At 57.1% G+C, this 54800-nt stretch carries 57 protein-coding genes, 1 tRNA gene, 5 pseudogenes and 1 riboswitch (2 of these 64 running past the window's edge); of the genes and pseudogenes, 36 read left to right on the forward strand and 27 right to left on the reverse strand.

All coding sequences use genetic code 11. From position 1 onward, the window contains the following. A pseudogene (locus AC0L7U_RS14745) lies at nucleotides 1-545 on the forward strand (CoA transferase subunit B) (it extends 84 nt beyond the left edge of the window). A gap of 396 nt (nucleotides 546-941) precedes the next feature. Here AC0L7U_RS14745 and AC0L7U_RS14750 read toward each other — a convergent pair. Together AC0L7U_RS14750 and AC0L7U_RS14755 are read right to left on the reverse strand one after the other, a co-directional pair. Beyond that, complete coding sequence (locus AC0L7U_RS14750) at nucleotides 942-4502, reverse strand: PAS domain-containing sensor histidine kinase (protein WP_473695841.1); 3561 nt, start codon at nucleotides 4500-4502, stop codon at nucleotides 942-944. Continuing rightward, complete coding sequence (locus AC0L7U_RS14755; protein ID WP_473691715.1) at nucleotides 4385-5644, reverse strand: hypothetical protein; 1260 nt, start codon at nucleotides 5642-5644, stop codon at nucleotides 4385-4387. Before AC0L7U_RS14755 ends, AC0L7U_RS14750 begins: the two co-directional genes overlap by 118 nt. Before the next feature lie 322 nt (nucleotides 5645-5966). Here AC0L7U_RS14755 and AC0L7U_RS14760 point away from each other — a divergent pair, with 322 nt between their 5' ends. The 4 genes and pseudogenes from AC0L7U_RS14760 (at nucleotide 5967) to AC0L7U_RS14775 (ending at nucleotide 7561) form a co-directional block, all read left to right on the forward strand. Further along, on the forward strand, nucleotides 5967-6356 hold the full coding sequence (locus tag AC0L7U_RS14760; RefSeq protein WP_473691716.1) for a phasin family protein: 390 nt from the start codon (nucleotides 5967-5969) through the stop codon (nucleotides 6354-6356). Nucleotides 6357-6647: 291 nt separating this feature from the next. Further along, a complete protein-coding gene (locus AC0L7U_RS14765) occupies nucleotides 6648-7022 on the forward strand; it encodes a phasin family protein (RefSeq protein ID WP_473691717.1) in 375 nt (124 codons plus the stop codon). Further along, nucleotides 7018-7074: pseudogene (locus AC0L7U_RS14770) on the forward strand (phasin family protein); the annotation flags it as partial. The gene AC0L7U_RS14765 and the pseudogene AC0L7U_RS14770, both read left to right, overlap by 5 nt. 410 nt (nucleotides 7075-7484) lie before the next feature. After that, nucleotides 7485-7561: transfer RNA gene (locus tag AC0L7U_RS14775), tRNA-His, on the forward strand. Nucleotides 7562-7665: 104 nt separating this feature from the next. Here AC0L7U_RS14775 and AC0L7U_RS14780 read toward each other — a convergent pair. Continuing rightward, the gene (locus AC0L7U_RS14780; RefSeq protein WP_473691719.1) at nucleotides 7666-8247 is read right to left on the reverse strand and encodes a DUF3291 domain-containing protein; all 582 of its coding nucleotides are present in this window, start codon (nucleotides 8245-8247) and stop codon (nucleotides 7666-7668) included. Between the two features lie 357 nt (nucleotides 8248-8604). Here AC0L7U_RS14780 and AC0L7U_RS14785 point away from each other — a divergent pair, with 357 nt between their 5' ends. The 5 genes and pseudogenes from AC0L7U_RS14785 (at nucleotide 8605) to AC0L7U_RS14805 (ending at nucleotide 11512) form a co-directional block, all read left to right on the forward strand. Then, on the forward strand, nucleotides 8605-8850 hold the full coding sequence (locus tag AC0L7U_RS14785) for an AzlC family ABC transporter permease (protein WP_473691721.1): 246 nt from the start codon (nucleotides 8605-8607) through the stop codon (nucleotides 8848-8850). A gap of 38 nt (nucleotides 8851-8888) precedes the next feature. Next, nucleotides 8889-9038: pseudogene (locus AC0L7U_RS14790) on the forward strand (AzlC family ABC transporter permease); the annotation flags it as partial. A gap of 98 nt (nucleotides 9039-9136) precedes the next feature. Beyond that, the gene (locus AC0L7U_RS14795; RefSeq protein ID WP_473695918.1) at nucleotides 9137-9313 is read left to right on the forward strand and encodes a hypothetical protein; all 177 of its coding nucleotides are present in this window, start codon (nucleotides 9137-9139) and stop codon (nucleotides 9311-9313) included. A 12-nt stretch (nucleotides 9314-9325) separates the two neighbouring features. Beyond that, nucleotides 9326-9649 carry an AzlD family protein gene (locus AC0L7U_RS14800; RefSeq protein WP_473691723.1) on the forward strand — a complete coding sequence of 108 codons (324 nt, stop codon included), beginning with the start codon at nucleotides 9326-9328 and terminating at the stop codon, nucleotides 9647-9649. A 181-nt stretch (nucleotides 9650-9830) separates the two neighbouring features. Continuing rightward, a pseudogene (locus AC0L7U_RS14805) lies at nucleotides 9831-11512 on the forward strand (thiamine pyrophosphate-binding protein). A gap of 21 nt (nucleotides 11513-11533) precedes the next feature. Here AC0L7U_RS14805 and AC0L7U_RS14810 read toward each other — a convergent pair. Both AC0L7U_RS14810 and AC0L7U_RS14815 read right to left on the reverse strand, forming a co-directional pair. Further along, a complete protein-coding gene (locus tag AC0L7U_RS14810) occupies nucleotides 11534-14275 on the reverse strand; it encodes a bifunctional acetate--CoA ligase family protein/GNAT family N-acetyltransferase (RefSeq protein WP_473691725.1) in 2742 nt (913 codons plus the stop codon). A gap of 182 nt (nucleotides 14276-14457) precedes the next feature. Beyond that, entirely contained in the window at nucleotides 14458-14886 is a 429-nt protein-coding gene (locus tag AC0L7U_RS14815) for a universal stress protein (RefSeq protein ID WP_473691727.1), read from the reverse strand. On the opposite strand from AC0L7U_RS14815, the gene AC0L7U_RS14820 reads away from it, so the two are divergent. The 6 genes from AC0L7U_RS14820 to AC0L7U_RS14845 all read left to right on the forward strand — a co-directional run bounded on the left by AC0L7U_RS14820 (nucleotide 14777) and on the right by AC0L7U_RS14845 (nucleotide 18773). Then, nucleotides 14777-15268, forward strand: coding sequence for a hypothetical protein (locus AC0L7U_RS14820; protein WP_473695920.1), 492 nt, complete (start codon nucleotides 14777-14779; stop codon nucleotides 15266-15268). The genes AC0L7U_RS14815 and AC0L7U_RS14820 overlap by 110 nt on opposite strands. A 372-nt stretch (nucleotides 15269-15640) precedes the next feature. Continuing rightward, on the forward strand, nucleotides 15641-16657 hold the full coding sequence (locus tag AC0L7U_RS14825; RefSeq protein ID WP_473691729.1) for a C4-dicarboxylate TRAP transporter substrate-binding protein: 1017 nt from the start codon (nucleotides 15641-15643) through the stop codon (nucleotides 16655-16657). Between the two features lie 236 nt (nucleotides 16658-16893). Beyond that, on the forward strand, nucleotides 16894-17145 hold the full coding sequence (locus AC0L7U_RS14830; RefSeq protein WP_473691731.1) for a TRAP transporter small permease subunit: 252 nt from the start codon (nucleotides 16894-16896) through the stop codon (nucleotides 17143-17145). Between the two features lie 91 nt (nucleotides 17146-17236). Further along, nucleotides 17237-17410: a hypothetical protein gene (locus AC0L7U_RS14835; RefSeq protein ID WP_473691733.1), complete on the forward strand. Its 174-nt coding sequence runs from the start codon at nucleotides 17237-17239 to the stop codon at nucleotides 17408-17410. Next, nucleotides 17407-18069, forward strand: a complete 663-nt coding sequence (locus tag AC0L7U_RS14840) for a TRAP transporter large permease subunit (RefSeq protein ID WP_473691735.1) — start codon at nucleotides 17407-17409, stop codon at nucleotides 18067-18069. Before AC0L7U_RS14835 ends, AC0L7U_RS14840 begins: the two co-directional genes overlap by 4 nt. Before the next feature lie 38 nt (nucleotides 18070-18107). Beyond that, nucleotides 18108-18773, forward strand: coding sequence for a TRAP transporter large permease subunit (locus AC0L7U_RS14845; RefSeq protein WP_473695844.1), 666 nt, complete (start codon nucleotides 18108-18110; stop codon nucleotides 18771-18773). A gap of 116 nt (nucleotides 18774-18889) precedes the next feature. Here the strand turns inward: AC0L7U_RS14845 and xseA are convergent, their stop codons facing one another. Continuing rightward, nucleotides 18890-20536: an exodeoxyribonuclease VII large subunit gene (gene xseA / locus AC0L7U_RS14850; protein ID WP_473695846.1), complete on the reverse strand. Its 1647-nt coding sequence runs from the start codon at nucleotides 20534-20536 to the stop codon at nucleotides 18890-18892. A 150-nt stretch (nucleotides 20537-20686) separates the two neighbouring features. On the opposite strand from xseA, the gene AC0L7U_RS14855 reads away from it, so the two are divergent. The 4 genes from AC0L7U_RS14855 (at nucleotide 20687) to AC0L7U_RS14870 (ending at nucleotide 24035) form a co-directional block, all read left to right on the forward strand. Then, entirely contained in the window at nucleotides 20687-21445 is a 759-nt protein-coding gene (locus AC0L7U_RS14855; protein ID WP_473691737.1) for a 16S rRNA (uracil(1498)-N(3))-methyltransferase, read from the forward strand. 299 nt (nucleotides 21446-21744) lie between these two features. After that, nucleotides 21745-23118 carry a glutamate--cysteine ligase gene (locus tag AC0L7U_RS14860; protein WP_473691739.1) on the forward strand — a complete coding sequence of 458 codons (1374 nt, stop codon included), beginning with the start codon at nucleotides 21745-21747 and terminating at the stop codon, nucleotides 23116-23118. An 89-nt stretch (nucleotides 23119-23207) separates the two neighbouring features. Continuing rightward, nucleotides 23208-23387, forward strand: coding sequence for a hypothetical protein (locus tag AC0L7U_RS14865; RefSeq protein ID WP_473691741.1), 180 nt, complete (start codon nucleotides 23208-23210; stop codon nucleotides 23385-23387). A 96-nt stretch (nucleotides 23388-23483) separates the two neighbouring features. Further along, a complete protein-coding gene (locus AC0L7U_RS14870; RefSeq protein WP_473691743.1) occupies nucleotides 23484-24035 on the forward strand; it encodes a hypothetical protein in 552 nt (183 codons plus the stop codon). A 165-nt stretch (nucleotides 24036-24200) separates the two neighbouring features. Here AC0L7U_RS14870 and AC0L7U_RS14875 read toward each other — a convergent pair whose 3' ends face one another. Next, on the reverse strand, nucleotides 24201-24428 hold the full coding sequence (locus AC0L7U_RS14875; protein WP_473691745.1) for a DUF1127 domain-containing protein: 228 nt from the start codon (nucleotides 24426-24428) through the stop codon (nucleotides 24201-24203). A 355-nt stretch (nucleotides 24429-24783) separates the two neighbouring features. On the opposite strand from AC0L7U_RS14875, the gene AC0L7U_RS14880 reads away from it, so the two are divergent. Both AC0L7U_RS14880 and AC0L7U_RS14885 read left to right on the forward strand, forming a co-directional pair. After that, nucleotides 24784-25659 (forward strand): LysR substrate-binding domain-containing protein, encoded by an 876-nt coding sequence (locus AC0L7U_RS14880; RefSeq protein ID WP_473691746.1) that lies wholly within the window; start codon nucleotides 24784-24786, stop codon nucleotides 25657-25659. Between the two features lie 99 nt (nucleotides 25660-25758). Beyond that, nucleotides 25759-26652: a LysR family transcriptional regulator gene (locus tag AC0L7U_RS14885; protein WP_473691748.1), complete on the forward strand. Its 894-nt coding sequence runs from the start codon at nucleotides 25759-25761 to the stop codon at nucleotides 26650-26652. 15 nt (nucleotides 26653-26667) lie between these two features. Here the strand turns inward: AC0L7U_RS14885 and AC0L7U_RS14890 are convergent, their stop codons facing one another. Together AC0L7U_RS14890 and AC0L7U_RS14895 are read right to left on the reverse strand one after the other, a co-directional pair. Next, a complete protein-coding gene (locus AC0L7U_RS14890) occupies nucleotides 26668-27822 on the reverse strand; it encodes an alpha-hydroxy acid oxidase (RefSeq protein ID WP_473691750.1) in 1155 nt (384 codons plus the stop codon). A gap of 112 nt (nucleotides 27823-27934) precedes the next feature. Beyond that, entirely contained in the window at nucleotides 27935-28345 is a 411-nt protein-coding gene (locus AC0L7U_RS14895; RefSeq protein ID WP_473691752.1) for a c-type cytochrome, read from the reverse strand. Nucleotides 28346-28533: 188 nt separating this feature from the next. Here AC0L7U_RS14895 and AC0L7U_RS14900 point away from each other — a divergent pair, with 188 nt between their 5' ends. Next, a complete protein-coding gene (locus AC0L7U_RS14900; RefSeq protein WP_473691754.1) occupies nucleotides 28534-29196 on the forward strand; it encodes a hypothetical protein in 663 nt (220 codons plus the stop codon). 31 nt (nucleotides 29197-29227) lie between these two features. Here AC0L7U_RS14900 and AC0L7U_RS14905 read toward each other — a convergent pair whose 3' ends face one another. Together AC0L7U_RS14905 and AC0L7U_RS14910 are read right to left on the reverse strand one after the other, a co-directional pair. Then, nucleotides 29228-30043, reverse strand: coding sequence for a L,D-transpeptidase (locus tag AC0L7U_RS14905; RefSeq protein WP_473691756.1), 816 nt, complete (start codon nucleotides 30041-30043; stop codon nucleotides 29228-29230). Between the two features lie 149 nt (nucleotides 30044-30192). Next, entirely contained in the window at nucleotides 30193-30930 is a 738-nt protein-coding gene (locus AC0L7U_RS14910; protein WP_473691757.1) for a DUF2927 domain-containing protein, read from the reverse strand. Nucleotides 30931-31204: 274 nt separating this feature from the next. Here AC0L7U_RS14910 and AC0L7U_RS14915 point away from each other — a divergent pair, with 274 nt between their 5' ends. Further along, nucleotides 31205-31915, forward strand: coding sequence for a protein phosphatase CheZ (locus AC0L7U_RS14915; RefSeq protein ID WP_473691759.1), 711 nt, complete (start codon nucleotides 31205-31207; stop codon nucleotides 31913-31915). 130 nt (nucleotides 31916-32045) lie between these two features. Beyond that, nucleotides 32046-32687, forward strand: coding sequence for a DNA-3-methyladenine glycosylase I (locus AC0L7U_RS14920; protein ID WP_473691761.1), 642 nt, complete (start codon nucleotides 32046-32048; stop codon nucleotides 32685-32687). 30 nt (nucleotides 32688-32717) lie between these two features. On the opposite strand, the gene hisG is transcribed toward AC0L7U_RS14920, so the two are convergent. From hisG to hisS, 3 genes are read right to left on the reverse strand one after another with little or no spacing between them, the layout of a single operon-like run. Beyond that, the gene (gene hisG, locus AC0L7U_RS14925) at nucleotides 32718-33686 is read right to left on the reverse strand and encodes an ATP phosphoribosyltransferase (protein ID WP_473691763.1); all 969 of its coding nucleotides are present in this window, start codon (nucleotides 33684-33686) and stop codon (nucleotides 32718-32720) included. 3 nt (nucleotides 33687-33689) lie between these two features. Then, on the reverse strand, nucleotides 33690-34832 hold the full coding sequence (locus tag AC0L7U_RS14930) for an ATP phosphoribosyltransferase regulatory subunit (RefSeq protein ID WP_473691765.1): 1143 nt from the start codon (nucleotides 34830-34832) through the stop codon (nucleotides 33690-33692). 3 nt (nucleotides 34833-34835) lie between these two features. Continuing rightward, nucleotides 34836-36311, reverse strand: a complete 1476-nt coding sequence (gene hisS / locus AC0L7U_RS14935) for a histidine--tRNA ligase (protein WP_473691767.1) — start codon at nucleotides 36309-36311, stop codon at nucleotides 34836-34838. A 438-nt stretch (nucleotides 36312-36749) separates the two neighbouring features. On the opposite strand from hisS, the pseudogene AC0L7U_RS14940 reads away from it, so the two are divergent. The 6 genes and pseudogenes from AC0L7U_RS14940 to AC0L7U_RS14965 all read left to right on the forward strand — a co-directional run bounded on the left by AC0L7U_RS14940 (nucleotide 36750) and on the right by AC0L7U_RS14965 (nucleotide 41137). Further along, nucleotides 36750-37840 (forward strand): annotated as a pseudogene (locus tag AC0L7U_RS14940) (glycosyltransferase family 2 protein). A 7-nt stretch (nucleotides 37841-37847) separates the two neighbouring features. After that, nucleotides 37848-38894, forward strand: coding sequence for a glycosyltransferase family 39 protein (locus AC0L7U_RS14945; RefSeq protein WP_473691769.1), 1047 nt, complete (start codon nucleotides 37848-37850; stop codon nucleotides 38892-38894). Then, nucleotides 38891-39340, forward strand: coding sequence for a hypothetical protein (locus AC0L7U_RS14950; RefSeq protein ID WP_473691770.1), 450 nt, complete (start codon nucleotides 38891-38893; stop codon nucleotides 39338-39340). The genes AC0L7U_RS14945 and AC0L7U_RS14950 overlap by 4 nt, the downstream gene beginning before the upstream one ends. A 105-nt stretch (nucleotides 39341-39445) precedes the next feature. Beyond that, nucleotides 39446-40075: a ChbG/HpnK family deacetylase gene (locus AC0L7U_RS14955; protein WP_473691772.1), complete on the forward strand. Its 630-nt coding sequence runs from the start codon at nucleotides 39446-39448 to the stop codon at nucleotides 40073-40075. Next, nucleotides 40047-40244 (forward strand): hypothetical protein, encoded by a 198-nt coding sequence (locus tag AC0L7U_RS14960; protein WP_473691774.1) that lies wholly within the window; start codon nucleotides 40047-40049, stop codon nucleotides 40242-40244. Before AC0L7U_RS14955 ends, AC0L7U_RS14960 begins: the two co-directional genes overlap by 29 nt. Before the next feature lie 488 nt (nucleotides 40245-40732). After that, nucleotides 40733-41137 carry an acyl-CoA thioesterase gene (locus AC0L7U_RS14965; RefSeq protein WP_473695848.1) on the forward strand — a complete coding sequence of 135 codons (405 nt, stop codon included), beginning with the start codon at nucleotides 40733-40735 and terminating at the stop codon, nucleotides 41135-41137. Nucleotides 41138-41173: 36 nt separating this feature from the next. On the opposite strand, the gene AC0L7U_RS14970 is transcribed toward AC0L7U_RS14965, so the two are convergent. Next, nucleotides 41174-41476 (reverse strand): hypothetical protein, encoded by a 303-nt coding sequence (locus tag AC0L7U_RS14970; protein ID WP_473691776.1) that lies wholly within the window; start codon nucleotides 41474-41476, stop codon nucleotides 41174-41176. A 48-nt stretch (nucleotides 41477-41524) separates the two neighbouring features. Further along, a riboswitch (SAM-I-IV-variant riboswitch) is annotated at nucleotides 41525-41640 on the reverse strand. A 112-nt stretch (nucleotides 41641-41752) separates the two neighbouring features. Continuing rightward, a complete protein-coding gene (locus AC0L7U_RS14975) occupies nucleotides 41753-42646 on the reverse strand; it encodes a LysR family transcriptional regulator (protein ID WP_473695850.1) in 894 nt (297 codons plus the stop codon). Between the two features lie 107 nt (nucleotides 42647-42753). Here AC0L7U_RS14975 and AC0L7U_RS14980 point away from each other — a divergent pair, with 107 nt between their 5' ends. Beyond that, nucleotides 42754-43806 (forward strand): YeiH family protein, encoded by a 1053-nt coding sequence (locus tag AC0L7U_RS14980; protein ID WP_473691778.1) that lies wholly within the window; start codon nucleotides 42754-42756, stop codon nucleotides 43804-43806. 76 nt (nucleotides 43807-43882) lie between these two features. Here the strand turns inward: AC0L7U_RS14980 and AC0L7U_RS14985 are convergent, their stop codons facing one another. Further along, the gene (locus AC0L7U_RS14985; RefSeq protein ID WP_473691780.1) at nucleotides 43883-44089 is read right to left on the reverse strand and encodes a SlyX family protein; all 207 of its coding nucleotides are present in this window, start codon (nucleotides 44087-44089) and stop codon (nucleotides 43883-43885) included. A 232-nt stretch (nucleotides 44090-44321) separates the two neighbouring features. On the opposite strand from AC0L7U_RS14985, the gene AC0L7U_RS14990 reads away from it, so the two are divergent. Then, entirely contained in the window at nucleotides 44322-45026 is a 705-nt protein-coding gene (locus tag AC0L7U_RS14990) for a glutathione binding-like protein (RefSeq protein WP_473691781.1), read from the forward strand. A gap of 15 nt (nucleotides 45027-45041) precedes the next feature. Here the strand turns inward: AC0L7U_RS14990 and AC0L7U_RS14995 are convergent, their stop codons facing one another. From AC0L7U_RS14995 to AC0L7U_RS15030, 8 genes are all read right to left on the reverse strand, one after another. Further along, nucleotides 45042-45773 carry a DMT family transporter gene (locus AC0L7U_RS14995; RefSeq protein WP_473691783.1) on the reverse strand — a complete coding sequence of 244 codons (732 nt, stop codon included), beginning with the start codon at nucleotides 45771-45773 and terminating at the stop codon, nucleotides 45042-45044. Further along, entirely contained in the window at nucleotides 45743-45994 is a 252-nt protein-coding gene (locus tag AC0L7U_RS15000; RefSeq protein WP_473691785.1) for a hypothetical protein, read from the reverse strand. Before AC0L7U_RS15000 ends, AC0L7U_RS14995 begins: the two co-directional genes overlap by 31 nt. Before the next feature lie 243 nt (nucleotides 45995-46237). Beyond that, a complete protein-coding gene (locus AC0L7U_RS15005) occupies nucleotides 46238-46507 on the reverse strand; it encodes a TfoX/Sxy family protein (RefSeq protein WP_473691786.1) in 270 nt (89 codons plus the stop codon). A 203-nt stretch (nucleotides 46508-46710) separates the two neighbouring features. Then, nucleotides 46711-48363 (reverse strand): chaperonin GroEL, encoded by a 1653-nt coding sequence (groL, locus tag AC0L7U_RS15010; protein WP_473691787.1) that lies wholly within the window; start codon nucleotides 48361-48363, stop codon nucleotides 46711-46713. Nucleotides 48364-48426: 63 nt separating this feature from the next. Next, nucleotides 48427-48714, reverse strand: a complete 288-nt coding sequence (gene groES, locus AC0L7U_RS15015; RefSeq protein ID WP_473691788.1) for a co-chaperone GroES — start codon at nucleotides 48712-48714, stop codon at nucleotides 48427-48429. A 278-nt stretch (nucleotides 48715-48992) separates the two neighbouring features. Then, nucleotides 48993-49550: a hypothetical protein gene (locus tag AC0L7U_RS15020; RefSeq protein ID WP_473691789.1), complete on the reverse strand. Its 558-nt coding sequence runs from the start codon at nucleotides 49548-49550 to the stop codon at nucleotides 48993-48995. Between the two features lie 171 nt (nucleotides 49551-49721). After that, nucleotides 49722-50183 (reverse strand): AAA-type ATPase lid domain-containing protein, encoded by a 462-nt coding sequence (locus AC0L7U_RS15025; RefSeq protein WP_473691790.1) that lies wholly within the window; start codon nucleotides 50181-50183, stop codon nucleotides 49722-49724. Beyond that, the gene (locus AC0L7U_RS15030) at nucleotides 50164-51234 is read right to left on the reverse strand and encodes a sigma-54-dependent transcriptional regulator (protein WP_473691791.1); all 1071 of its coding nucleotides are present in this window, start codon (nucleotides 51232-51234) and stop codon (nucleotides 50164-50166) included. Before AC0L7U_RS15030 ends, AC0L7U_RS15025 begins: the two co-directional genes overlap by 20 nt. A gap of 683 nt (nucleotides 51235-51917) precedes the next feature. Here AC0L7U_RS15030 and AC0L7U_RS15035 point away from each other — a divergent pair. The 3 genes from AC0L7U_RS15035 to AC0L7U_RS15045 are packed head-to-tail and all read left to right on the forward strand — an operon-like array spanning nucleotide 51918 to nucleotide 53357. Then, the gene (locus AC0L7U_RS15035; RefSeq protein ID WP_473691792.1) at nucleotides 51918-52073 is read left to right on the forward strand and encodes a hypothetical protein; all 156 of its coding nucleotides are present in this window, start codon (nucleotides 51918-51920) and stop codon (nucleotides 52071-52073) included. After that, complete coding sequence (locus AC0L7U_RS15040) at nucleotides 52070-52660, forward strand: hypothetical protein (RefSeq protein WP_473691793.1); 591 nt, start codon at nucleotides 52070-52072, stop codon at nucleotides 52658-52660. Before AC0L7U_RS15035 ends, AC0L7U_RS15040 begins: the two co-directional genes overlap by 4 nt. A gap of 1 nt (nucleotide 52661) precedes the next feature. Further along, nucleotides 52662-53357 carry an EAL domain-containing protein gene (locus tag AC0L7U_RS15045; protein ID WP_473691794.1) on the forward strand — a complete coding sequence of 232 codons (696 nt, stop codon included), beginning with the start codon at nucleotides 52662-52664 and terminating at the stop codon, nucleotides 53355-53357. 310 nt (nucleotides 53358-53667) lie between these two features. Here the strand turns inward: AC0L7U_RS15045 and AC0L7U_RS15050 are convergent, their stop codons facing one another. After that, nucleotides 53668-54228 carry a M16 family metallopeptidase gene (locus AC0L7U_RS15050; RefSeq protein WP_473691795.1) on the reverse strand — a complete coding sequence of 187 codons (561 nt, stop codon included), beginning with the start codon at nucleotides 54226-54228 and terminating at the stop codon, nucleotides 53668-53670. Then, on the reverse strand, nucleotides 54173-54800 hold the 3' portion of the coding sequence (locus AC0L7U_RS15055) for a M16 family metallopeptidase (protein ID WP_473691796.1). It continues 224 nt past the right edge of the window; only the last 628 of its 852 coding nucleotides appear in the window; its start codon lies off the right edge, out of view; it ends in the stop codon at nucleotides 54173-54175. Before AC0L7U_RS15055 ends, AC0L7U_RS15050 begins: the two co-directional genes overlap by 56 nt.

A 54800-nucleotide genomic window follows, 5' to 3' on the forward strand; every position in this document is an offset into this window, starting at 1 on the left:
CCGACGCTGGTCTCAAACTATATTCCCGAAGGCATGGAAGTGACCCTGCAATCGGAAAACGGCATGCTGGGTATGGGCCCGTTTCCGACCGATGATGAGGTCGACGCGGATCTGATCAACGCCGGCAAGCAGACGATCACCGCATTACCCAAGACGAGCTATTTTTCGTCGGCAGACAGCTTTGCCATGATCCGTGGCGGGCATATTGATCTATCCATTCTGGGAGCCATGGAAGTGGCTGAAAATGGTGATCTGGCCAACTGGATGATCCTGGAAAAATGATCAAGGGCATGGGCGGTGCCATGGATCTGGTGGCTGGCGTCAAGCGCGTTGTCATTATCATGGATCACACATCCAAGTCCGGCGCGCCGAAGTTGCTCAAGTCGTGTAGCCTGCCATTGACGGGCGCACAATGCGTTGACCGGATCATCACCAACCTTGGTCTGTTCGATGTAGTCGATGGAGGGCTAAAGATCTCGGAGCTCGCACCTGACGTCAAGATCGACGAAGTGCGCGAAAAGACCGAGGCAACGCTGGTGGAATAAACGCAGGCCGCTTCGTTTCAGGAATACGTGAGAAAAGGGCCGTTCCCGGGTCTCTGTATCAGAGGCATCGGGGCGGCTTTTTGTGCCTGACGGCAGCCGGCAGCTCTTTTCTGCAATCGATGCCCCCGCCCACACACTGTCCCTCTTTGCACTGAGGGTGGCGAAAAACAATTGCCCCATAATGCTCGTCGTCCGATCTCGCGCTCTCCAACACGTTAACAGGTGCGCTTTCTCGTTTCGCTGTAATGGGCGGTGAAGCAACCGGCTGGGGCTGGATGAGAGAGGACGTGAGAAAACTTTATTGTCATCAATAGATTTAGGATGCCTCCAACGAAAACGCCCCGCCTCCTGGAGAGGAGCGGGGCGTTTGGCATTCTTCATCCAGTGATCTGCGACCTATTCGGCCAGAACACGTTGTGACGGAAACCTAATCTCTACCAAGGTGCCTTGATCTGGCGTGGAATCGATGCGGAAGTTCGCCCGGTTGGCTTCCACCAGGGCCTTTGTCAAAGGCAGTCCAAGACCAGTGCCGCCGCCATGCCGTGAGGTGTGCAACTGACGGAATGGCTCAAGCGCAGCTTCCAACTCGCGTGCGGTCATGCCACTGCCAGTATCCCGCACCCGCAGGACAAGTTCGCCACTGTCTTCCATCGAGCTGGAGATAATTACCTGACCACCGGACTTGTTGAACTTGATGGCGTTGGACAGAAGGTTCAGCACAATCTGCCGAATGGAACGCTGATCGGCCACAACACTGGGGATCGAATCCGGCAGGCTTGCCCGAATGATGACCCGTTCCCGATTGGCTTGTGTCTGCATCAGAGCAACACACTCGGTAATGATTTCGTTGGGTGCGACCGCAGAGAACTTGAGTTCCATCTTACCCGCCTCGATCTTGGACAGATCAAGCAGATCATTGATGAGGCTCATGATGTGCGACCCAGAGGTGCGAATATCGCGCAGGTATTCCTTGTAGCGTTCGTTGCCGATTGGGCCGAACCGCTCTTCGAGCATCACTTCGGAAAATCCGATGATGGCATTCAAAGGTGTGCGGATCTCATGGGACACCTTTGCGAGGAAGTCCGACTTCTGTGAGCTGGCATTCTCTGCCTGTTGCTTGGCCTGGGTCAGTTGCTCCTCGGCCCGCTTCCACTGGGTGATTTCACGCAGAACCGCGCAATACTTCGGATCTTCACCGTTGGCAGACACACGCCCGATGGTCATGAACAGAGGAATGAGACCGCCTGAGCTGACTTTGCCAAGAACCTCGCGCCCATCATTGAGCACGCTGGCAACGCCGTTGCGCGACAGGCCGTCGAGATAATCCGCCGCACTGCGGTGGCTTTCGGGGGCCAGAAAATCAATCAGCGGCACACCCTCGATGTCCGCCCGATTGGCGCTGAACAAAGCCTCAGCCGATCGGTTGGTCTTGACGATATTGCCATGGCGGTCGAGCAGCAGAACGCCGTCTGTCGCCGTTTCCAGGATTGCATCCAATTCCTTGATGGCGGCGTTGGCACGGCGCAATGCGTCGCTATCATCTGTCTTGATGGCGCTGGACAAGGCAGGCGCAGGCGTTGTTACGCTGAGATCGTTTCCTGCCGCTATGGCGTTTGAACGCTCTGTGAACGAAATCATCAGACCGCGGCCACCATTCCATGGCACCGTGTGCATACGGGCATCCACCGGGCGAACACCGCCACCAGCCACGCGTACTTTCAAGGTGCCATCGACGGTGTCGTCCATGTTCTCGTCTGGCCACTCGTCGTCCTCGACGAAGACGGCTTCCAGACCACCAGCTTCCTGAAGCGAGGCAAGGTCGAGATAACCCAACAGGTCCAGCAATGTGTCATTGGCATAAAGAACATCGCGATCGCGGGCGATGGCAATGCCAATGGGCAGGCGATCCAGAAGACGCGGATCAATTGGCCCGGCCCGCGGAGGCTCGCTGGCGCGCACCAGTTTCTTCCGAAGCTGTGGGTCCTTATCTGTCGTGTGCTCGTTGTCCTGATCGTCCTCAGCCTCCATGTCGCCCTCCATGCGGGCGCCCAAGGCTTCTGCAATCTTGCGGAAGGCAGCCAGTTCGGGACGCGACAAGGCAGAGGTGTCGACAGGAACGTAATGGCGCTTGCGGCTGGCAAGGTCGACGATCTTGGGATCGCGGCGTGCTTCGCTATCGTCCGCGCTGGATGGAGTGTCTCGCACTTCTTCATCAACAGAGGCGGCATCGGGGAGTGGTGTTTCCGAGGCTGCATCGCTGTCCTTTGGCGTCGGTGAACCTTGCAAAGGAACAGGCAGACCTGTGGCTTCTGACGACACACCCGCTTCCGCGGGCTTGTCATCCTCGGCCGATACAGTTTCGTCGGTTTCTGCTTTTTCGTCCGGAGAACCGTCGTGCGTCAGGTCTGCGATTGTTTTTGCAGGGATATCTGCCTCAGTCAGCGCCAGCACGTCGGGCAAGTCATCGTCGCTGTCTGGTGTGGACGCGGTGTCCTCAGAATTGGCCGTATCCTCAGCGGCGTCTGGCGACGCGGTGACGTCTGAGGCCGCGGTCTGGCGCCGACTGCGTTCCTGATATTCCACTGCAAGCGAGCGAACGGCCGTTTCGATTTCCTCGGGCGGATAGGGCGTGGTGCCGTTGATGCCCCCCTGTACGGGAGTCGCTGACAATGGCTTGTCGCCTTCCTGTGCCGGCTCGAGTGTGTCCTGCAATTCAACAGGGACCGACGGTTCTTCGTGGAAGACATGCTCCTCGGCAGGCACATCGTCCCCGGCCACGTCAGCCCGGGCGTCATAGTCGGAAGGTGCCCGCAAATCATCATTGCCGGCTTCGCTGGTCCGTGACCACGAGGTCGGCGATGCAGGCTCGTTTGTGGCTTGTGTCGTATCTTCGTCTGTCGGAGTGCCCACGGATGTTGGGGGGCGATGGCCTGTGATCGGCCGGAATTTGAGCGAGCCAAGAACGGCAGCGGCACTGGCCCCGATCAAAGTGCCGCCTCGCAGAGCAGCATCGCGCAAGGGCGTGGATGAGTGGTAGGGCGCCTTGGTGTCCTGCATAAGCGGTGCATCGGGCGTGTCCTCGGTGTCGCTCGTCTCACTTGACGTCGCTTCCGTGCCAGACCTTTCGCCCTCTGAGGCGTCTGTTTCTTCTTCAGTCTCGGGTGCTTCTTCGCCGGCAATGGCGTCGACTTCATCCGGCTCTATAATGTCGAACGTTTCGGTCACATCCAGCGGAACATGCACCGGGCTGGCTATCTCGTCTTCAACCTGCGTCTCGCTGGTCACGGACCTGTCTTCGTCGTGTGCCAGCACTGAGAATGCATCTGTTGCGTCTGGTTCTTCGTCCGCTTTCGCGTTGTCAGTCGGCTCCACTGGTGCGGGGGCGTTTTCCTGGTTCCCGAGATCAGCGTCGCTGAGGACCTCTGCGGCAACGTTATCAGATGCGTCTGTTACGGCGTCCGCAGGCGCTGTGTCTTCTTCTTCGCTCGCAATCGCCTCAACTTCATCCGGCTCGATGATGTCGAAGGTTTCCTGCCGCCCAAGCGGCAGGTCGGGGGTCTCGCTCGTCAGGTCGACGGTGTCGGAGACGTCACCCGCCGTCTGCGTGTCCGTGTTGGCGCTCTTGCCCGCGTCTGCGTCTTCGACCGGCTGAGGTTCGGCAGACGCAGCATCTTCTGGTTCGAAGATGTCAAAGGCGTCGTCAATTTCGCGTGGTGCTGTGGTCGTCTCATCGACAAGACTAGCTGCATTTGCCAGTGATAGGGCCGCAGCGGGCACAGTCCCTTCGTTCGGTGCGGATGGATCCGTCGTCTCTTCGGCGCTCAAGCCTGGGTCGACAGTTATGCCAGATGCAAGCGCTGTCTCTCCTTGCGAAAAGGCATCAGCCGTGCGGCAAACACCGAAGCCGCGATACCCTTCAAACTCGCGAGTGCGGTCAAAGGCGGGCAGGGCGGCCATGTCAACGGGAACGCGCGTTGTCGATCCTGTAACAGGCCAGTTGACGGTCTTCCCGCTCCATGTGTCGCGGCGGTCAAGGGCGGCCGAAATTTCACCGGTGTCATCAAAGCCGAATTGGTTGGCAACATCGGTCCAGCGTTTGCCAACGATGTTGGCAGCAACCGGTCCCATGATCTCGGTGAACTCATCCGAGACGAAGGTAAAGCGCTGGTCGATGTCCATCTTCGAGCAAAGCGGATCGGGCGTGGACGCGGCTGAAAGATGAAGCCGGTCTCATCAGTCTCGGAGACGGCAACCTTATCCGTATCAGGTGTGGTGTACCCTGTGTCATTCGACAGAAGATCTGATGTGGTTTCGTCCGGTGTAACGCTATTCTCCGACAGGTTTTCGCTCGCGGTGAGGGATGGCAGCGCTGGCGTTGGGATCGGGTCGATTTCGATCGGCTCCATGTCCAGCACGGCAGGCGTCATCGGCAGGTCTTCAGGCAGCGTGTCAGTCGCGGCGGTCTCGGGCTCCAGCTCCGCCTCTGAGGACATAATTGGCTGTAATGGTTCCAAGGCGGCAGGGGCCGGTTCATTGTTCACGACCAGCAGGCGGCGCTGATCTCCGAGATCTGCATGCAGGACACGATGTGGCGTATCGTCCAGCGTGAGAACATCTTCGCCAACGCCGGATCCAGTGTGGGTTTCAAGAAGACGCAAAGCATCAGAACCGGAATTCGCCAATGCGCCGACGGCCCCCAGAAGCACACCGTTGTCGCTGATGCAGAACGCGCTCTTGTCATCACCTGCGAGCAGGCCAAGGAATGCGGGTAAAGGTGCACTGGTCAGATTCAGCGTTTTGTCCGTGCAGATGATCAGTGCGGCATCGCTGCCATCGTCCAGAAGGATGCGCTGGCACTGGCACGTCAGCAACATGACGCGCAGTCCGCGATAAAACCGCAACCGGTCGATGCTGGGCCGTTCCGTTGATCCACTGGCGGCAATGCGCGCGATATGCGGGCGGGCAGGTGATTTCGAAAGCACGGGAAGGTGGCCGAGTTTTTCGGCAGCATCGACTGCGAAAAACGCAGCCCCCGCCGCATTGGCCCACAAGATGGCCGAGCCATCTGCCGACCACAACCAGAGCAGCACTGGACTCATCACAGAGCCGCGCAAGAGCCGGAATGGTGCTCAGCTCCATAAATTTATGAAGTGGATCGTCCATGGGTCAACTCTTCTTTGTTGGTCGTTTCGCGCCAAAGGTTTCGTCGCGCCGTTGCAGTGGTAAACACCAAGTTAATAGCTGCAAACGGCTCTGTCGTCCACGTCAGATGACCTTTCTAGCGGCCTTGCGTGAAGGCGTGGTTAATTGCCCCTGTCAGTTTTCTCGTTAACGGTTTTCAGGAAACTGTTGTACAGTGCAACTGATCCGTCCGCGTTCCGTTCCATGCGCGGCGATGTGTCACCGAGGAGGAAAGTTTGTATGCCGACCGATGATTCACGTTTTGAAATCCCAGATCAGATGCGCGAATTTGCCGACCGCAGTGTCGATCAGGCGCGCAAGGCCTTCGACAACTTCATGACCATGACGCAGACCGCTGTCTCCAGTCTTGAAGACACAGGCAATGTGGTCAAGGGTGGAGCCGATGATGCGCATCGTAAGGCTCTCTCCTATGCCGAGGAAAATGTCGATGCCGCATTCCGCTTTGCGCAGGATGTGGTGAAGGCGGGCTCAATGGAAGAAGTTCTCTCCTTGCAGCAGGGCTATTTGCGCAGCCAGATGGAAACTCTGGGCGAACAGGTGCGTGAATTGGGCAATACCGCCAGCAAGACAGCGCAAGACGCGGCCAAGACGGCGCAAAAAGGCAGTTGAACAGGGCTTTGAACCTGTTGATCGGCAGAAAATTCGATTTTTTTGCCGGTCGTCAAATATGCCGTAACGGCAGATAAGAGTTTGAGTTGTTTGAGACATTGTTCTGGTCTTGCTCTGCGGCCAGAAGATGTAGGCTTTGTATTTTTTGTGCACTGCAAAAAAGATGTTGCAACGCGAAAATAGCGCTCCTATATTTTAGTCACGGATTGCGAGTACAGCCTTTTTTGTGAAGGCGTCGGATTTAACTGACCGAGCGATGATGATCGCATCCGAACATATGGAGAAGACATCATGAGCGATACAACAGCAACAAAGTCGACTGCTTCCAAGAGCCGTAGCAACGGTTCCTCGAAGGCAAGTGGTCCTTCCTCTTTTGCAAATCCTTTCATGGATTTCGAAGCCTTTTCGATGCCGAAGATGGAAGCACCGGAAATGTTCCGCGATGCAACGGAGAAGGGCATTGCCCAGGCCCGTGACACATACGCAAAGATGAAGTCGGCTGCTGAAGACGCAACGGACCTGATGGAAGACACCTTCGAAACGTCTCGTCAGGGCGCTGTGGAATTCAACCACAAGGCCGTTGATGCTGCGAAGACGAACACGGACGCCACATTCTCCTTCATGAAGGACATGATGGCGACGAAGAGCCTTAGCCGAAGCCATTGAGCTTCAGTCCAGCTTTGCACGTCAGCAGTTCGATGCTCTTTCGGCTCAGGCCAAGGACATGCAGGCATTTGCCACCAAGCTGACATCGGACGTGTCTTCGCCGTTCAAGTCTGTGATCGAAAAGACCGCCAAAGACGTCAAGATGGCCTGATTGGCCACTCGAGACTGATCGGTCTTTGACCGTTGGTGCGGGGTCGTCCGGAAAACCGGGCGGCCCCGTTTGTCTTTGTGCTCATGCGGCTGTTGAAACCGATGTGAGTGTCGCTCGTTGTTGAAACAGAAGGACCTGTCTCTTTCATTCACAGCCTTCAGGAGGCTTGCAGGAAAATGCCGGTTCGCTGAAATTCACGCTTGTGGATAGAGCAAAAGGACATTACAAGACCCCCTTGCAAAGGTGGAACATCCTTTTTATGTTTCGCGCACTTTGAAGGACGTCGTTTCAGGGCGTCCCCCGGTTGGTATGCAGACGTAGCTCAGTTGGTTAGAGCGTCGGATTGTGGCTCCGAAGGTCGGTGGTTCAAATCCACTCGTCTGTACCATCCCCTCTCTTTAAAAACTTCCGGTTTTCAAGTGTAACTTGCGTCCTGATGGATGCTGGCTTTCCATAGCGCTTTCTGCTGCTCTCGAGGTGAAACAGAAAGGGTCATGAGAGGGCCTTCTTCTGGCGCAGTGTGACAAGCTTGTCCTTGTTAAGAGAGCGCGGTGTTCCGTCGGGTGCAAATTGCACCTTGAAGGTGAAGGCAAAGGGCGTTGGGCCGTTGTCGAACAAATGCTCATGGCGTGTAACGGCATTTTGCCAGCAAGGACGCCGCGTCTCGACTTCCCACCACAAGGCAAATGGCGGCCAGTCGACCGCCGGAATATTCCAGTCACGCCCTCGGCGAAATGCTTCTCCATGAAGCCCGCCGTAGACCGCAGCCATCAGGCTCTCCGGATCTTCCCAGAGCGACAGCGTCGAGGGGGCAAAGCCATCGCCATTGTCCACCCAGAAACGCGGAAATACCTGTTCGCCCCAAGGGTCCAGTCCGTCTTCTGAATAGCCAGCACGCCCCAGAAAGCCTGGAGCCTTTTCCAACTCGGCGAAGACCGAGGGCTCGCGGTTCCGGAAGCCGCGAATGGCATCGGAGTCATACGGCGCGACAAACTGGCCGAAGGTGTAGGCTGCAAGGCGATAACCGGTCACTGTGCGGATACAGTTTGGAGGTGGTGGAGAGGGGACATGCAAGCAGACTTTCTTTCAAGACCTCAATCATTTCGCGTAGTCTTGACAATTTCACAGGTCTTGCAAGAAGGGCTTATCCGGACGGGATGTATTCCTGTGCCGGTGTGCTTTTTTGACGACAGGGAAATTAGGTGATGCTGCACTTGTGATGAGCGCAAAGCCGATCCTTGATAGGTATATCACCAGCTTTGATTGGTTCTTCTGCAAAAAGTGACATAAGCTTCTGAATGGATCTGGTCCTGATGGTCAATATCCATTTTCGCGCTATGGTGGGGGCCGACCCGGGAAGTCTTAAATGCTTGCTCAGGTGTGCCAGCACCGTTTCGCCCACCATCTCTCTAAGTGTTTGCCGGATCGCCGATGACGACTTCTTCTTCTGTGACCATTTCTCTGCGCGGCTGCCTGACAGGCGCGTGCCTGTGCCTGCCTATCCTGCCGGGAACCATTGTTTTTGGCGCTGTCTTCGGCACGGTTGCGGCGCAAAAGGGCCTGACAATTCTTGAGACACTGCTGATCAACAGCTTCGTCTTTGCGGGGGCCTCACAGTTTGTCGGTATGGAGGTTTATACAGACCCGGTGACCTATGGTCGACAATCATTGCCATGACCACGGTGGTTGCGGCGGTCAATATGCGTATGGTGCTGATGGGGGCTAGTCTGCGCCCATGGCTGGCTCCTGTGCCGGCGCGCCAAAGCTATCTGGCACTGTTCTTTCTCACAGATATCAATTGGCTTCTCTCCCTGCGCGCCTATGACAGGGGCGACCGGGACTGGGGCATTTTCTTTGGCAGCGGCGTGTTCCTCTGGATGGTGTGGTCGCTGTCAGTCCTTCCCGGATATTACTTTGCCAACCTATGGTGCGGGATCCCCATGCATGGGGGCTGGATGTTGTTATGCCGGCATTTTTTGTCGCGCTCATCGTGCCGAGTTGGAAGGGCCATCGCCAAAGCGTTAGCTGGGCGGCCGCAGGCTGTGTGGCGCTGGCGACCTGGTGGGCCGTGGGGGGCTATTGGTGCATCTTGACCGGGGCCATAACGGGCGCGCTGATCGGCGCCTTCTGGGACGAGTGAGGAGCAGTTGGAATGACCACGGGATCTGCTTTCTCTGCGGATGGAATGTTTTGCGTCGCCGTTCTGTGCATGGTCGCTGTCACTTATATGATGCGGGCCGGGGGCTATTGGATCATGGGGCGCGTGCCTCTGACACGGCGGGTGCGACGTGCTCTTGAGGCGCTGCCCGGCGCGATTATCGTTTCCACCATTCTGCCAATTGCGGTCAAGGGCGGCTTGGTCGAGACCCTGGCACTTGTGGTTTCCGCTGCACTGATGGTGCTGGTGCGCAAGGATGTCGTCGCGGTTTTTTGTGCCACCGCCTTCGCAGCACTTCTGAGAAGCCAAGGTTTCTGACGCTCTTGCCTTGGCATGGATCTAAGCACGCCTCACCTCTAACGCCGCAACGCGTGGTGCCGCCGTTCTGGCCTTCCCATCTGGAATGACCTCATGGCAAATCGATGTGGCGCGGGCCATGCCCAAGCCGTCGCGTTTAAGCTATAGCTTGGGTCTGGATTTAAGCGAAATGGGGAATGCCATGGTCGGCAAGACGGGTGGAGTGTTGCTGGTTGAAGCCTTGCAGCAGCATGGGGCGGAGCGCGTCTTCTGCGTTCCGGGGGAAAGTTATCTGGCGGTGCTGGATGCGCTGCATGATGCGTCTTCCGTCGATGTGGTCTTGTGCCGTCAGGAAGGCGGCGCCGCAATGATGGCGGAGGCGCATGGCAAGCTGACCGGCGCGCCGGGTATCTGCATGGTCACCCGTGGACCGGGCGCCACCAATGCCGCCAGTGGCGTTCATGTCGCCATGCAGGATTCGTCGCCGATGATCCTGTTGATCGGTCAGATTGACAAGAGAATGCGTGAACGCGAAGCCTTTCAGGAGGTAGATTATCGCCAGATGTTCGGCGGTATGGCCAAATGGGTGGCCGAGATTGACGATGCCGCGCGGGTGCCGGAATTCATGTCGAGGGCACTTGGCATGTTGCTACGTCGGGACGGCCGGGTCCGGTGGTTTTGGCTCTGCCGGAAGACATGCTTGTTGAAATAGCTGATGTGCCGCAGCCCGACCCGTGGGTTCAGGTGGAAACCTACCCCGGTCTGCCGGTGATGGCGGATCTGCAAAAGCGTCTCTGGGCAGCCAAGCGTCCGATTGCCATCCTTGGCGGTAGCCGCTGGACCAAGCAGGCCACCGCTACATTTACCCGCTTTGCCGAGCGGTTCGATCTACCTGTGGCGTGCTCCTTCCGCCGTCAGATGTTGTTCGACAATTTGCACCCCAACTATGCGGGGGATGTTGGGATCGGTATCAACCCGAAACTGGCCGAGCGTATCCGTCAGTCTGATCTGATCTTGCTGGTCGGTGGGCGCCTGTCTGAAATGCCAAGCCAGAGCTATTCGCTTTTGTCCATTCCACAACCCTCTCAGGCGCTGGTCCATGTGCATCCGGATCCGGAAGAGTTGGGGCGGGTCTATCGACCGACCTTGCCGATCAACGCCAGTCCGACCGCCTTTTGCAAGGCTGTGGAAGGACTGCAACCCCCTAACACGTTGCCTTATCAGGGTCTCGCAGCTACGGCGCATGAGGACTACATGGCGTGGTCGGGCGCCCGCCCGCAAACGGCTGGGACTTTGCAAATGGCCGGCGTCATGGAGTGGATCGAGACCCATGTCTCTGAAGAGGCCGTGTTCACCAATGGCGCTGGCAACTATGCAACCTGGCTCCATCGGTTTCACCGCTTCCGCCATTTCGGCACGCAGGTTGCTCCCACCTCTGGCTCCATGGGGTATGGTCTGCCCGCCGCTATTGCTGCAAAATTGTCCTTCCCGCGTCGGGACGTTATCTGCTTTGCAGGCGACGGCTGTCTGCAAATGACCATGCAGGAGTTCGGCACAGCCTGTCAGGCTGGGGCGGCCATCATTGTTGTGGTCATCGACAATGGTATGTATGGCACTATCCGAATGCATCAGGAGCGCAATTATCCCGGACGCATTTCAGCGACTACCTTGCTTAACCCTGACTTTGTCGCCCTTGCCGCGGCCTATGGCGCACATGCCGAGGTGGTGGAGACAACGGCAGAGTTTGGTCCGGCGTTCTTGCGGGCACAGGCAGCCAATGCTCCGGCTCTGCTGCATCTGAAACTGGACCCGGAGGCCATCACTCCGGCTGCGTCTCTGACAGACATCCGTCAGACCGCATTGGACAGCCGTGCGACGGTGTGAGCTGAAACGTCAATCTGGAGCCTATGTTGAGGAGGCTTCAGGTTCGACGGCCAACGTCACCAGTGACAGGCCTGGATCATCCGGGTCTGTCCTGATGGTGAAGCCAAGGGCCTCGCACAAGGCGAGCATGTTGGCGTTTTCACGCAGCACTTCGCCATTGATACGTCGGATGCCATCCTTGCGGGCGTATTCGATGATCAAGTGCATCAAGGCAACGCCGATGCCATGGCCTTTCAGATCGGAGCGCACCATGACACCATATTCACCGGTCAGATGATCGGGGTCGGCATGCAGGCGCACTGCGCCGAGCATGGCCCCGGTCTCCGGATCAATCGCGGTCAGAGCCATGGCACGTGAATAGTCCAACTGCGTGAGTTGTGCCAGAAAGCGATGCGAGAAGTCCTTGATTGGGGCAAAGAATCGCAGGCGCAAATCTTCCGGGTCCGCCGTTTGAAAGAACCGTCGGAACAAGTGTTCGTCTTCCGGCATCACGGGGCGAATGAAAACCTTCTGACCCGATTTCAGAGTGATATGGCGCTCCCACTCCTTGGGGTAGGGTCTGATGGCCAGCCGCGACCCATGCGTAGGCGGTGCCGTTGGATGATCATGTGCTGATGTCAGTCGGACGCGTGCGTCGAGGGCTTGCGCTCCATCCGGTCCAATCACCATCGGGTTGATGTCGATTTCGCGGATTTCCGGATGATCGATGCAAAGGTGGGAGAGTTTCACCAGCGTTTGCGCGATGATTTCGCGGTTGAGGACAGGCCGCCCGTGGCCACCTGCAAATAGGCGTGAAATACGCGTTCGGTCGATGAGCGCGTGCGCCAGATTGAGGTCCAGCGGCAGCAGTTCGAATGACACATCGGCGTTTTCCTCAACGGATAAGCCGCCGTGCCCGAAGCCGATCACAGGTCCGAAAACAGGCGTGTCAGCGAGACCCAGGAACAATTCCAGCCCATGGCGATCCTCGATCATCGGGTGCAGACTGACACCTTCGATCCGGGCGTCAGGATAGGTTGCCCGCGTTCTTTGCAAGAGAACCTCAACCGCCAGGGCGGCGCTGTCCACACTTTCCAGTCCAAGTCGAATACCGTCGATTTCCGACTTAAAAGGAAGATCGGGAGACCAGATCTTGGCGACGCAATGTGGATGCTCTTTCAAGATGACAGCCGCTGCGCGCCGGGCCTCCTCCACCGTCGTACAAAGATGGGCCTCGGTGATCGCAACCTGATAGGCCTTTAAAACCTGAACGACCTCTTCGGGCGATAGCCAGCTTCGGCCGCTCGCCAGAGCCGCGCGGATGAGGATCTGAGCGCGATTCCTGTCTGGCGTGAAGCCTTCAGGCAGGCTGGGCGGTGCGGCCATCAGAAAGGTCTTGGCGTCAGCGTCCCGTTTCAGGTGCAGCGCACCGCGAACGGCTTCGGCAGGTGATCCGTAACAGGGAACACGGGCGGCATCGAGTGCGCTGCGTGCTGCTCTGTCGTCTCCCACCAGACCGGCGATCAGCGCCTTGCGCCGTCCTGTCCGGCGCTTGTCGTGCTGGGCAGCTGCGGCGATAGAGGTGCCGATGCTGCTCAAAGAGGTCAAGGCTGTAGGGGCTTGCAACACCAGAACGCCATCGCTGGCAGGATCGGCCAGCACTGCGCTGATCACGGCCTCCAGTGTCTGGTCGGTCAGGTCTTCCTGCAAGATGACGGGTTCTGCCGCATGTGAGAAGCCTTCTTGCGAAAGCTGCATACGACAGAAGGGGGCAAGCGCCTGGTGTGTTTCCTCTGAAAGCTGTGCCAGTGTACTACCGTGATCCAGTATCTTGTCGGCGGCAAGGCTGGCGAGCGAGCGTCCGTTGGCCAGAATGGTCAGAGCGTCGCATTTGGGAACGCGCAGGCGGGTAAGTGTTTCAACTGCCTCGAACATGTCGTCGAGATCGTCCATTCGCAACAATCCCGCACGGCGCAAGGCGGCGTCATAGATCTCGTCGGGGCGTGCCAATCGTCCGGCGTGGGTAAGGCCGGGCCCTCGTGGGTCGCGGCTCTTGCCCGAGCGGATGACGACGACTGGCTTGGTTCGTGCTGCGGCTCTGGCGGCTGACAGAAATTTGCGTGGATTGGCGATGCCCTCCAGATGCAGCAGGATGGCCTTGCTGCGGTGATCCTGCGTGAAATAATCCAACAGGTCACCAATATCCACGTCGGTGCGGTCGCCAAGAGAGGCCACTGCGGAAAACCCGATGTGATGCGACGCTCCCCAGGACAACGTTGCATTCAGCAGGGCGTTTGACCGGGCAATCAGCGCCAGATCGCCAGCGGCCGGAGGTGTCGCGCTCAACAGAAGATCAAGGCCCCGTGCGGGCACAGCAATGCCAAGGCTGCCCGGTCCGATTAGACGCGTTTTAGAGGGGCGGGCCGCCTCCCTGCAATTTTGCAAAAGATCTTCGGGCCAGCTTTCGTATGCCAGTGAGGTCAGCAGCACGGCGCGTGTTCCAGATGCTGCAAAGCGTTGGATCAACTCCGGAGCGCTTTCTGATGGTCCGAGCAGGACGACGAGATCAAAGACAGGTAGATGCGTCGTGTCCGCCACCGACAAGGCGGCAAACCCCTCAGGACGTGACACTCCCGGCAAATTGATGAGAGTGACTGGGCAACGCGGTGCGCTGTCACGCAGGCGTGCGAGCAGCAGCCGGGCTGCACGGCCACCATCGCGAGACGGACCGACGAGGGCAACAGACGTGGGGGCGAAGAAACCGGCAAGGTTGCGGACTGTCATGGCGACCCTCCAGGTCTGGTGTGTGCCCTTGGGCATGGTGCCGCGTATCGTCCCGTCTATGGGAACTCCCGACGGGCAACCGAATGGTTTGCAATCACCCGCTGGACTGTCGCCATAAGCTCTCTCCGGGCAGATGCTGAAGCTGCCGCCCGGAGAAAAAGATGGCGGATCTCAGATCAGGATCAATGCGCCATGAACACCGGCAATGTCATGGAGGCGAGAACGTCCCGCGTGGCGCCACCAAACAGGAACTCGCTGACGCGACTATGGCCGTAGCCGCCCATGATCAGCATGTCGATGTTGTTGTCGGCGCAGCGCGTCAGGATCAGTTCTGCGACGCTGGAGCCGGAATGACGCACGATGTCCAACTCGACTTCCAGATTGTGTCGCGCCAGATGCTTGGCCATTTCGGTGCCCGGATCGAGCCGTTCGTTTCCCTTTTTGTCTATGACCATCAAAGTAATTTTGCGGCCGTTCAACAGCAATGGCAGAGCCGAGCGGATGGCTCGTGCAGCCTGTGCGCTTCCATCCCAGAGCAACCAGAAGGTTGTGCACTTCGGTGCGTTTGACGCCGACATGCGGCACCAACAGCAGCGGCGAAGCGCTCTCATACAGCACGGTTTCGATCAGAAGATCGCGCATTGGCTCAGGGCGGCTGGGGTTGTCCTGACCGATCACGGTAAGGTCGGTTGCATTGCAGCGGCGCATGACCTGATCAAGCGGGCCGCCAGTCAGGATGTTATTGACTGTGCTCTCGTAATTCACACCAGCCAGACGGGCCATCTCGTCAAAGGCTTTCTTGGCCTCGTCGGCATTCTTGATGGCGGCTTCGCTCGATTCCTGAATGTAGTCCGCTGGAATGGGTGTCGCTGCAAACGCCGGGATGACTGGCTCATAGGCCAGGCTCAAGCCGGAGATATGGGCCTCATGGATGCGTGCCAACTCCAGCGCGAATTTCGCCGCTTCCTGTGGGCCGTCCAGATCGACGATTGAAAGAATGTCCTTGATCATTTCCCTGTATCCTCCTGAGACATCGGGGGCCGGACCAGTCTTGCCCCCACCTCATGTCAAAAACACTATCACGTTTGCGCGACCTTGCAGAAGAAGATCCTCTGCGACGCAATGTCCCCCCTTCATGTGTGTGATGGTCGGGCTGTGCAGGTTTAGCGGTCGTCAAGGTATTGAGAGTTTTAATAATTTTTTCTTGACAACACTTCGCTGGATATTCTTACCTGCCTTAGAGATGTTTCGGCCTTGGAAGAAGAGAAGAGCCGATTTCATATCTCTCTTATGCGGTATATCTTGCAGGAATTGTCATTTTTCTTGCACTGCCGCATTTGTGTTTGAGGGACTTGGGAGGGTTCTATGCCATCGAAAAAAATTATTGTTTCCGCTGCTGTTCTGGCTGTTGCTGGAGCGATGTTCGTGACCGACGCCTTCGCGGCGGATGTGACGTGGAATGTGTCCCTGTGGGGCAAGCGCCGCGCCTTCACCGAAAATGTCGAGCAACTGGCCAAGGAAGTCAGCACGCGCACCGATGGTCATTTCAAGATTGAGCTGCACTATGGCGGAGCGCTTTCGAAAGCCCGTGAAAACCTTGATGGCATTTCATTCGGTGCTTTCGAAATGGCGCAGATCTGCGCTTCGTATCATCCGGACAAGAACCCGTCCTTGACGGTTCTTGAACTTCCTTTCCTCGGCGTGCCCGACCTGAAGACCGAGATCAAGGTGTCCGAGGCTGTGTATCAGCATCCGGCCGTGAAGAAGGATCTGGCCCGCTGGAACGCAATGCTGCTGATGCCAACCCCGATGCCGCAGTATAATTTTGCTGGCAAAGGCGATGCACCGCTGAAGATTTCTGACTTCAAGGGCATGCGCGTCCGTGCGCTTGGCGGCATTGGTGCGGCGATGGAAGCAGTCGGTGCGGTGCCGACGTCCGTAACCGCTTCCGAAACCTATCAGGCGATGGATTCCGGCACGGTTCAGGCCGCCGGTTTTGCGCCGCACGCCCACCTGTCGTTCAATACGGTTGAAGTGGCGACATGGTGGACAAAAAACCTCAATCCGGGAACGGTTCAATGTCCGGTCATTGTCAATATGGATGCCTACAAGGCATTGCCTGAAGACTATCGCAAGGCGCTGAACGATTCAGTACAACCGTCGCTGGATCACTATGTCGAGAATTACGGCAAGGTTTACGATCGCTGGTGGAAGGTTCTGAAAGAGAACAACATTCAGCAAATCACCTATCCGGACAGCGAGCTGGAAGCCTTCCGTGCCAAGGCAGCTCCGATCCAGGCTGCTCGGGTCAAGGAACAGACCGCCAAAGGCTTGCCTGCTCAGGAGCTTCTGGATCTGGTGAAACAAACGATCAGCGAGTGATCCTGAGTGGTAGCCTGCGTGTTGCCACTGCAAGCCTGTCAAGGCCAGCCGCCACGGTTGATGATGTGGCTGGCCTTTCCATCCCCCGAGATACAGCGACACCCACATGAACCGGATATACACCGGGCACTGGGGAGGATCTGTCCGTTCCCCGGACCTACATCCGCTTTGATGGCGCACTTGGCATCATCGAAAATATTTTCAACCTGATCGCCGCCGCCAGCATTCTCATCTTGATGCTGATGGCCGTGGCTCAGGTCTTCAGTCGTCTCCTGTTCAATCTGCCGATCCCGGGCTTCATTGACATCACGGAGCAGGCGATGGCGGTGTTTGCCTTCGGTGGGGTGGCCTATTGCCAGCGCGTTGGGGGCCATATCCGCATGGAAATCCTGCTGGGCAAACTGAAGGGCAGGGCGCTTTGGCTTGCCGAAATGGCCAGTGTCAGCGTCATTGCCTTCACAGTCGCGCTGCTGGTCTGGGGGGCCTGAGTATCATTTTGATCGGGCGTGGGCGCTGGGGGACAGCACGATGGACATCAGCCTGCCAACCTGACCGTCCAAGCTTGTGGTGCCGGTTGCCTTGAGCGTGTTGCTGTTGCGTTTGCTGTTGCAGATCTACGGTTATGCGCGCCTTGTTGTGGATCCAGGCCGCCAGCCGATTGCCGTTCCAACCATCGAGAATATCACAGACACGGCCCGTCACGAGATCGAGGATGCTCTCGGAGACGATGCTCGGGATGGGGGTGCGAAATGACGCCTTTTGACGTTGGTCTTCTGATGACGGGCGTATTGCTGGCCTTGGTGTTCATTGGCGTGCGCGTCGCCTTCGCTGCAGCTTTTTCAGGTCTCGTGGGACTGATCATCATCTTCTCGATGAAGATGGGCTTTGAGCGCGGCTTCTTTGTTGCGTTGAAAATGGCGGGAACAGTGCCGCATTCGAAGTCGGTCACCTATTCCCTGTCGGTGCTGCCGACGTTCATTCTGATTGGCTTTCTGGCGTTTTATGCCGGGTTCACCAAACAACTCTTTGAAGCAGCCAAGCGCTGGCTGGGTTGGATGCCGGGGGGAATGGCCGTCGGCACGGTGTTTTCTACCGCAGGCTTTGCTGCCGTCTCCGGCGCATCCGTTGCAACCGCTGCGGTCTTTGCCCGTGTGGCCATCCCGGAAATGCTGGCAGCGGGCTATTCCAAGCGTCTTGCCTCGGCGGTTGTCGCGGCAGGTGGCACGCTCGCCTCGCTTATTCCACCCTCGGCCATTCTGGTGATCTACGCCATTTTGGTAGAGCAATCGGTGGGCAAATTGCTGCTTGCCGGCTTCCTGCCGGGTATTTTTTCAGCGGTGGTCTATGTGACGATTATTGTTCTGGTTTCGGCCTGGCGCGGGGATGCGCCGCCTATTCGCGGCTTCACCTGAAACAGCGGTTTCAATCGCTGCCCGGCACTCTGCCCATTCTGGCGGTGATCGGCATTATCTTCTGTTCGTTCTTCTTTGGTCTGGCGACGCCAACGGAAGCCGGATCGCTGGGGGCGTTTCTCGTGCTTGTTGTGGCGTTTGCCAAGGGGCTGACGTTCAAGCAACTGGGGCAGGCCCTGCATGAAACGGCTCGATTGACAGTGATGATCTTTACGCTCATCTGGGGCGTTCTGGTTTATGTCCGCTTTCTCGGGTTTGCCGGTCTGCCGGACGCGTTCAAGGAATTTGTTGTCGCGTTGGATTTCTCACCTATGGTGGTGATGATCCTGATCCTGTGCGCCTATGCGGTGCTCGGTATGTTCATGGATGCCATCGGCATGCTGATCCTGACGCTGCCCGTGGTTTATCCGGCAGTCATTGCCCTGAACGGGGGCGAACACGTGACGGCAGCAGCCTCGACCTTCGGGATGAATGCCGATGCCTGTGCTATCTGGTTTGGCATTCTGGTGGTCAAGATGGCTGAGCTTTGCCTGATCACACCTCCGATCGGGCTCAATTGCTTTGTGGTGTCTGGCGTGCGCCCGGATATTCCGGTGCAGGAAGTGTTCCGGGGCTGCATTCCCTTCTTCCTCGCCGACATCCTGACTATTGCAGGGCTGTTGGCGTTTCCGGCCATTATCACATGGCTTCCGTCGATGATCTGATCCAGTGCAAGCAGTCAGAAAGCCCGGGACGATTAGATCATCCCGGGCTTTTCCTTGTCTGTTTATCAGTCAATTCGGGAACCTGTCTGACCTGCCTTGAGAGGCACGGTGGCGGGTCAGAACAGGCTGCCCTGAGAGGCCGGTGGCGTCTTGGGCGCGGATGTCTTTTTGGCAGAGGTGGTTTTCTGCGTCGGCTTTGAGGATTTACTTTTGGCTTGCCGAGCCTTGGGAGCCTCCGCTGAGGTCGGAGGCGTTCCCGGCTCAGTCACAACAGCGCTGAATGTTCCGTCCGCCAGTTCAATGGACAGAGCAGAGCCGGGTGCGGCATCGGCGGCGCTGCGCAAGGGGTGAGTGGTGTTATCGCGCACGACCGCGTAGCCGCGCGCCAGAACATCTTTGTAAGACAAGGACTTGAGCAATTGAGCTAGTCCATCCAGCCTGTCGCGCTGTTTGGAAAGTCGTGTGGTGTAGCTCTGGTCCAGCCGTCCGGCCAAGCCTGCCAGGCGCTCCTCACCAAGGCGGATTTGTTGTTGCAAGCGCTGTGGCGTCAGGCGCGGATGCACGGCGTCAAAGCCTTGTCGCTTGTGGCGCACGGTGACGTGAAGGCTCCGCCCCAGCCGGTCCGACAACCCCTTGAGTTGCGTACTGGCTTCGGCGTTCTTGCGGGTCAAAAGCAGGGGTGACAAACGCCCGGAGATATTCTGATAGGTCGCGCGGTGGCTGCGGGTGTTGACGGTGAGGGCATGTTCCAGCCGGTTGGCGGCCACATCGAAGCGTTGGCGCGGCAAGGCCAACAACTCATGCGCTGCGGGCAGCGCCGCCCCGGCGGCACGCAGTTCGGTGCGCCGGGTTGAGATCAGCCGGTTGAGCCCGGAGGACAGGCGCCGCGACAGGTCATCGACCATGGCCATGAGGTCTGCCTTCACGGGCACAGCGATCTCGGCAGCTCCGGTCGGGGTGGGCGCACGCACATCGGCAGCGTAGTCGATCAGCGTCCAGTCGGTCTCATGTCCTACAGCCGAGATCAGCGGTATGGCGCTTTCGGCGGCGGCCCGCACCACGGCCTCTTCGTTGAAGCCCCAGAGATCCTCGATGCTACCGCCACCGCGTGCGACGATCAGGACATCCGGACGTGGGATCGGACCACCAACGGGCAGGGCGTTGAAGCCCTTGATGCCGTTTGCAACTTCCGGTCCGCAGGTTTCGCCCTGAACCCGAACCGGCCAAACCAGCACATGCAGCGGAAAGCGGTCGCCGATGCGGTGCAGAATGTCGCGGATAACAGCGCCTGTGGGAGAGGTGACCACGCCGATGACGCGCGGCAGATGCGGTAGCGCTCGCTTGCGTTCAGAATCAAAAAGACCTTCGGCGGCAAGCTTCTTCTTGCGCTCTTCCAGAAGCGCCATCAGCGCACCGGCGCCGGCCGGCTCAAGCGAATCGATCACCATCTGATATTTTGACTGGCCGGGGAAAGTGGTGATCTTGCCGGTGGCAATGACTTCGAGGCCCTGCTCAGGCTTGATTTTCAGTTTCGAAGCATTGCCGCGCCAGATGACACCGGACAAAACAGAGCGATCATCCTTGAGATCCAGATAGATATGGCCAGACGACGGGCGGGAGATGCGTCCCAACTCACCGCGTACTCGAACATAGCCAAAACTGTCTTCCATCGTTTTTTTGATGGAAAACGAGATCTCGGAAACAGAGAACTCGGCAACATTGGATGATTTTTCGGCCAACTTGTGATTCCCTTGCAGATCAATGGAAAGTGGCTTGTCGTGCAGGACCGGTCAACCTCGGATGAATAAACATCGGGGGACCACACTGTTGAGTTTTGCCAGACACTCTGGCGGATACAGGTTTTCGGCAAGTCGGGTCCACGCGCCCCACGCAAGGGTAGACAGCAATTTGCCATGGCAAAGTATGAGTTCAAAATGCAACGTCTCTTTCTTCGACATATTCTGGGGCAGGGTGCCTCTATTGAAGCCGACCGGGCGCAGTCGAATTATCTGCTGAACGTTTTGCGGATGCGCGATGGTGACCCGCTTCTGGTGTTCAATGGGCGCGATGGTGAGTGGCGAGCAACGATCTCCGTCACAGGGCGCAAAGCCTGTACCCTGGAATTGCAAGAGCAAGTGCGGCCACAGTCTCCGGCTGCCGACCTTCATTACCTCTTTGCGCCGCTGAAACATGCTCGTCTTGATTACATGGTCCAGAAGGCCGTCGAAATGGGCGCGGGCGGCATTCGTCCGGTGCTGACGCAGCACACCCAATCGACACGGATCAACATGGAGCGCATGGAGGCCAACGTCATCGAGGCGGCAGAGCAGTGCGGCGTGCTGTCGATCCCCAAGGTCTTTGAGCCGATCAGCCTGAAGGATCTCGTTGGCAAGTGGATGACGTTGCAGCCCACGCGGCAATTGCTCTTTTGCGACGAGGGTGAGACCACGCAAAACCCACTGGCGCAACTCAACGCCCTGCGAGGCACAGATCCCAAGCCGCTGGCGGTTCTTGTCGGGCCGGAAGGCGGGTTTTCCGAAGATGAGCGCATGTTGCTCAAGGGGCAGTCGTTCGTCATAGCCATTCCACTTGGCCCACGTATTCTACGTGCCGATACGGCAGCTGTTGCCGCCCTGACCGTTGTGCAGGCGACATTGGGAGACTGGTGTTAAAAAATGCGCCTTTGTGTAGCTCTGAAACCGGCAGATTTCTGCTGATTTGAGCGATTTTAAACCGTCCGGTGAACATCTCGTTCATCGGTTTACGGTCTAATATTATTGAACGCATATTGCGTTTACTGAACGCCACGCCTAAATGCCACAGACGCGTCTCTACCCAAAGCATTGGGCAGGGGGTGGGTCAGGGGGCAACCTGCCAATCGTCACGTCGGGATTCGCGACCATGCGCTACCGCAACACGGTTTTAGCTCCCCCAGACATGTGTATTCTTGGAAGATTTTGAAAGGCTCCTAATGGCCCGCGATACTGTTGATGCGACCCCGATTGAGAGTCTGTCCGACCTGGTTGAGACGCTTGAGTCTGGCTGCAAGCCAGACGAGGCCTTTCGTATCGGGACCGAACATGAAAAATTCGGTTTTCGCACCGATAGCCTGAAGCCTATCCCTTATGAGGGAGAGCAGGGCGTCGAAGCCATTCTCAGAGGCATGGAGCAACTCACCGGATGGGAAGCCATTGAGGACAATGGCAAGATCATCGGGCTCGCTGACACCATCGAAGGTGGCGCGATCTCCATTGAGCCGGGTGGCCAGTTCGAACTTTCTGGCGCGCCGCTGGAAACCCTGCACCAGACCTGCCGCGAGGCTAATCAGCATCTGGCGCAGGTGCGCAAGGTTGCAGATCCGCTTGGCATCGGTTTCCTTGGCCTGGGCATGACGCCGACATGGGCCCGCTCCGATGTGCCGCGGATGCCGAAGTCCCGCTATGATATCATGACCAATTACATGCCCAAGGTTGGCTCGCTGGGCTTGGACATGATGTACCGGACCTCGACCATTCAGGTGAACCTCGATTTTTCCACCGAGGCCGATATGGTCAGGAAAATGCGCATCGGGCTTGCCTTGCAGCCGATCGCAACGGCCATTTTCGCCAACTCGCCTTTTACCGAAGGCAAGCCGAATGGCTTCAAGTCTTTCCGTGCCCAGATCTGGACAGACACCGACCTGCACCGCACCGGCGACCTGCCTTTTGTCTTCGATAAAGGGTTCGGTTTTGAACAATACGTCGAGTGGGTGATGGATGTGCCGATGTATTTCGTCAAACGCGGCACGACCTATTATGATGTAACGGACACCACGTTCCGACAATTCATGAATGGCGCGTTGAACGGGCGTATCCCGGAAGCCACGCCATCGATTGGTGATTGGAACAACCATCTGTCGACAGTTTTCCCGGACGTGCGGTTAAAGAAGTTTATCGAAATGCGTGGCGCAGATGGTGGCCCATGGCGGCGCATTTGTGCCTTGCCAGCCTTCTGGGTCGGGTTGCTTTATGACCGTGACGTGATGGATCAGGCCTGGAATCTGGTGAAGGATTGGACACAGGAAGAGCGCAGCGCCCTGCGGGCCGGAGTGCCTGTGCATGGTCTTCAAACACCGTTCCGTGATGAGCAGGTGCTGGATGTCGCGCGCAAGGCGGTGGAGCTGTCTGCAGAAGGGCTGAAGCGTCGCGCACGTCTGACGGATGACGGGTTGGATGAGCGTATTCATCTTGCCGCTCTTGAAGAAGGGCTGGCCGATGGCCTGTCGCCGGCAGACGTGATGTTGCATCGCTACAATGGAGCATGGGGCGGTGACCTGTCGCATGTCTACAAGGAATATGCCTACTAAGGCACGCGCACGCGATACCTGAGCAATGAATTGACGTTGGCGCCGAATGAGCCGATCATGCGATTTGCATGTTTTGCGAGGCGCCAACGATGGTTGAAACTCAAGACAATTTCCCCCCGTTCGATCCGATGGGGTATCTGTCTTCCCTGCAAGCGCGATTCGGCCTGAATGAGGCCGATCTAAATGCAGCGATGAAGCCGCTGATGGCTGCTGCCATGACCGGCTGGAAGGAATTTGGCACACCGGGGCCGGGAGAAACCTTTCCCTGACAGCGGGGAAGCGGTGGTCCCGCCAACCCTTCCTGACCGGGCTTCGCTTCGCCAGAGTTTGAAAAGGGGCTGTCACGATTTTATGGTGCGCCAGCCATGCGCGACAGTCTGGCACAATGGATTGCCGACGGCGCGGGACTTCAAAAGCAGGCAATTCTTGATTTGATGCCTTTGGCGGCTGCACTTGCTGCCGGTCAAATGATGCGGCCCTATCTGCATGGTGAGGCCGGTGAATTGTTCGAAGCTTTTCTGCGCGGCTTTGCCCGTGGGAGGCCCAAACCTGCCCCCATTCCGATGGACCTTCTGGAAGGGTACACCCGCGGCGTATATGATTTCTGGTCGGGGCTGATGACAGGCATGGCCGATACGTCAAAATCTGCGCCCAAACCTGAGACATCAGGCAAACGCGACCCCGCGAAGCCGCATGTCGCGCCGTCACTCAACGCAGCCCGCGAGGATCCAGCAGAGGTCAATGCCGCTGAGGCGCATTCCGAGACTGAAACAGAGGCCGACAAGAGCAGCAATGATATGTCGCGCATGTTCGACACCTGGCTTGCGGCGGGGCTGGATATGCAGGCGACGCAAAAGGATGCCTTCGAGAAATTTTTCCAGACCGGGCAGACGCCTGCAGGATCTGCCAAGGACTAAAATCGACGGCGGAGCTTTTGTCAAAAAAAGGCCCGCCGGGGGCGGCGGGCCAGTTTGCTTGTTAGCGAGGGGGCTAACAAGGCTGCAAATCAAAACTTGCAGGGGAAGCTTTTCACAAGGACCAGCGATAATCGACGGTCTGGTGAGAGCTGGGTAGACCAGCTATCAGCGGATCTGGATGACCTGGGTAATGCCGCGCGATCCAGCCGTTCCAAGACGGCGCTCGCGGGCAATTTCCTGAAGGCAGGTCGACGCATCGTCAAAGAACGGCTTGGCGAGCGCTGCAAAGATATCCGTGCGCAGAATGCCCATGTCGGTCAGTTCCATGTCACTCATCGCTTTCAGACGGGCAACTTTGCGACGGTTTGCTGCAATCGCAAATGTGTCGTGCATCAGGCCACCGAGCCGATGCCAGAGAGAATGCCGTGCTGTCAGTCTGAGGGTCGAGATTGCCATCGTTTTGAACCAATGTGCGTCAGTCAGGCAGGCCGCTTTGGGCTTGTGTGTCCGATCAGGGTTTGAAGTGATTTCTTGGCAGCGTTATCGATGGAATGCGGAAATAAGTCGAACGAATGTTTTGAATAGCTTCTATCATAATTTGTGATGGAATGAGCGTTCAATAAAACGCCTGCAAATGCCTGTTTCATGCGTTCTATGCGCGTGTTTCTCCACAAGATGATGGTCAGGCGGATATATCTCCTGTAAATGAATATGGTTACATATATTCGCATTGCTGATAGGCGGCTACATGCTGGATCCCGAACATCTGAAGACCTTCATTGCCATTGCTGAGTATGGCAGTTTCACACGCGCCGCTGAACGGGTTCACAAGACGCAGTCGGCTGTCTCGATGCAGATGCGACGGCTTGAAGACAGGATTGGCAAGACCCTGTTTGTGCGCGATGGCCGCATGTCGACTTTGTCAGAGCACGGTGAGCGCTTGCTTCCCTATGCGCGTCGTCTGGTTCAGCTGAACGACGAGGCCTTGGCGACCTTCGATGACAAGGAACTCTCAGGATTTGTAAGGCTTGGCACCCCGGATGATTATGCTGACCGGTTCCTGCCAGAAATTCTGGCAAGTTTTTCAAGGTCACATCCGATGGCGGAAGTCTCGGTGGTCTGTGCGCCGACGCCGGATCTGCATGCCTTGGTCCATGCCAACGAGGTGGATGTGGCGATCGTCACTCACGTCGAAAAAAAGGGCCGGCTTCCCTCAGAAGTGGTGCGACGCGAGCCGATTCTCTGGGTCGCGTCTTCTCGCCATGCGGTCGAGAATGAACAGCCTTTGCCGCTGGCGCTGGGCCGCCCGACCTGCGACTGGCGCAAGGCAGCGCTTGGCGCACTCGATTCTATTGGGCGCGAAAGTCGTTTGTTGTATTCGAGCTGGAATTCCACCGCTGTCGGGGCGGCTGTTCTGGCGGGGCTTGCGGTCTCGGTTCTGCCAGAATCCGCCGTTCGCTCTGGAATGCGCATTCTGGGCGAGGCAGAAGGGTTTCCCAAACTCCCAGATTGTAAGATTGGAATCTTGCGGCCATGGAGACAAAGCAACAGGGTTTGTGATGCTCTTGTTGAGCATATTGTGTCGTCACTCGACAATTTATCGATTCCGGCGATTAGTAAGTAGAAATAATTATTGAGCAAGAAGCTCCAGAATCCGTAGTGTATGATAAAGGGCAGGAGGGATGGCGAGCTGCCTGCGTCGCATTCGGAGCGGTCAGATTTCATGAACAAGGTGCTGGATATCGATCACCTTCGCACCTTTCTCGCGATTGCCGAGATCGGGAGTTTCACGAAGGCTGCCAATATTGTTCACAAAACGCAGTCGACGGTGTCGATGCAGATGAGGCGTTTGGAAGAGCGCCTCGACAAGGTCATCTTTGTTCGGGATGGGCGACAGTCCCGGCTGACCGAAGACGGCGAGCGCCTCGTCGAATACGCAAGGCGTATAATCCTTCTGAATGATGAGACCTTGTGTGCCTTCGCCGATAAAAAGCCCGGTGGGCGGATCAAGTTGGCTATTCCGGTCGCTTATGGCGAGCATCTTTTGCCACAAATCGTTGCGGCCTTCATTCGCATGAATTCCAGTGTCGACGTTGAGATGGTGGCGCTGGAAAAACCGGAAGTTGATGTGCAAATCGCCGAGGGTGCGCTCGATATGGCGCTGACTGCTGCGGTGAAGGGCAAGAGCCGTGATGGCTATCTGGTGCGTGAAGAACCACTTTACTGGGTCAGTGCAACACAGACCTTCTCGCATACCAAGGAAGTCGTGCGGTTGGCTTATACCTCACCGCAATGTTGTCTTGCCGAGGCCAGCGAGCAGGCGCTGAAAAATGCAGGACGGCCCTATATCGTCAATTACGTCCATCCCTGCATGGGCGCGGTTGCCAATGCAGTGTCGGCTGGTCTGTCGGTGTTCGTCCTGCCGGAGAGTTCACTGCACTCGGAAATGCGTATTCTGGATCAGAAAGACGGTTTTCCACCCTTGCCTGCATTGGATATTCGTCTCGTTCGATCTGCCAACGCGCATCAGAAAATGCATGATGCATTGGAAAAGCACCTGCTCGCCGCGATCGGCAAGCTCAATCTTCTGGACGTGGCATCAACTGCGGCAGAATAGGCTATTCATGCCACGCTATGGTGCGGTGATTTTGGTTCGTTGCACCAGATTGTGCCGCCCCGCATGGGCAATGTCGCGCTCACCGCAAAGCGCCATGGTGACATCCAGTTCCTTATGGATGATCTGAAGCGCCTTGGTGACACCGGGCTTGCCCATGGCCCCCAGACCATAGATGTAGGAGCGGCCGATATAGGTGCCGCGCGCACCCATCGCCACGGCCTTGAACACGTCCTGACCTGATCGGATGCCGCCGTCGATGTGCACTTCGACCTGATCCCCTACGGCGTCGACGATCTCCTGCAACACATCGAAGGTTGCCGGGGTTCCATCGAGCTGACGACCGCCATGGTTGGAGACAATGATTGCGTCTGCACCCAGACTTGCTGCAATGCGCGCATCTTCCACGTCATTGATGCCCTTGAGGATCAGTTTCCGGCTCCAGTGTTGCCGGACCCATGCGATGGATGTCCAATCCAGCGTCGGATCAAACTGCTTCGCCGTCCACTCGCTGAGCGACCCCATGTTGTCCACGTCCGCAACATGACCCATGATATTGCCGAAGTGGCGCCTTTTCGTCTGCGACATCCCCCAGCACCAGCGCGGCTTGAACAACAGGTCCATCAGCACGCGCGGGGTCGGCTTGGGGGTGCTGAGGCCATTTTTGATGTCCTTATGACGCTGCCCGAGAATTTGCAGATCCAGCGTCAGCACCAGCGCTTCGCAACCTGCATCATGAGCGCGCTGCATCAACGACTGGGAAAACCCGCGGTCGCGCATGACATAAAGCTGGAACCAGAATGGTGTGGTCGTATGGGCGGCCACGTCTTCAATGGAACAGATGCTCATTGTGCTCAACGTATAGGGCACTCCGAACTCTTCAGCGGCCTGTGCGGCCAGGATCTCGCCATCCGCATGTTGCATGCCGGTCATTCCCACAGGCGCGAGCGCTACGGGCATGGATATCTCTCGCCCGATCATGGTGCTGCGGGTACTTCGGGCATCAATGTTGACAGCAACGCGCTGGCGTAATTTCTGGCGTTGAAAGGCAGCCTCATTGTCGTCGTAGGTGCTTTGTGTCCAGGCTCCACTGTCCGCATAGTCGTAGAACATCTTGGGCACTCTGCGCTTTGCAAGTTGCTGAAGGTCGTGAATGCTGGTGATGGCGGACATGGAAAAGGTCTCTGAAAAAGTGGGGAGCTGTCAGACAGTTAGCCGTCGGTAAGGGATACGCCTCAAGACGTGCTCAGGTCAATCTTGGTCGAGCGGAGCGGAACGAAGTGCGTCATTTGGGCAGAGGGTCAGTTTGAAAGGTTTTCAGATAGGCGAGAACGTCTTGAATGTCCTGGCTATTACTCAATGAGAAATACATTCGGGTTCCAGGCACATAGGTATGAGGACTTTTCAGAAAATCGGTCAGTGTCTGTTCGTTCCAGACAAGGCCATCCTTGCCGTGCTGCTTCATGGCGCGTGAATAGCGAAATCCCGGCACGGTGCCAGCTTGACGGCCAAACAGTCTATTCAGCACCGGCCCAACCCTATTATACGCTTGCGGCCCGACAACATGGCAGGTCTGGCAGCGCTGGAAGATTTTCTTGCCCTGTGTAATCGCGCCGTCGTCCGCAGCCCAGACTGGACTTGCAGCCAGCCCGTAGGCAAGAAGAAAACAGCAGGCGGTAAGGGAGGCTGCGCGCATCACTTGAAAATTCCGTTTCGTTGGCTGTTCTAGGCCCTTGGCAGATGATCTTGATCGCGCAAAACGCACGGCGAGGCAACTTGCCTGACTGAGACAAACTGTCCGACCTGCCGATTGCACAGACAGCCTGTTTGCGAAATCATCTCAAAAAAGGCTATGTGGGTGCTGGGTCAAGGATGCAGGGTTTCATGTCAGCTGGAAATCAGGATAGTGCAATTGTCAGTCTCGGCATGTCGTGCCAGAGCTCGCGCCAACTGCGCAAAAACACCGCGCTGTTGAGTGAGTTGCTCGGCGCGGACATTGTACGGGAAAACCATTTTTTTGATGGTCTGATTGCCCCGCTGGCAGGCATCGCGCATCTTTTCGAAGACGGGTTTCCGATGTTTGACCGCGACAGTCTGCGCAACGGTCCGGGATTTCCCACTTGGCTGCCCTATGGCATCCGCTTTCTGCATCATTTCAAGAATGCTGAAGAACAGGCCGATATTGATGCCGAGCTTGCCACGGAAATCTCGCGGTTCACGCATTTACGCGGCAAGTTTCTGGCATTGGCCGACCGTCCAAGAGTTGTCTTTGTTGTGTCCAACTCGCAAAACAATCTGAGCGATGTCGCGCGTCAGGTGGGCCTCTCCGACATCAATTTATGGCACGCAGATCTTCAGAGGCTCAAGACGGCGACACAGGGCCTTTTGGGCCGAACTTGCGAATTTGTTGTTGTGAGCTATCCGGAGCGTAAAGGCGATCTGGTCGAGGGGGAAGTGACGCTTGTTCAGCCGGATCAAACCGAGTGGACCGGTGACAAAGAGCAATGGCGCGCCCTGTTGTCGCGCTATTTTGCGACCCATCCGTGAGATCTATGGGCCAGACTGACCGCTACTGCGATCAACTCACCACCACCCGCGCACCCAACGGGACACGGCGATACAGGTCGATCACGTCCTCATTGCGCATACGGATGCAGCCGGACGAGACGGCGTGACCAATTGTCCAGGGCTGATTGGTGCCGTGGATGCGATAGAGCGTCGACCCCAGATAAAGCGCCCGCGCGCCGAGTGGGTTCTGAATGCCGCCCGCAACATAATGCGGCAGATCCGGTCGGCGCTTCAGCATGTCTGCCGGAGGACGCCATGAGGGCCATTGCGCCTTGCGGGTCACACGGTGAACGCCTGCCCACTCGAAGCCTGGCTTGCCGACGCCAACGCCGTAACGGCGCGCACGGCCCCCTCGCAGGATCAGGAAAAGATATTTGTCTTCCGTGTCGATGTAGATCGTGCCGGGCTTGTATTTCCCGTGATAGGCAATCATGCGTGGTAGAAAGCGCGGATCAATCTGATGTGACTTAACCTGCACAGGCCCGCTTTCGCGGCGTGTCCGCACATCATGGGGCGCCGGCCGCAAAGCGGCCGTGTGTGCAGGGTGGCCTCGGTCTTTTCGGCCAAACAGCCAGGTGCTCATGCGGTCAGCCAAGGGGCTACCCTGCGCCTGAACCGGCGGCGGCACCCGCTGCAAGCGTTCTGTCTGTTCCGGGTTTTGTTCTTGTCTCAGGTGCGCAAGCCGAGGATCGGTCAGATCGGGACTGAGCACCATCGGCGGCGGTGCGATGCGGTCAAGGGCATCTGCCTGACTGATGCCAAGGGCAACAAGGCAAAGGCCTAGTGCGGCTGCGCCAAGACGTATCTTGCTTGCAAAAGAGATCATGACAGTCAACTCGCGTGTCGCTTGATCGGGGAGGCGGGGATGGCCTTTGACCCCCTCATGATGACGGGCAAACGCGGGCAGACGGTTAATCTGGTCGTAACCATAGTCTCGAACTGCAATTATGGTTAGCAAACCGTTAAAGCGTCATGTCACTTGCGGCTTGTGATGGTGCGGACCCAGAGCTTTGCGTGCGGCAGAATGGCGGGCAGAAGCTTCTTGACATCGCTGCGCTTCATGCCCGGCCTGATATGCGGGTCGTACAGCATTTGCAGCAATATGTTGTCGAACCGGGTGAATGTGTCCTGCGTTGAGGTGTCGTTGAAAACCGAATAAGGGAGGCTGTCATTGTCGTTGAGTGGTCCCAGGCCTTGCAACAGCTCTTCGATCATGCAGCGCTTGAAAAGCGCTTCACCCTGATCCGATACGATGACGGCAACCGAGCGCTTGATGCCGTGCGAGCCATCAAAGATGCGAACGATGCACCGGCCCGAAACATTCGCGTCATTGCGGCCATAGATCTTGCTGCGGACGGTGTGGTTGTAGTCTTTCTCGTCGACCACATAGACCTGAAAGTTCGCTTGGGCCACTGACGCGGCAATCCCGATGTCAAGAGCGGATATGCGTTGGTTCATCTCTTGCACAAACTGATTGATCTGCGCGCGTCGATCAGTCTGGGACAGGTTGATGATGCCATAGCGCACAGGCATGGCAAATTTCTTTACCCGGTCAGATGACCACGACCATGACCGGTACTCCAGCCCGAACACCGTCTTGTCGAAGCCTGACAGGATTGCCTGATCGCTGAACGGCAGGTCTGCATCTTGTGCCCAAGCGCTGTGACCTGCAAAACCTGCGAGCAGGGCAAACGTCAAAAGAAAAAGTCTCATTGTATTGGCCTGCAATTTTTACCAAGTCTGAGCAGGAGTTTTCGTACTTGCTTTTTACAGGGCATTTTTCGCTAGTCTTTCTTTTCTATGGGAAAAAGTCTCTCACTATCAGGTTTTAAGACGAGCTTTTACCACAAGAGAAAAGCATTTCTTAATGAAGGCCGGAGATAGTCAGCTTCGGTAGCAAGCAGAAGATCGCTCAATATTTCTTTTGGGTATCAGTGTGGCAGGGACACGAATGGCGGCTGTGAAAAGATCGTTTCGGGCAGAAACAATGGTGAGAACTATCGCCGAGCGAGATCCGGGTGCAGCCGATGAACGCCGTCACGATGAACTCATGCATGAAATCTCGGCTCTGAAGAGGATGGTCAGCCGGCAGGGTTCGGGCGATGCCCAGCCGCTCGATCCGCGCGAGATGAGCAAGAAGGTGATGGAAGAGTTCCGCAAGGAATTGTCCGAAGCCGCCAAACTCAAGACTGAGCTGGATTCGATCTACGAGAGTATCAAGCGCACCAAGCATGAGATTGCCACGCTGCATCACACCACCGGCGCTGATGGTGACGACATGATGCGGGTGACGAACGAGCTGGATGCCGTTGTCTCCGGCACGGAAGGCGCTACGGACCGCATTCTGTCGGCAGCAGAATTTATCGACGAGACGGCCAACACCTTGAACGCGCGTCTGTCGGGTCAGGATGCAGATCTGGCCAACGATATACAAGAACACGTGATACACATCTTCGAGGCCTGTAACTTCCAGGATCTTACCGGACAACGCATCACCAAGGTGGTGAACACCCTGCGCTTCATCGAAGACCGGATTATCGAGATGATGGACATCTGGGGCGGTATCGAGACCTTCAAGGACTTTGAAGTGCAGCAGCGTGAGTTGAAGGAAGGCGACGCAGCCCTTCTCAATGGTCCATCGCTTGAAACAGATGAAGACCTTGCCAGTCAGGATGATATCGACGCGCTGTTTGCCTGACGTCAAACACCACCTGATACCTGCTCGTGTGAAACCAGACCTGTCGATCCGTCTTGCGGCTTGACAGGCTCGTACGTCTGCGCTCTTGTCTTTTTTGGAACAAAATAAGAACGGTTGCGTAGGAGATGGCATGTCTGAGAGTGAAGAAACAGGTCTTTTGGAAGGACCGGACGGTCAGATGCGCTGCTGGTGGCATGGCGGGCTGGAGGATTACCAGCGTTATCACGACGAGGAATGGGGCTGGCCGGTTGATGATGATCGCCGCCTGTTCGAAAAGCTCTGTCTGGAAGGCTTTCAGGCGGGCCTGTCGTGGCTGACGATCCTGCGCAAACGGGATGCCTTTCGGGGTGCCTTTGCCAATTTCGAAATTGACAGACTGGCGCTTTTCGAAGACGCGGATATTGAACGATGTGTCGGGGATGCCGGGATTGTGCGACACCGCGGCAAGATTGTCTCGGCCATCAACAATGCCCGCCGCGCACGTGAGCTTCGAGACGAGTTCGGTTCACTGGCGGCCTACGTCTGGCGTTACGAGGCGCGGCCTGAAAGCCGGCCCGACGTGATGGACCTGGAGGCCGCCCGGCGATTGACCTTTTCGCCCGAAAGCAAGGCCATGTCGAAGGATCTGAAAAAGCGGGGCTGGAGCTTTGTGGGTCCGACCACAGTTTACGCCTTCATGCAGTCCATGGGCATGGTCAATGACCATCTGGAGGGGTGTTGCTGTCGCCCGTTGACCGAAGCCGCCAGAACCACCTTCAAACGCCCGACATAAGGCGGAGCCGTCTGTCTAGAAACGCTGGCCTTAACGCACTTTGTCTTGCAGCGGTTCGAACAGGGCGTTCTCGCGGGTAAAGACGTAGTCGAGCTGTTGCACGGTGACGGTTTCGCTGCCCATGTCGACCAGAGTGCGGGCGCAATCGGTGACCGTGTCTTTGGGGCAGAGAAGTTCGAGCAACGCGTCGTCACGGTTGTCAGCTCCGAAAGGGGTCTTGGCGCCAAAGCCGGAGACGGCAGACAAGGCACGGCGACGGTCGGCCACACGGGCAACGACCAGCCGGGATCCACCGGCTTTTTCTTCTGCCGAAATGCGGTCGAGAATATCGCGGGCTGCATCCAGCGCTGTTGGGGACCAGTCGGCTTTGAGCGAGGCAACCAGATGTGCCTGGCTCTGCAAGATGATCCCGTCGCGCAAGATCTTCAGGTTGTTGGCTTCCAGCGTTGACCCGGTCGAGGTGATGTCGACGATCAGTTCGGCCGATTCCGCAGCCGGTGCGCCCTCGGTTGCGCCCGCACTCTCGACAATGCGGTAATCGGCAATTCCCCGGGCTGAAAAGAAGTTGCGTGTCGAGTTGACGTATTTTGTTGCCACCCGCAGGCGGCTGCCATGACGGTTGCGAAAATCAGAGGCGACGTCCGACAGATCGGCCATGGTTTCCACATCGATCCAGGCTTTGGGCACAGCGACGATGACATCTGCGTGGCCGAAACCGAGCGGGGTCACGATGTGGACACTCTCGTCGGGCTGGGCAATGCTTTCGTCGATCAGATCAAGGCCGGTGATGCCGAAATGTACGGTGCCTTCTGCCAGTTCGCGGGCGATTTCAGAGGCCGACAGAAAGGCGATCTCGACATCGTCCATACGGGCGATGCCACCGCGATAATTGCGTGCACCACCGGGCCGCACCACCTTCAAGCCGGAGCGGGCAAAGAAGTCATGCGTGTTTTCTTGCAGGCGGCCCTTGGAGGGAATGGCAATCGTCAGTTTGCTCATGTCTTAGTCTCCCGTAAGCTGGAACACGCGATCAAGCCAGATCGAGAAGCCCGTGGCCGGAACATCCGCCTTGGCTCCCAGCAGGTTCAGCAGGCGGTCATAACGCCCGCCGCCCACCAGCGGCCCCCGAACGCGTGCGTCTGCGGCATGGATTTCGAAGATGAAGCCAGAATAGTAATCCAGACGCCGCCCAAAATCAGCGGCAAAACGGATTTTGTCGGTGTCAAGGCCTTTCGCGGCAATAGCCTTGAGGCGTTTCTCATAGGTTGCTATGGGAGCCGCAAGATCAAGACCGGAATGCTGGGCGAAGGCGTGCAACCGGGTCACACTGTCCGAGGCATTGCCCCGGATGGCGAGGAAGGCACGCAGCAGCGCCACAGCTTCCGGCGTAACGCCAGTGCCTGCTGCGAGCGTTGCCTGTTCCAGAAAGCGATTGGCTATTTCGGAGGGCGTACGTCCGCCAACGGCAGAAATTCCGGCAATGGACAAAAGGTCTTCGACAATGGCATGAGCTGCTTTTGGATCGGCGCCTTCAAGCGCCGAGAGGAAGCCCATGCCGAGGCCGCTTTCACTTGTGCTGTCGCTGCCTTTGCCGATCATCCGGTCGATGGCGGCAGACAGCTTGTCGGTTTCGCCGAACTGATCGCGCAGGCGTCTCTGCCACACCTGTGGCAGATCGAGCCGCGACAGAACCGCAACGAACAGGGTCTCGTCACCAATGCGGATGTCTGGCTCGCGGACGCCAAGCGCGTCCAGCGCCTTGACCGAAAGGTCCAGCATCTCGGCGTCCTTGTCTTCCGGGTCGCCGCCGCCAAGACTTTCTGCGCCAAGCTGGCTGATTTCGCCTAGCTCGCTCTCACGCTGACGGAAGACAGGGCCATGGTAGCAATAGCCGGTTGGCTCGCCCGCGCCGTTTTCCAGGTGCACACGCGCCACCGGAATGGTGAAGTCCGGGCGCAGACACAAGTCTTCGCTGTCCTTGCCGGAGGTCAGAAAAAGCCGCCGCCGAATATCTTCGCCGATCAGGTCGAGAAAGATATTGGCCGGTTGCAGAATGGGCGGATTAATCTTCGCATGGCCAGCATCACGGAAAATCTTCAGGGCCGCGTCAATGCGCTGTGCAACGGATCGGCTTTCGTCTGACATGCGTTAGTTGCTCCCGGTTTGCTTTTCGAGATCGTCGGCCTGTTGCTGCAACATGCGTGTGACGGTGGCCACCAGATCGCTTTCCGCAATGGTGATCTGGGCCGGACGGCTCTCACGCCAGGTGACATTGTCGGTGATCTCGCCGGACAGGCGCTTGCCTTCGATCAGGTCCTTGATCTGGACTTCGCCTGCATCGCGCTCGTCAGATCCCTGAATGATCGCCAGCGGACAATCGCGGCGGTCGGCATACTTGAGCTGATTGCCGAATTTCTTCCAGTTGCCCTGATACATTTCGGCGCGGATGCCAGCGTCGCGCAGGTCCTGTGCCATTTTCTGATACCGACCAAGTGCTGCCTGATCGCCGTCCATGACGGTCACCAGAACCGGGGCGGTTACCTTGGTGGACGTGCCACCTAGTTTGCCGAGGTTCTTCAGCGCCGTCATCAGGCGTGACACACCAATGGAAAATCCGGTGGCCGGAACATCACGACCGGTAAACCGCTTGACCAGACCGTCATAACGCCCGCCGCCGCCGACAGAGCCAAACTGAACGATCTCGCCTTTTTCATTGGTGACATCAAACAGCAATTCGGCTTCATAGACCGGGCCTGTGTAATATTCGAGGCCACGCACGACGGACGGGTCAATTTTGACGCGGTTTGCGTCATACCCGCAACTCTCGAAGATCACAGCCATGGCATCGAGTTCCTGTTGGCCCTCGTTGTCGAGCTGTGCCGTACCTTCGACAAAGCCGATGATCTGGTCAACGGCGTCAGCTTCCAGACCAGCGCCCTTGGTGAAGTCGCCGCTGTCGTCCTTGCGGCCTTCGCCAAGCAGCAGGCGTACACCGTCGATGCCGAACTTGTCGAGTTTGTCGATGGCACGCAACACTGTCAGGCGGCGTTCGGCATGGTCATCGTCCCCCAGTCCGATGGTTTCAAGAACACCGTCCAGTACCTTGCGGTTGTTGACGCGAATAACATAGTCACCGCGTGGAATGCCAAGAGCTTCCATCGTGTCGGCCATCATCATGCACATTTCGGCGTCCGTCTGGACGCCTGGAGCCCCAACCGTGTCGGCATCAAACTGCATGAACTGGCGGAAGCGGCCCGGGCCGGGCTTTTCATTGCGGAACACCCAGCCGCTGCGATAGGTGCGGAAGGGAAGCTGGATTTCATTGATGTGTTCGGAAACGTGGCGGGCAAGCGGTGCGGTCAGGTCGTAGCGCAGGCTCATCCACTGTTCATCATCGTCTTGCACAGAGAACACACCAGCATTCGGCCGGTCTGTGTCTGGCAGGAATTTGCCCAGGCAATCGGTGTATTCAAAGGCGGGCGTTTCAATGGGGTCAAAGCCATAGCGCTCGTAGACACGGCGGATCTTGCCGATCATCTCATCAGTAGCGCGAATGTCATCAGCAGAGCGATCAACAAACCCACGGGGCAGGCGGGCTTTGAGTTTGTTTGGTTTTTTGGCCATCTGTGCAGTCCAGTCGCGGTGGGTTTCCGTTGCGGCGCTGCCGGTCGCAAGACGGCGCAGCCACAACCTTTTGTTCTGTTGGTTGTCCTAGACGAAACGTCAGGGCAGGGCAAGCGAGACGGTTGGGGAGAAGGCCGCGATGTGCGCCCTCTTTGCCTTGAAATACTGTAATCCTGTTCAGGCACGTTGGTTCCGGCAGATATGGGCGCATATGTTGCTTGACCGGCGGGTATGAAAAAGCAAGAACACCTGATCGGTGCGGTCGGTATGGGCCGTGCTCTCAAGTGTTTCTGCTGGTTATCATCGTCCGTGACGGCCTTGGTCTGTGGGGCGTCTTAACGTTATCAGGGTTTGTTGATGTCACGCCTGTCCAATTCAGAACAGTCTTCTTCTCTTGCCAAGGATGACTTGGGCGCTCTTCAGGCCGAGCCTGCACAGATGCGATCGCCTGAAGTCAGTATTGTGCTGCCGACATTCAATGAACGACTGAATATTCCTGTTGTCATTGCTCTGCTGCATACAGCGCTGGCGGGTGTCGACTGGGAAGTCATTGTTGTAGACGACAATTCACCGGATGGCACCACGCATGCCGCCCGAGAGATTGCGGCCGTTGATCCGCGCGTACGCGTCATCCGGCGAATTGGTCGCCGCGGGCTTTCGGGAGCCTGTATCGAAGGCATGTTGTCCAGTTCCGCTCGTTTCGTCGCGGTGATGGATGCGGACCTGCAACATGATGAGGCGTTGCTGCCGCGCATGTTGGAAATCCTGCGTGATGATGAAACAGACCTTGTGGTCGCCAGTCGCAAAGCTGAAGGCGGCACGGTTGGAGAGGGCTTGTCGGCCATGCGCAGTTGGGGCTCGAATATCGCCAATTCGCTGGCGCAAAGGCTCTTGAATGTGTCGCTCAGTGATCCGATGAGCGGCTTCTTCATGCTGCGTCGGGACCGTGCCGAAGAGATTGCGCCCAAATTGTCCGCGCAAGGTTTCAAGGTGTTGCTCGACATCGTGTCCAGCTACAAGGGAGCCTTGAAGGTCAAGGAACTGCCTTTCACGTTTCGGGAGCGTCAGCACGGCGAAAGCAAGCTTGATACACTGGTGACACTCGATTATTTCGGTCTGCTGCTGGCCAAATATTTTGGCGACAGGGTGTCTGTGCGTTTTCTGATGTTCGGCATTGTCGGGGCCAGTGGGCTGGTGGTGCATCTGATTGCCCTGAAGCTGTTTCTGGTTCTGGCCGGGTTCGGCTTCTCCATGGCGCAGACTTGCGCGTCTTTTGTGGCCATGACCTCGAATTTCTTTCTCAACAATCAGCTCACCTATCGTGATCGGCGGTTGCGCGGCATGAAGGTGGTGATCGGTCTTGTGACCTTCTATGTCGTGTGCAGCGTTGGCGTTCTGGCCAACGTCGGGGTCGCCAATCTGATTTACGACAATCAGAGCTACTGGTGGCTTGCCGGCGCGGGGGGGCCTTGATGGGCGCTGTCTGGAACTATGCCGCCAGCTCTGCCCTGACCTGGAAGAAGGGTTGAGGGGTCCGTGGTGCTGACCCAACGCGACGCGGAGAGGTCTTTCTGGCTGCAACCGCTTGGCCTGTCGTTGCTGGTGCTGGGCATGATGGCCTTGCGTCTTTGGGCCGGTGCGCAGGCACATTTCGTCGAAGATGAAGCCTATTACCGGCTATGGGCGCTTTATCCATCGTTGGGCTATTACGACCATCCGCCGATGATCGCCTGGTGGATCTGGCTTGGGCAAGCACTCTTTGGCGACACCACGCTGGGTGCGCGGGTGCTTGTCATCCTGTCGACCGCGCTGGACACGTTCTTCGTTTGGCAGATTGCGGCTCTGTTGTTTGATCGCACGGCGGCGGGCTGGGCGGCGCTGTTTTTCAACGCCACCTTGATGGTCGGCGTTGGCGGTTTGCTGGCAACGCCCGATCCGCCCTCGGTGTTCTTCTGGGTGGCAACATTTTGGGCCGTTGCGCATCTCATTACCAGCCGTCGGCCGATCTGGTGGCTGGCGGTCGGCTGTTTCGCTGGTCTTGGCCTCTTGTCGAAGTTCTCTTTGTTGTTCGTCGGCGTTGGGCTGGCGCTGTGGCTGTTCGGTTGTAAGGCGGGGCGCGTCTGGCTGAAAACCTGGCAGTTGTGGTGTGGGGGCGCGCTGGCCGTGGTGATCGCCCTGCCGGTTGTCTATTGGAATGCCCAGCATGGTTGGCTGACGTTCGACAAGCAATTCGGACGCATGGCCGATGGTCATCTGACCAGCAAGTATTTCTTTGATTATCTTGGCGCGCTGGTCGGCATGCTGAACCCGTTTCTGGTCGTCGCTATTGTGCTTGGAGTTGTTTATCTCGCACGGCGGATGCGGGCAGGGGATGCTGGTGCCAGCTTGCTGATCCTTTGCGTTGCGCCCTTCCTGTTTTATCTGAGTGTGCATGCGCTGCATGCCGGGTTCAAGCCAATTGGCCAGCGCCGGCGTTCTCGCTTATGGCGGTCATGGGCGGCGTTGCCATGTCGCGCTTTGGAGCTGAAAAGCCTTGGCTGCGGTGGCTGTCGTCGGCGGGCTGTTGCATCGGGCTTGGGGTGAGCGCTCTGGTCTTGATCCATGCCGTAACCCCTTTCACCGGGGCCTTGGGGCGCAAGGATCCAACGTTTCAGCTGCGTGGCTGGCCGGCGGTCAGCACGCAACTGCACAAGATTGTTGCTGCCCGCAGTGCCGATTACATCGCCACCTCCAATTATGGCATGACCAGTCAATTGGCCTTCCTGTTCAAGGCGGAGCATGTTCCCGTCATTCAATTGAACGAGCGTCAGCGTTATCTGATGGAGCCACCGGTGGATCGCTCATTGTTCGCAGGCACTGGATTATATGTCACGACCAACCGGCGCGACCATGTTCGGGATATTCGCAAGCTCTATGGATCGGTGACCGAAATTGCCGCTTTTCCGCGGTCGGTCAAAGGGGTGCCGCTTGAGACGATGCGCGTCTATCTTGTGTCTGACCCGCATGGGCTTCCGTTGGCGACCTGGTAAAAGCCGTCAGTTGTGAAGGTCGCCGCAGGGTGGCGCGCCGGCTTGCGACTGTTTCCGGGTTCATGCGTTGGGAAGACATCGGGTCAGATTACTGCGGGGGAGTGCATGAAAAGGATCATTCTGGGGGCGCTCGACTACGGGCTGGCGTTTGGCATTGATCGCACACTGCGCGAACTGATGTCACGGCAACGTTTGAGCGCCATCGGGTGTCTTGTGTGCACGGATTTGTGGCCGCGTGAAAGTGTTCCTCTGAAAGTATTGTGCGACAGCGACGAAACGCGCGGACAGTTTGGATTGACTCTTGCCCTGTCTGGCCCTCTGGGGCAGCCGCAAAGTGAGGCTCTGCGCAAGACCTTTGGCGATCACTTTCCCTCAGAGCGTTGGCTGAAGACGCGGTCCGCGCTGCGTCTGCTTCCCGAAGAGATACTGGTTGATGAGATCAAGGCGCAAGTCTCTGTGTTTCGGGAGACCTTGCAGCAAGAGCCCGCGTTTGTGGCCCTGCGGGGGGCGGGGTTGGCATCCCGGCGGCTCACTTCATTGGTGCTGCTTGGTCTGAAGAGGGCCAATCTCGGGTCTCAGGTTGGCATCGTTGCAAGCGATCTGCGCCCGCAAGACGTTCGGCGTCTGCGACGTCAGGTGCAGCGTGCCGGCCGTCGACTTTTGCCGGTCGCAAAATCAATTCCCAGAGCTGCTCGACGAGGCGGCCTTGAACGCCGCGCTTTATCACCACTTTGATATGCTGGAAGAGGAGACATTTGTCGTTTGCATGCCGGGGAGGATGGATGACAGGCTGAAGCGTGAAGAGTCTCGGGAGCAGGTGCACGCGCGCGAAACGCAGCGTTTGGTGCTGGAGAGCGATGCTTTCGCTGAGTTGCTGGTGCAGCGTGAGGTGTTTCTGTACTAGGCGTGGACTGTAAGTCGGCCGTTTCTGTTTGCGCAGGTTCTACAATTGCGCAAACAGAAACGGCCCCACCGCACGGATGGAGCCGTTTCGAGGAGGCAGAAAAACTTTCAAGAGCTTTTCAACTATAGATAATAAAGAGTTTGCGTAAGAAGTCATCGGCTATTTTCAGTCATTTTATTTTAAGGTTACTTTTCATTAGGAATAGTAAATAGATCATTGATAAAATCGACAGTAATCATTGTGCTTCACCACTTTTGGGCGTCTTGGTGACGCACGCCTGCAAATTGCATCTGTGTGATGTATCAAGGCCTTGTTGCTGGGCTAAGGTGATGGCGGTTATGAACAAGCCATTGCGATGACTCGCAACGCTTGGCGGCCGTAGGGGTTTGACAGGGGACGTGCGACGACCGAGAAGGCTTTGGTTTGACGCGCAGCCACGAAATATGGAGTTTGATGTGAGTGAGATTGCCAAGGGCGCCGAAGGTGCAATGGACGCTGGACAGGACGATGGCAACAGCCCGCGTGGGGAATTGACGCTTCGCACGTTGGCGATGCCGGGTGATACCAACCCGTCAGGGGATATCTTCGGCGGCTGGGTGATGTCGCAGATGGATATTGCTGGCTACATCGCTGCCTCGAAACGCGCCGAGGGTCGCGTCGTAACGGTTGCAGTCGACAAGATGAAGTTCATCCGTCCTGTGCATATCGGCGATGTTCTTTGTGTTTATGCGCGCATCGCTCGTGTCGGCACCAGCTCCATCCAGATTTCTCTGGAAGCGTGGGCGCTACGCAATCTCATCGAAGCCCGCGAAAAGGTCACGGAAGGCAGCTATACCATGGTGGCTGTCGATGAGCAGGGCAATCCACGTCCTGTGCGCCAGCTCAAGGGCTGACGTCGCGCGCCGGTCAAACTTCGGGTTGCCGAAATCTCAGTCCTGGTGACGGGACAGGATGTCGGCAACCAGTTGCTCGTCGATCACGTGCGGGCAACCGCTGGACCAGAAGGAGAGCAAAGAGTGCAGCCGCGTGACGCGTTCGCTGGATGACAGACGGCGCGCAGCCGGGCGAAATCCTCCCACGAGCCGCAGCGACGATATATGCGACATGACGCAGGTTTCCGCAGCCTCGATGAACTGACTGATGTCTTCGGCGGTGGACACATCCTGTGCCAAAGCGTGGCGTGAGGCAGCTTCAAGGCTGTCCTGTTGCCCAGCGAACGGGTGTCTCGACATTGTTTATCCTCCATCGGTTTCCCGAGGGGGTCTGGCGCATGAGTTAAGTGAAAACCGTTTGGTTGCCGGTCTCATCGTCTGAGATCGCGGCCACATCTTCGGCAGAACCACCTTGCCCGGTCGGCAGGTTGGCGAGGGCGCCAGCCCTTCTCTTGATGATGATGGCTTTATGCCATGCAAAGTCTGCTCTGGCAAGTAGGGGTAAACTGTGGCGATCGATTGACGCTTCAGGTGGTCTGACCAACCGGTTCGAAACGCATTTATGCGTCCTCACACCTAGGTGGCTTGTGGTGGCTTGCTGAAGGAGATGAATTGCTCGGCCGCGCGGCTGAGGTGGCGCTCCTTGTGGTGCAGCACCGAGAATGCCCGCGACGGGAGGTCGATATTGGCACGGACCAGCGTTCTTTCGGCCAAAAATGGTGCCACGACGATTTCCGACAAGGCGGTTGCGGAGCGGCCATGACGCACTGCCGACAGCACCGCTTCATTGGAGGGCAGCTCCAAAGCGACCACCATGTCTTCGGGCTCAAATCCAAAGCTTGCAAGCGCGCTTTCGAAGGCTGACCGCGTTCCGGACCCCGGCTCGCGCATAATCCAGCTTGTCTCCTTGATCAATGCCGCCGGGGGGACCGGTGCACCAGACGCAAAGGCATGCGCGGGGTCTGTAACAACCAGCAGGGCATCATCGACAAGGTGTTGTTTGTTGAGATGGGGGTCGTCCCATTCTCCCTCAATATAACCAATGTCTGCCGTGCCGTCTGCGACCGCCATGGCAACGCCCTTGGTATTAGAGATGGTGAGTGCCAACTCAATGCCCGGAAACTCCTGATGAAAGCGCACCAGCACACGCGGCAGCCAGTAACTGGCAATCGTCTGGCTGGCGTAGATCGACAGGGCACCACGTTGCAGGCCGCCTAATTCTCCCAGTACCCGTTCCGCACTTCTGGCGCGCGCAATCGTTGAGCGCGCCTCGCCCAGAAAGGTGCGCCCTGCATCTGTCAGGCTGATGCCACGTCCAACCCGGTGAAACAGCTCCACGCCGTAAAGATCTTCCAGTTTTCGAATGGCGGAACTGACAGCAGAGGGCGTCAAATTCAAAGCCTCCGCAGCGCGCGTGAGATGTTCACGCTCGGCAACGGCTATGAAAATGGAAAGCTGTTCGAAGGTCATCATAGGGTAATCGTTCGCTCTAAATGAACGAAACGTAAAATATTATTCGATAGAAGTCCACAATAGCGCATGTCACTTATTCTCTCGCACAATGAGAGTAATGAATCATGCGAAATCTTTCCCTGACGACCCCCTATATGCGCAGTCAGCAGGGGCTGACAAAACTTCTGCCTGGAGTGCTTTTATCTGCGGGGGTTTCCGTTGTCGCCTATGCCGGGGAAGCGCTGGAGCGGGAGATTTTCTCTGGCGCCGCACCGCTGGAAAATCTGGTGCTTGCCATTCTCCTTGGGGTGCTGGTGCGCTCTGCCTTTTACATTCCCGGACGGTTCGAACCCGGCATTCACTTTTCGGCGAAGATCCTGCTCGAGGTGGCAATTGTCCTTCTCGGGGGCTCGATCAGTGTTCATGCCCTTGAGGCGGCCGGATCTGGATTGGTGATCGGCATCGTCGGTGTGGTCGCCATGGCCATTTTGATCAGTTACGGCATTGGACGTGGTCTCGGATTGCACCACAAGCTTGCGGTTTTGGTGGCCTGCGGCAATTCGATTTGCGGAAACTCGGCGATTGCGGCTGCGGCTCCGGTTATCCGGGCCGAAGGAGAAGATGTGGCTGCTGCCATTGCTTTTACAGCGGTCCTTGGTGTCATCGTGGTACTTTTGCTGCCCCTTTGTCTGCCGTTGCTGTCTCTTACAGGGACTCAATACGGCATCTTGTCAGGCTTGACAGTCTATGCCGTTCCGCAGGTTCTGGCTGCCGCCCAACCCGGTGGTGTGATTGCGGTGCAGACTGGGACACTGGTGAAGCTGATAAGAGTCATGACGCTCGGCCCGATCCTGTTCGCGCTGGGCATTCTGACGGCTCGCACCGAAGACCGCGCAGCCGGGCATCGCATCTCGATCAAGCACATTGTGCCGTGGTTCATTGTCGGATTTGGGTTGATGATGGGCTTGAGATCGTTGAACGCTATTCCAGATGGCACCGTGACCGATATGAGCCATGTTTCAAGCATCTTGACGGTTGTCTCGATGGCAGCTCTGGGGTTGGGAGTTGACATCCGTAGTCTGTCTCATGCGAGTGGCAAGGTGGTTGCCACCGCAGCCCTGTCGATCCTGTGCCTCGCTGGTATCAGCCTCGGGTTGATTGCCCTGCTGTTCGGCTGATCCAACACGCTGTTGATTGTATAATGGCCGAGGAATTGTCGAGTGGTCTGCCGTCGCACAGGCCCGCTTTCAGGGGTCAATAGTGTGGGGGCTTGGTCGCCTCATGCCCGGGTGACATGGTATCAAACAGCTCTTCCATCTGGTCTGTCATGGCATTCAGCCGACTTGCCAGCCGGTCAATCTGCTTGCCCTGATCAATGATCACCTGGTTGAGGTCGTCGATGGTGCGGTTGGCATGAGCCAGATCGGTTTCAAGGCGTTCAAGACGTACGTCGTCACTCATGGAAAGACCTTTCTGTCGAGCAGCGTTACGCCTACTCAGTTCCGCTCAATCTGGCAAGTGTATGCGTGCGATGCGCTTGCCAAAAAAGGCAGCGGTCTTGTGTCGACCTTGAGATTAAAGGCGGCTTAAGCCTTGGAATTCCGGCACAATCACCTACGTCTGACGTGACAATCGGTTTGCGATACTGCTGGTATCTGGCGGACCGAGCCAAGTTTTTTCGAAAGGATACTTCATGAGCGATCTTAGCGGCTTCAAGATTACCGAGAAATGGCCAGCCGAACACCCGGATCGAATCCAGCTTTATTCGCTGCCGACCCCCAATGGCATCAAGATTTCTGCCATGCTGGAAGAGGCCGGTCTCGCTTATGAACCCCATAAGGTGGATTTTGGGGCGCAGGATCAGATGTCACCGGAATTTCTGTCGCTCAATCCCAACAACAAGATTCCGGCGATCATCGATCCGGCTGGCCCCGGAGGCAAGCCGCTGGGCATTTGGGAAACCGGTGCCATCCTGATCTATCTGGCGGAAAAGTCGGGTCAGTTCCTCTCGGATGATCCGGCTGTGCGATACGAGACCATTCAGTGGTTGATGTGGCAAATGGGCGGCTTTGGTCCAATCCCGGGTCAGCTTGGTTATTTTTACAAGTTTGCCGGCAAAGAGATTGAAGACAAGCGCCCGCTGGAGCGTTTCGTCAATGAGGTGAAGCGTCTGTTGGGTGTGCTGGATCAGCAGCTCGAAGGCCATGATTTCGTGGTTGGCGATGCTTACAGCATTGCCGATATGGCTATCTGGCCGTGGGTATATTGCATCATCAAGTTTTACGAAGCGCCTGACCTGGTCGAGCTGTCCAGCCGCAAGAACGTTATGCGTTGGTACGAAGCCTGTCTGGCGCGCCCGTCCAGCCAGAAGGCAATCAACATTCCTGCTCGGGATTGATCTGCAAATGAGCTTTTAGACGCTGGTGATAGAAAACCCGGTCCTTTGGGCCGGGTTTTTCGTGCCGTGGGTCAGCGCTTCTGCCGCAGCACCATGACGCCGCTTGCCACGATAATGGCGCTGCCGATCAGGGAGAAGACATCCGGGCGTTCGCCGAAAACGGCAACCCCGAGGATCAGAGCGAACAACAGTCGTGAATAGCGGAAGGGTGAGACCGCGGAAATGCGTCCGGTGCGCATGGCCAGTGTTAGGGCATTGTAGGCCAGTCCGCCGAAGATCATGGCGCAGGCAAGCGCAGCCCAGGTCAACGCATGTGGCCAAGGCCATGACGCCATCAGAAAAGGCCAGCAGCACAAGACCTGCAATTGTCAGCATGGTGAAGCCCAGCACGCCAATCTGTGAAGTGGACATGGACACAGGCGAGGCGCGTGTCGCCAGATCGCGCCCGGCAAAGCCGATTGTGCCGAGAACTGCAAAGATCGAGTTGGGCTGGAAACTGTCGAGCCCGGGCCGCAGGATGAACAAGATACCGACAAAGCCCGCTGAGATGGCCAGCCAGCGACGCAGCGAGACGGTTTCGGCAAAGAACAGAATAGCCCCAAGCGCTACAATCAGCGGTGTGGCTTGCAAAATAGCCGATGCACTGGACAGCGGCGTCAGCGCAATGGCGAGCGCATAAAACAGACGGCCGCTGATTTCGCAGACCGACCTGATGATCATGACATGCGACAGGATGGCTGGGTGCAAAGCCCGTTTTCCTGGCTGCGGGCAATCGCCGCGAAGGCAAGCGTGCCGACAAAGCCGTACATGGCGACTGCCTGACCGATCGGAATATCCTGCGAAGAGGCCTTCACCGCCATATCTTCCAGCGCAAAGGCGGCCATGGCGAGTGTCATGAACACGGCGCCACGGGCATCATCTGACAAGCGGGCGAGAAAAGCGACAGGCGAATACGATCCGGTTGGCAAGGCAGGGTCCAGGGTTATGAAGGTGGTGAAGGGCGCTCTTCAGGGAAAACGTACAACAGAAAAGCCGGACGCAGTGACCAGCGGCGCGATTGTATTGGGTTTCGCAGCCTTCGCATCTGTGGGTTTGTCACGGAGACAATTCTTGAGCGTACCCAGTTGAGATCCGGAGAGCGCGCGTTAAAAATCGAGAGAGAAGGGGTCGTCCGCCGGGGCTTGTGCCTTGCTGGCTGCATAGAAGGCCCGTCAGGCCCAGTCTTGCAGCGCTTCTGGATCATCCAGGACGTCTTCGGGAACGGTATAGTAGCTCTCGATGATCACGGTGCCGCTGCGTTTTGTGTAGGTGAAAGGTTGTGCCCCATGCTCCTGGAATCGGGGGCGGAAGGCATCATCGACTTTCATATACAAGGTGCCTTCGCTCACGAATGCGAATTGAACGCCGGACTTGCGCAGGGAAGCCCCGGAAAAATAGCGTTGCACTGAAACGGGAGCTAAGGGCTTCCAGTTGGTCGGCATATTCGAGGGCGATTTCTTTCTGGGCAGTCAAGGCTCATGATGAGGTCTTCTGTGTCGGGGAGGGGCACATCGCTTGCCCATTGCCGTGAAAAGGAAAAAAGGGTCAAGCCTTTGATCGATGTGATCAGGCTTTGTGCCAAAAGAAAAGGGCGGTCCGAAGACCGCCCTTTCCGTAAACTCGTTCAGCGTGGGCTGAAGGCTTCTTAGAAGCCCATGCCGCCCATGCCGCCCATACCGCCCATGTCGCCACCAGCAGGCATTGCCGGAGCGTCTTTCTTCGGCAGTTCTGCAACCATGGCTTCAGTGGTAATCAGCAGGCCGGCAACCGAAGCTGCGTCCTGAAGAGCCGTACGAACAACCTTGGTCGGGTCGATGATGCCAGCTTCGATCATGTTGACGAACTTTTCGTTCTGAGCGTCGAAGCCGAACGTTTCGTCGTCGTTTTCCAGGATCTTGCCAACAACGATGGAGCCTTCGACACCAGCGTTGCTTGCGATCTGACGGATCGGAGCTTCAAGAGCGCGCAGAACGATCTTGATACCAGCCTGAATGTCCGGGTTGTCGGATGCCAGACCTTCAACGGCCTTCTTGGCGCGAAGCAGAGCCGTACCACCACCGGGAACGATACCTTCTTCAACAGCAGCGCGTGTTGCGTTGAGGGCGTCGTCGATGCGGTCCTTCTTTTCCTTCACTTCGATTTCCGTAGCACCGCCAACGCGGATCACGGCAACACCGCCAGCGAGCTTGGCAAGACGTTCCTGCAGCTTTTCGCGGTCGTAATCGGAAGTGGTTTCTTCGATCTGAGCTTTGATCTGGGAAACGCGAGCTTCGATACCAGCCTTTTCGCCAGCCCCGTCAACGATCGTCGTGGTTTCCTTGGTGATGGAAACCTTGTCGGCTGTGCCGAGCATGTCGAGCGTGACGTTTTCGAGCTTGATGCCGAGGTCTTCGGAAACAACCGTACCGCCGGTCAGGATCGCGATGTCTTCCAGCATTGCCTTGCGGCGATCGCCGAAGCCTGGAGCCTTGACAGCAGCAATCTTCAGGCCGCCACGCAGCTTGTTGACGACGAGAGTTGCCAGAGCTTCGCCTTCAACGTCTTCTGCAATGATGAGCAGCGGACGCGAGGACTGAACAACGCTTTCCAGGATCGGCAGCATTGCCTGCAGGTTGGAAAGCTTCTTTTCGAAGAGAAGGATGTACGGCTTTTCGAGGTCCGTGGTCATCTTTTCTGCGTTGGTCACGAAGTAAGGCGACAGGTAGCCGCGGTCGAACTGCATGCCTTCAACGACTTCAAGTTCGGTTTCCAGCGACTTGGCTTCTTCAACCGTGATGACGCCTTCATTGCCAACCTTCTGCATAGCTTCGGCAATGTCCTTGCCGACCTGTGCATCACCGTTTGCAGAGATCGTGCCGACCTGTGCAACTTCTTCCGACGTGGTGATGTCCTTGGAAGCAGCCATCAGAGCCTTGACGGCTTCTGCAGCAGCAAGATCAACACCGCGCTTCAGATCCATCGGGTTCATGCCGGCAGCAACAGACTTTGCGCCTTCCTTGACGATGGCCTGAGCCAGAACGGTCGCGGTCGTCGTGCCGTCACCAGCGATGTCATTGGTCTTGGAAGCGACTTCCTTGACCATCTGTGCGCCCATGTTTTCGAACTTGTCTTCGAGTTCGATTTCCTTGGCAACAGAAACGCCGTCCTTGGTGATGCGCGGAGCGCCGAAGGACTTGTCGAGGATTACGTTACGGCCTTTCGGGCCGAGAGTAACTTTTACGGCGTTTGCAAGAATGTCCACACCGCGGATCATGCGGTCGCGGGCGTCAGAAGAGAATTTTACTTCCTTGGCAGCCATTTTTACGTCTCACTTGTTTTGAGAGTTTCGTGTCAAATCGACAAAGTTTGGGGGCGCGTGAAATTACGCAAGCACACCCATGATGTCGGACTCTTTCATGATCAGCAGGTCTTCGCCGTCGATCTTGACTTCAGTACCGGACCATTTGCCGAACAGAACGCGGTCACCGGCCTTGACTTCAAGCGGAACAACCTTGCCAGCGTCGTCGCGGGCGCCGTTGCCAACAGCAACGATTTCGCCTTCTTGCGGCTTTTCCTTGGCGGAGTCCGGAATGATGATGCCGCCAGCGGTCTTCTCTTCAGATTCTACGCGGCGAACAACGACACGGTCGTGCAGTGGACGAAATGTCATTTTGGCTCTTTCCTCTCATGTGGCACGCCCCCACTACAGGCAGCGTGCAGGCATGATAAAACTAATGCGAAAGATCGCAGATCCACGGAGGATCTACGGCAATTAGCACTCCCTCACGGCGAGTGCTAACAAGCGCCATTGATTTAGGATTGACCCGCAGTGTTGTCAACGGGCGAGAGATAAAAAATAGAATTTCAATGAGGCTTTTTAGTGTCTGGCTGGCTGCGCAACTGGGCGCACTTGACCTGAGACGCCAGACGTTGTGCCGTTAGGTCAGATTAGTCGGCAGCGGCGATGGTCAAAGGCAGATCGAGTTGTGCTGTCTTCTCGCTCAGGATATCGCGATAAATGAGGCGAAGGGTGTAATGTCCTTCGGGAAGCCCGGCGAAGCGAAAGCTGAGGGCATTCATCAACTCATGGCGCGGCGATTTGGTGGTTTCCGAAAAAGTGGCGAAATCATCCTGCTTGGCCAGGACCTGTCCGGACGTATTGAGCAGGCGATAGTCGACAGTCAACTTGTAGCTATAGGTGTCATCGATCACCTTCAGCGTATAGGCGACTGGCTCGACATAAATATACATCGGATCTTGCGGTGCAAAGCTTGCCGAGCTGCGCTTTTCATAGGCACCATAGCGCGTTGCCGGGTTTTCTACAAAAAAGGCTTTCGCAAATCCGAGAGGGGCCTTGCTCCAAGCATCGTCCAGCGCTTGTTGCGCTTGCGTCAGGGGAACCGAAATGCCAACGCTATCCGGCTCTTGTTGGGCCGCCGAGGCGGTTGCCGAGAAGCCCATCGTGGTGACTGCGAGCAGCACGCAAAAGAGATTTCGAAGTGTCATTTTTCAGCTCCCCAGCCGACATGGCCTTGAAAAGGCCGCACAAAACATGATGTCCGTATAGGATGCTCAGGTTTCCTGAGCAAGTAGAACTGTCACACAACAGTGTTTCGGTTGAGTTTACCGTAAACACTGTTGTTTTTGCGGAGGGGAAAGGAAGATGCGGAGCGCAGCTTACGCGCCGCGTTCCTGCCAGGACTGACGCTTGCGATAAATTGTCGACGGGCTGATTTCCAGTGCCGCCGCCGCCATGGCGATGTTGCCGTCAAAGGCCGTGAGTGCGTCCTCAATGATGCGGCGTTCCTGCGCCCACAGGGGCTCGATGGACGAAAACGGGCGGATATTGGTTTGGGTCCGGGCGCGCTCGCGGGAGATGTCGACAATCGCCGGATTGCGGGCCGATGAATCGCGGATCATCAACGGCAGCATGTGCAAGGTGACGAACTGGCCTTCATTCATCACGACGATCTGCCGGATGGTGTTTTCCAGTTGACGTACATTGCCCGGCCATGTGTAGGCCAGTAGAGAAAGCTCTGCGTCGGCATCGAAGCCTTTGAAATTACGGCGCTCTTCTTGAGAAAAGCGGCTCAGGAATTCTTGTGCCAGCGGAACGATGTCATCGCGTCTGTCGCGCAAGGGGGAGATGGATCGGCAGCACGTGCAGCCGATAGAAAAGATCTTCGCGGAAACGGCCCGACGCGATTTCCGCCATTGGATCACGGTTGGTGGCGCAGATAATGCGCACATCAATATGCCGATCCGTCGTGTCGCCAAGCCTTTGAAACGAGCCGGTCTGCAGGAAGCGTAAGAGCTTGGCTTGCAGAGGCATTTCGATCTCGGCAATTTCGTCGAGAAAGAGTGTGCCGCCTTCGGCTCTTTCGGCAGCGCCTGGCTGGCCATCGAGCCCGGCGCTAAAACCGTTGCCGTTCTGGCCGAAAATCTCGCCTTCAATCATTTCCTGCGGGATCGCTGCGCAATTGAGCGTCACGAAAGGTCTGGACTTGCGTTCAGACGCCATGTGGACAGCCTGAGCGCAGAGTTCCTTGCCAGTGCCGGATTCTCCGAGAATGAAAACCGGAGCGGTAGAGGGGGCAATGCGCTTGATCTGGCCAAAGATGTTTTGCATGGCATCGGAGGCGCCGATAAGACCGGCGTAGCCGGCCAGGGCGCCGGGCGCATGGATTGGCTCGTGGCTGGCGGCGACGATAGGGTCGGCCTTGGCGGATTGCGACACGTCGGAGGTCATCTGTCGCTGCTTGCGTGCCATGAAGGGCTTGCGCTGTTCCAGCTGGAACGAAATCTTCGAGCTGAGGGCGTCGAGTGAAAAAGGCTTTGCCAGAAAGTCATGAGCCCCGGAGCGCATGGCGCTGACGGCACGGGATACGGACCCAATGGCGGAGATGGCGATGATAACGCTGGACGGGCAGCGAACGGCGAACGGCTCAAGGCCTGTGTCCCCGCCGATGGCCTCCAGATCAAGGATCAAAATGTCGGTATTGTTGCGCTCTAGCGCGTCAAGGCAGGCGTCAGACGTGTCATAAATTATCGGTTCATCACAATCGACAGGCAACTTTGCAGTGACTGCGGCCGTGCGCACGGCTTCTGCCTGCGACGAGTCGAGAATTCTAACTGTAACGGATTCATCACGATCCTGATCACTCCCCATTGATGGGTGCCCCCGTGTCATATGATTTAAAAATTTCCTTTAAAGATCTGATGCATGGACCAATGTGATCATTCCCTGATTACGGTAAACAAAGGGTTGTCACGGGGCAGAATGGTGAACTTTCATAATTCTGGCAAGAATTTGTTAACCATAAGTTACTGGCTTTGATGGCGGCAATTCGCCCTTCGGTGCGGGCGGGAAATATATGAAAATGACGGAAATCCGGCGGAAAAAACCCCCTGTTAAAGGTGCCTAGCCGCTTCTTGGCGCATCATCCTGTAAGCGTTTTTTCTGGGGGTAGTGACTGTCAAAAATGACAGTTGTTAATATCTGCGGGTAAAATGTGGACGCCCTGCCTGCTCTTGCGGTGTCTCTGATTGTTGATCAGCGTGTTTGACGGTGTTGCCGCAGAGGGATCCGGCATGGTTGCGTTCAACGGCGCGTGGTTGCATCGCGTCCTGCCTGTCCGAGATTTTTGGCCGGGATATGTAAGCACTTGACCGTGTTTTTCTCATGGCTTTTCGGTATGGTGAATCAAATGTATTCTTTGTGCTGTTCATAGATGTCTGCCAGGCGCTCCGGTGTCATATCCGGGGACAAGCTCCCTTAAACTCGACGTTAGGGGAGGAGGGAGTCGGAACAGGTCAATTATTAAGGCATTATTAATGCCAAGTTGTGATTCGAGTTGAGAGCTTAAGTTTGCCATGGGGCGCACCGCGACCATTTTCATCATGATCTGCATGGCCGTCATTGCGGGCTCGGCGGGTGTCGTTCTGGTGTATCAGTTCGGGCGGCCTGTTGGTGAAGCGATCTCCATGTCGCTCGCGCTCATGTGTACCTGGTCGTCTGCCATATCATGATCAACAAGTCCCGCGAACGCGGTGATGTCAGCGAGGCGGTGGAGCGTCTGGAAGACCGGATTGCTGATCTGGATGACGACATGGAAAATCTCGATGGCCGCCTCAATGGCGTTGAAGGCAATGTGTCGCGTCGCATTCGCGAGGAAATCGACCCGCTGTTTGCCGAGGTCGAGGTGTTCGGCACGCTGGTCAAACAGATGGCCGAGGCCATGTCTGAAATTGAGGGGCGTGTAGATGATCAGGACAGTCTGATTTCGGATGTCCAACAAAATGTCGCAGCCCTGCCCCCGCGTGTCGAGGTGCCGCAAGTCGGCTATACCCAGTCGCCGCATCAGCCGGCTTCCACAGCCTCCCTGCAAGGGTCTGCAAGAGTAGAATTGCAGCGGGAGGAAACTCGTCGGCATAGCACCCAGACCACGCATCGGCAGGAACACTACGTGACCCGTGACGGTCCGCCTGCCGTGGCGAACGCGAATGCGGATGCGAACGCGCCGGATCTGGCGATGCGGGAAGTCATTCGCTCCGCGCTCAATGCCAACCGGGCCGATCTGTTCTTGCAGCCCATTGTCACTCTGCCTCAGCGCTAAGGTGAAGTTCTACGAAGCTTATACGCGGTTGCGTGATGCCCGCGGTGAATCCATTTCCGCAGAAGTGTTTCTGCCGGAAGCGGTGCGCAGTGGCTTTATCGCCCGCATCGATAATCTTCTGCTGTTTCGCGCCATTCAGGTGGCCAAGCGGCTGACGTCGCGCAACCGCAACACGGCTCTGTTTTGCAACATCTCGTCATTGACGCTGGTTGATGAGACCTTCTTTCCCGGCTTCCTCGAGTTCATCACCAACAACAGGTCGATGGCCGACATCATCGTCTTTGAATTCCGGCAGGACGATGTGGCGCAAATGAGCGTTGTCGAGATGGAAAGTCTCAATGCCCTGCGCGATTTGGGCTTCTCGTTCTCTATAGATGGCATTTCCGATATGCGGATGGATTTCCGCGCCTGGGCGCAGCGCGGCTTCAAGTATGCCAAGCTGCACGCGGATTATCTGATTGGTCGTCGCAGCACACTGCATGGCCATATTCATCCGGCTGACTTTGGCGATCTGTTGCATCGCTATGGCATGACCCTGATCACCGATCATGTCGAAACGGAATCTCAGGTGGTCGAATTGCTGGATTTTGAAGTTTCACTGGCACAGGGCAATCTGTTTTCACAGCCACGTCCGGTTCGCGCCGAGATCCTTCAGGGCGCGCCCGCGCCTTCAACAAACAAGCGTGCTGCCAGCTAAAGACGTCTCTTCAGACAATCGAAAGTGAACGCGTTGCTGCTCTTTGCCCTCTCTTGCAGAGAAGGGCAAAGAGCAGCAACGCGTCTGGGTCCGCCACAGCCTTATCCGCCATAGCCACCAAACGTCACTTCGGTCTCGGCATGAAGGTGCGTGCTATTCCTGGGTAACGGTATGCACAGGTGCAATCGTTAGATAATCCATCACTGAAAAGGCCGGCCCCGCTTCCGTGGGACCGGCCTTTTTGTGTTTGAGTGAGATATATATCCCGGCTGTCGGGGATACTCAGTTTGCGCGATGCGCGCGTCGCCCGTTATTGAGCGTCGAGGCTTTTGCCTTCAACATCAGGCCCAACGATGGACACGTCAGGAGCTTTGTCTTTGAGCAGACGTTTGGCCACTTTCTTCACATCTTCCAGCGTGACGGCATTGATAATGTCGTTGCGCTTTTCAATGTAGTCCTTGCTCAGGCCTGCGTCCTGAATGGCGACGAGCTGTTGCGAGATCTTGCCGGACGTATCGAAGCGCAAGGCGTAGGAGCCGGTGATGTATTTCTTGGCATCGTCCAACTCGGTCTGCGTCGGTCCTTTGTCTGCCATCCGTTTGATCTGCTCGCGGATGACCTTCGAGGTCTCGTCAACTTTTCCCGGTCGCGTGGCCGCACTGCCGAGCAGAAGACCGCCGTGCTCATACGGGTTCACGCTGGTGTAGGCCCCATAGGTCAGCCCACGCTTTTCACGTACTTCCTCGTAAAGCCATGAGCTGAAGGTGCTGCCGCCCAGAATGTGGTTCATCACATAAGCTGCCTGATAGCCCGGATCATGATAGGTCAGGCCGGGCAGGCCAAAGACGATTTTTGCTTGCGGGATCTTCATGTTGGTGAGGACGGTCTTGCCAACCTGTAGGCTTGATCTCCGGTACGGATTTCAAATCACCAGTCTTGGGCAGTTTGCCGAAAACCTTGTCCAGCATCGGAGCCAGCGCCTTGGCATCAATATCGCCAACCACACCAATATGCAGGCCTGTGGTCGTCAGCAGCTTCTGCTTCTGAGACACCAGATCGTCATGGGTGATTGTCTTCAGGCTGGCTTCCGTCCCGTCCGTTGGTGACGTATAGGGGTGGTCGCCCAACATGGCTTTCAGCAGCTTGCGCGAAGCGATGGTATCAGGATCTTCATTGCTCTGGCGAATGCCTGCAGTCAGATCTGCTTTCATGCGGTCGATGGGGTCCTGATCAAACCGTGGCTTGGTCAACGACAGGCCCAACAGGTTGAAAGCAGTCTCCTTGTCGCGGGTCAGTGTCTTGAGGGAGCCGTAGAAGTGGTCCTTGCCGGTGTCATAGCCAAGGCTGATGGCGTTGCTTTCCAGCTTCGCCTGAAAGGCCTGTGACTTCATGTCGCCAGCACCTTCGTCCAGCGTGGCGGCAAGAAGACGGGTCAGTCCGGCT

Source organism: Roseibium sp. 10G30-5 (genome assembly GCF_055809635.1).

Bases quoted from the DNA above. Each gene is read 5' to 3' on its own strand.
- AC0L7U_RS14955 (WP_473691772.1), top strand. From the start codon at position 39,446: ATGAAAAGGATCATTCTGGGGGCGCTCGACTACGGGCTGGCGTTTGGC.
- AC0L7U_RS14860 (WP_473691739.1), top strand. From the start codon at position 21,745: ATGGCCCGCGATACTGTTGATGCGACCCCGATTGAGAGTCTGTCCGAC.
- groL (WP_473691787.1), bottom strand. From the start codon at position 48,363: ATGGCTGCCAAGGAAGTAAAATTCTCTTCTGACGCCCGCGACCGCATG.
- AC0L7U_RS14890 (WP_473691750.1), bottom strand. From the start codon at position 27,822: ATGTCCGCCATCACCAGCATTCACGACCTTCAGCAACTTGCAAAGCGC.
- AC0L7U_RS14825 (WP_473691729.1), top strand. From the start codon at position 15,641: ATGCCATCGAAAAAAATTATTGTTTCCGCTGCTGTTCTGGCTGTTGCT.
- AC0L7U_RS14875 (WP_473691745.1), bottom strand. From the start codon at position 24,428: ATGCACGACACATTTGCGATTGCAGCAAACCGTCGCAAAGTTGCCCGT.
- AC0L7U_RS14880 (WP_473691746.1), top strand. From the start codon at position 24,784: ATGCTGGATCCCGAACATCTGAAGACCTTCATTGCCATTGCTGAGTAT.
- AC0L7U_RS14755 (WP_473691715.1), bottom strand. From the start codon at position 5,644: ATGAGTCCAGTGCTGCTCTGGTTGTGGTCGGCAGATGGCTCGGCCATC.
- AC0L7U_RS14840 (WP_473691735.1), top strand. From the start codon at position 17,407: ATGACGCCTTTTGACGTTGGTCTTCTGATGACGGGCGTATTGCTGGCC.
- AC0L7U_RS14980 (WP_473691778.1), top strand. From the start codon at position 42,754: ATGCGAAATCTTTCCCTGACGACCCCCTATATGCGCAGTCAGCAGGGG.
- AC0L7U_RS14830 (WP_473691731.1), top strand. From the start codon at position 16,894: ATGCTGATGGCCGTGGCTCAGGTCTTCAGTCGTCTCCTGTTCAATCTG.
- AC0L7U_RS14760 (WP_473691716.1), top strand. From the start codon at position 5,967: ATGCCGACCGATGATTCACGTTTTGAAATCCCAGATCAGATGCGCGAA.
- AC0L7U_RS15005 (WP_473691786.1), bottom strand. From the start codon at position 46,507: ATGCCGACCAACTGGAAGCCCTTAGCTCCCGTTTCAGTGCAACGCTAT.
- groES (WP_473691788.1), bottom strand. From the start codon at position 48,714: ATGACATTTCGTCCACTGCACGACCGTGTCGTTGTTCGCCGCGTAGAA.
- AC0L7U_RS15050 (WP_473691795.1), bottom strand. From the start codon at position 54,228: ATGAAGATCCCGCAAGCAAAAATCGTCTTTGGCCTGCCCGGCCTGACC.
- AC0L7U_RS14820 (WP_473695920.1), top strand. From the start codon at position 14,777: ATGGCTCGTGCAGCCTGTGCGCTTCCATCCCAGAGCAACCAGAAGGTT.
- AC0L7U_RS15040 (WP_473691793.1), top strand. From the start codon at position 52,070: ATGATCAACAAGTCCCGCGAACGCGGTGATGTCAGCGAGGCGGTGGAG.
- AC0L7U_RS14985 (WP_473691780.1), bottom strand. From the start codon at position 44,089: ATGAGTGACGACGTACGTCTTGAACGCCTTGAAACCGATCTGGCTCAT.
- AC0L7U_RS14900 (WP_473691754.1), top strand. From the start codon at position 28,534: ATGTCAGCTGGAAATCAGGATAGTGCAATTGTCAGTCTCGGCATGTCG.
- AC0L7U_RS15030 (WP_473691791.1), bottom strand. From the start codon at position 51,234: ATGACACGGGGGCACCCATCAATGGGGAGTGATCAGGATCGTGATGAA.
- AC0L7U_RS14765 (WP_473691717.1), top strand. From the start codon at position 6,648: ATGAGCGATACAACAGCAACAAAGTCGACTGCTTCCAAGAGCCGTAGC.
- AC0L7U_RS14800 (WP_473691723.1), top strand. From the start codon at position 9,326: ATGACCACGGGATCTGCTTTCTCTGCGGATGGAATGTTTTGCGTCGCC.
- AC0L7U_RS14795 (WP_473695918.1), top strand. From the start codon at position 9,137: ATGCCGGCATTTTTTGTCGCGCTCATCGTGCCGAGTTGGAAGGGCCAT.
- AC0L7U_RS14930 (WP_473691765.1), bottom strand. From the start codon at position 34,832: ATGTCAGACGAAAGCCGATCCGTTGCACAGCGCATTGACGCGGCCCTG.
- AC0L7U_RS15035 (WP_473691792.1), top strand. From the start codon at position 51,918: ATGGGGCGCACCGCGACCATTTTCATCATGATCTGCATGGCCGTCATT.
- AC0L7U_RS14750 (WP_473695841.1), bottom strand. From the start codon at position 4,502: ATGGCCGCCCTGCCCGCCTTTGACCGCACTCGCGAGTTTGAAGGGTAT.
- AC0L7U_RS14920 (WP_473691761.1), top strand. From the start codon at position 32,046: ATGTCTGAGAGTGAAGAAACAGGTCTTTTGGAAGGACCGGACGGTCAG.
- AC0L7U_RS14885 (WP_473691748.1), top strand. From the start codon at position 25,759: ATGAACAAGGTGCTGGATATCGATCACCTTCGCACCTTTCTCGCGATT.
- AC0L7U_RS14810 (WP_473691725.1), bottom strand. From the start codon at position 14,275: ATGACAGTCCGCAACCTTGCCGGTTTCTTCGCCCCCACGTCTGTTGCC.
- hisS (WP_473691767.1), bottom strand. From the start codon at position 36,311: ATGGCCAAAAAACCAAACAAACTCAAAGCCCGCCTGCCCCGTGGGTTT.
- AC0L7U_RS14975 (WP_473695850.1), bottom strand. From the start codon at position 42,646: ATGACCTTCGAACAGCTTTCCATTTTCATAGCCGTTGCCGAGCGTGAA.
- AC0L7U_RS14970 (WP_473691776.1), bottom strand. From the start codon at position 41,476: ATGTCGAGACACCCGTTCGCTGGGCAACAGGACAGCCTTGAAGCTGCC.
- AC0L7U_RS14965 (WP_473695848.1), top strand. From the start codon at position 40,733: ATGGACGCTGGACAGGACGATGGCAACAGCCCGCGTGGGGAATTGACG.
- AC0L7U_RS14915 (WP_473691759.1), top strand. From the start codon at position 31,205: ATGGTGAGAACTATCGCCGAGCGAGATCCGGGTGCAGCCGATGAACGC.
- AC0L7U_RS14815 (WP_473691727.1), bottom strand. From the start codon at position 14,886: ATGAGAGCGCTTCGCCGCTGCTGTTGGTGCCGCATGTCGGCGTCAAAC.
- AC0L7U_RS14895 (WP_473691752.1), bottom strand. From the start codon at position 28,345: ATGCGCGCAGCCTCCCTTACCGCCTGCTGTTTTCTTCTTGCCTACGGG.
- AC0L7U_RS14865 (WP_473691741.1), top strand. From the start codon at position 23,208: ATGGTTGAAACTCAAGACAATTTCCCCCCGTTCGATCCGATGGGGTAT.
- AC0L7U_RS14990 (WP_473691781.1), top strand. From the start codon at position 44,322: ATGAGCGATCTTAGCGGCTTCAAGATTACCGAGAAATGGCCAGCCGAA.
- AC0L7U_RS14785 (WP_473691721.1), top strand. From the start codon at position 8,605: ATGACGACTTCTTCTTCTGTGACCATTTCTCTGCGCGGCTGCCTGACA.
- AC0L7U_RS14905 (WP_473691756.1), bottom strand. From the start codon at position 30,043: ATGATCTCTTTTGCAAGCAAGATACGTCTTGGCGCAGCCGCACTAGGC.
- AC0L7U_RS14855 (WP_473691737.1), top strand. From the start codon at position 20,687: ATGGCAAAGTATGAGTTCAAAATGCAACGTCTCTTTCTTCGACATATT.
- AC0L7U_RS14910 (WP_473691757.1), bottom strand. From the start codon at position 30,930: ATGAGACTTTTTCTTTTGACGTTTGCCCTGCTCGCAGGTTTTGCAGGT.
- AC0L7U_RS14870 (WP_473691743.1), top strand. From the start codon at position 23,484: ATGCGCGACAGTCTGGCACAATGGATTGCCGACGGCGCGGGACTTCAA.
- AC0L7U_RS15020 (WP_473691789.1), bottom strand. From the start codon at position 49,550: ATGACACTTCGAAATCTCTTTTGCGTGCTGCTCGCAGTCACCACGATG.
- hisG (WP_473691763.1), bottom strand. From the start codon at position 33,686: ATGAGCAAACTGACGATTGCCATTCCCTCCAAGGGCCGCCTGCAAGAA.